Source organism: Cellulomonas pakistanensis, assembly GCF_016862755.1.
GTDB classification, from domain to species: domain Bacteria; phylum Actinomycetota; class Actinomycetes; order Actinomycetales; family Cellulomonadaceae; genus Cellulomonas; species Cellulomonas pakistanensis.
The window spans coordinates 222,084-266,756 of record NZ_BONO01000001.1 but is presented as its reverse complement, the minus strand read 5'-3'; the positions used below and the strand labels follow the sequence as shown (position 1 = coordinate 266,756).

Genomic DNA, 44,673 nt, shown 5'->3' with positions numbered 1-44,673 from the left:
CCCGCCGTTCACGCGCCGGCAGCGCCGGTGGCTGCGGCTGGTCGCCCTTGCCCTCGTCGTGCTGTACGCCGCCGTGGGGTGCCGCGCCGAGGAAGCGCGCACCTACCAGCAGGTCGACATCCTCCGCGACGCCCTCGCCGACGGGAGCTGGGACCACCAGACCAAGAGCACGCAGAACTACGGCTCGGGATTCGTCGACAACATCGTCAGGGGCGCGTGGGGGCTCGCCCGCGTCCACCGCACGCCCGATCAGGTCCTGGAGAACCTGGCCGAGGGGTCCCGCGCCGCCGGGATCAGCCCCCCGCTGTGCGTCCGCCTAGACGACCGCAAACGCGCCGACCTCGCCAGATCCCGGTCGGGCGCGAAGCACGCCTTGTACGCCTCCGAGCCGATCCGGAACCGCCGCGCGTTCGGCTGGCTGCTGATCACGTCCTCCGGCACGAACGAGGACGGCCGACCCAGCACGCGAATCGAGTACGGCCTCGGCCCGAACGCGGGCGGCCTCCGCCTCTCCTACCGCTGGATCGACGGATGACCGACGCCGCGAGGGGTCCCCGTCCTGGCGCCCGGCAGGCCCGGGCCGACGTCCGCGAGGTCCGGCCGGAAGGCGCCCTCGGGAGTCGACGCCCGCACGCACCGTGATCGCCCTGCGCGAATCGAGATCGCGTCCCCCGCCCCCGTGCGGTGACAATGGATCGCCGATGACAGCCGCCGACCCCACCAGCCCCGCCCCCGCCCCCGTTCCCGCGAGCGGCGACGGCGGCGACGCCGCACCCGGGCGCCCGCGGCGCCGGCGCGGCGGGCGCGGACGGCGGCCGGCCGGCGAGACGCGCGGGGCGGAGCAGCGCGGTCCCGACGAGCGCCCGGACGCTCGGCCCGAGCGGCGCCCCGACGCCGACCGCCGGGCCCCGGACCGCCCCCGCAGCCAGGACCCCCGCCGCGGCCGAGAGGCGCGGGCCCGGCGCCTCGCGGCCCTGGCCGACGCCCGCCGCGCCGTGGCCGTGCCGCCCGTCGTCTACCCCGAGCAGCTGCCGGTCTCCGCGCGCCGCGAGGAGATCGCCGCCGCGATCCGCGACCACCAGGTCGTGATCGTCGCCGGCGAGACGGGCTCCGGGAAGACCACGCAGCTGCCCAAGATCGCGCTCGAGCTCGGCCGCGGCCGGGACGGCCAGATCGGCCACACCCAGCCGCGCCGGATCGCGGCCCGCACGGTGGCCGAGCGGATCGCCGAGGAGCTCGGCACCACGATCGGCGAGCTCGTCGGCTACCAGGTCCGGTTCACCGACGAGTCGTCGGACCGCACGCTCGTCAAGGTCATGACGGACGGCATCCTGCTCGCGCAGATCCAGCGCGATCCCGAGCTGCGCGCCTACGACACGCTGATCATCGACGAGGCGCACGAGCGGTCGCTCAACATCGACTTCATCCTGGGCTACCTCGCCCAGCTGCTGCCCCGCCGACCCGACCTCAAGGTCGTCATCACGTCGGCGACGATCGACTCGGCGCGGTTCGCCGCGCACTTCGCCGGCCCGGCGGACGCCGAGCACCCCGACGGTGTCCCCGCGCCGGTCGTCGAGGTCACCGGCCGGACGTACCCGGTCGAGATCCGGTACCGGCCGCTGTCGCCGGACCGCCCGACGGACGACCCGGACGACCTCGACGCCGACGACGGCGCCCGGCCCCGCGCCGGGTCCCGCGGCGCCGCGGCGAAGGGCACGAAGGCACCGCCCCCCGCCGAGGACCGCGACCTCATGACCGCGATCTGCGAGGCGGTCGACGAGCTGACCCGCGAGGGCCCCGGCGACGTCCTGGTCTTCTTCTCCGGCGAGCGCGAGATCCGCGACGCCGAGGAGGCGCTGCGCGGCCACCTGGGCCCGCGCGTCCAGGACGCGCGGCGCCCGGACGCCGTCGAGCTGCTGCCGCTGTACGGCCGGCTGTCCGCCGCCGAGCAGCACCGGGTGTTCCAGCAGCACAGCACCCGCCGGGTCGTGCTGGCCACGAACGTCGCCGAGACGTCGCTGACCGTCCCGGGGATCCGGTACGTCGTCGACCCCGGCACCGCGCGCATCTCCCGGTACTCCAAGGCGACGAAGGTGCAGCGGCTCCCGATCGAGCCGATCTCGCAGGCGTCGGCGAACCAACGCTCCGGCCGCTGCGGCCGCGTGGCCGACGGCATCGCGATCCGGCTGTACTCCGAGGACGACTTCGCGTCCCGGCCGCGGTTCACCGAGCCCGAGATCCTGCGCACGTCGCTGGCGTCGGTGATCCTGCAGATGGTGGCCGTCGGCGTCGCCACCGGGCCGGACGACGTGGCGTCGTTCCCGTTCGTCGACCCGCCGGACACCCGCGCGGTGCGCGACGGCGTGCAGCTGCTGACCGAGCTCGGCGCGCTCGAGACCGGCTCGTCCGGCACCCGGCTGACCGACACCGGGCGGGCGCTCGCGCAGCTGCCGATGGACCCGCGGCTGGCCCGGATGATCGTCGAGGGCGGCCGCCGCGGCGTCGCGCGCGAGGTGATGATCGTGGCCGCCGCGCTGTCGATCCAGGACCCCCGCGAGCGCCCCGTCGAGCAGCGCGCCCAGGCCGACCAGCTGCACGCCCGGTTCGCGGACCCGTCGTCGGACTTCCTCGCCTACCTGAACCTCTGGCAGTACGTCCGGGACGCCCAGCGCGACCTGTCCAGCTCCGCGTTCCGGCGGCTGTGCCGGGCCGAGTACCTGAACTTCCTCCGGCTGCGCGAGTGGCAGGACGTCGTCACGCAGCTCAAGGAGCTCGCGAAGCCGCTCGGCATCACGATGAACCCGCCCCGGCAGACCGACCGCGACCTGTCCGAGGAGCGCGACCCGGCGACCGAGGGCCGCGGCGCGCACCGGCTGGAGTGGGACGCCGACCGGGTGCACGTCGCGCTGCTGTCCGGCCTGCTGTCGCAGATCGGCATGCAGGAGGCGTCCGACCTGTCGGGTGCCTCGACCCCGGCGCGCGGGAAGGGCCGCGACGGCGGCCGCGCCCCGGACCGGCGTGGCCGCAACGAGTACCTCGGCGCGCGCGGCGCGAAGTTCGCGATCTTCCCGGGCTCCGGCCTCGCCAAGAAGCCGCCGGCCTGGGTGATGGCGGGCGAGCTGGTCGAGACGTCCCGGCTGTGGGCGCGCGACGCCGCGCGCATCCAGCCCGAGTGGGCCGAGGACCTGGCGCAGCACCTGGTGAAGCGGTCGTACTCCGAGCCGTCCTGGTCGTCCAAGCAGGGCGCGGCGATGGCCCTGGAGCGGGTCATGCTCTACGGCGTCCCGATCGTCACCGGGCGGCGGGTGCTGTTCGGCAAGGTCGACGCGGAGCACGCGCGCGAGCTGTTCATCCGGCACGCGCTGGTCGAGGGCGACTGGACGACGCACCACGCGTTCTTCGCCGAGAACCGCCGGCTGCTGCAGGAGGCCGAGGACCTGGAGGCCCGGTCCCGGCGCCGCGGCCTGGTGGTCGACGACGACGCGCTGTTCGCCTTCTACGACGAGCGGATCCCCGACGACGTCGTGTCCGCGCGGCACTTCGACCAGTGGTGGAAGGGCGCCCGCCGCCGCGAGCCCGACCTGCTGTCCTTCACCCGCGAGCTGCTGGTCGCCGACGACGGCGGCGTGGACGAGTCGTCGTTCCCGTCGACCTGGCCGCAGGGCGACCTCGCGCTGCCGCTGACCTACCAGTTCCAGCCCGGCGCCGACGCGGACGGCGTCACGGTGCACGTGCCGCTCGTGGCGCTGGCGCGCGTCCGGCCCGAGGGCTTCGACTGGATGGTGCCCGGGCTCCGCGAGGAGCTGGTCACCGCGACGATCCGCGCGCTGCCGAAGCCGGTCCGGGTGCAGCTCGTCCCGGCGCCGGACGTCGCGCGCGACGTGGTCGGCTGGCTCGACGCGCACACCGCCTCGTGGGAGGACACCGTGCGCGCCGCGGACGCCGCCCCGTCGTACGAGACGGCGTTCCGGCAGGCGGTGCGGGCCCTGCGCGACGTCGTCGTGCCGGACGGCGCGGTCGACCTCGACCGGCTGCCGCCGCACCTGCGGATGACGTTCCGGGTGGTCGACGACCGCGGTCGGGTGCTCGACGAGGGCAAGGAGCTCGTCGCGCTGCAGCGGAGGCTCGCGGCCCGGACCCAGGACGCGGTGAGCTCGGCCGTGCGGACCGCGGTGCGGGACGCGATGGCGGACGCGCGGGCGCGGTCCGGGCCGGCGCCCCACGGTGCGGGCGACCCGGCCCCTGCCCGCGGCGGTGCCGCCGTCCCGGGTCCCGGCAGCCGACCCGCGACCGCCGCGCTGCCCGGCTTCGACGGCGCTGACCTCGACACCTGGCCGGCCGACCTGCCGGGCGGCGCCCTGCCCGAGCGCGTCGAGACCCAGGACGCGAGCGGCCTCACCGTGCGCGGCTACCCGGCGCTCGTCGAGCACGGCACGGGCCCGGCGGCGACCGTGCGCGTCGAGGTGCTCGCCGACGCCGGCGAGCAGGCCGTCCAGCACCGCCGCGGCCTGAGCCGGCTGCTGGTCCGCGACGTCGGCCTGGCCGCCGGCAGGGTCACCTCGCGGTGGACCGGCACCCAGGCGCTCACGCTCGCGGCCAGTCCGTACCCGAGCACCGAGGCGCTGGTCGCAGACGTACAGCTGGCGGCCGTCGACCGGCTGCTCACCGAGCACCTGGCCGGCCGGCCGGCCACCGCGGTCCGGTCCGCCGACGCGTACGCGGCCGCGCGCGGGTTCGTCCGCGACCGGCTCGAGGACGCCGTGCACCGCGTGGTCCAGGACCTCGTCGCGGTGCTCGCAACCGCGCGCGAGCTCGACGGCGCCGTCCGCGATACCCGGTCGCTGGCGCTGCTCGGCACGGTCCGCGACGTCCGCGAGCAGGGCGAGCGCCTCGTGCACGACGGGTTCGTCTCCGAGACCGGCGCCGAGCGGCTCCCGCACCTGGCCCGCTACCTGCGCGCAGCCGCCCACCGGCTCGACAAGGCCGCCGGGAACCTCGCTCGCGACGAGCAGCTGGCCTGGCAGGTCCGGGACCTCGAGCAGCTGCTCGGGCAGACGTGCGCGCGGGTCACGAGCCGCACGCCGGTGCCTGCTGACCTGGCGGCGCTGGACGAGGTGCGGTGGCTGCTGGAGGAGCTGCGGGTCAGCCTGTTCGCGCAGCAGCTCGGCACGCCGGTGCCGGTGAGCGAGAAGCGCATCCGCAAGGCCCTGTCGGCGCTGGCCTGAGCCCGTCCGGCGCGCCGCCGCGGACCGTCAGGGCGTGGCGGCCCGGGCGATGCCCCGCGCCAGCAGCGCCACCGTCCCGTCGGCGGCGGCGTCGTCGCGCGACGCGAGCCAGGCCGAGGTGACCCCGTTCGACGCGGCGACCACGGACTCGGCCACCACCCTGGGCGGGACCGCGAGCGGCGCGCCCCCGTCGTCCGACCACCCGCGCAGCATCCGCTCCGCCTGCTCGACGGACGCCGCGTGCTCCCGGGCGGCGACGTGCGCCAGGTCGGGCGTGCGGGCCGCGACGTCGACCAGCTCCGCCGTGAGCAGGTGGTACTCCGGGTCGGACCGCACGCGGTCGAGGATCGCGCGCAGCGCGCCGGCGATCCCGGACTCCAGGTCGTCCGAGGCGGTGACGGCCGCCCACGCGCGCCCGAGCGACGCGTCGAGCTCGCGCTCCAGCAGCGCGCCGAACAGCTCGTCCTTCGACCGGAAGCAGTAGTGGAACGCGCCCTGGGGCAGCCCCGCCCGCTCGGCCACGGCCCGGGTGGTCGCCGCCGCGACGCCGCCCTGGCGCATGACCTCGACGGCGGCGTCCAGGAGCTGCTCGCGCCGCTCCGCGGCCGGGCGGTGCTCTCGGGTCGTGCGTGCCACCGGCGGCCTCCTCAGGCGTGCGTCGCGACGGCCCGGTCGTGGGCCCCGGCCCGCCACATCGGGACGGGCGACGCGGACGGGAACCCGCCGACCCTACCGGCAGCCCGGAACCCGTGGCGGGCGTACAGCGCGGCGCTGCGCTCGGTCGACGCCTCCAGGTACGCCGGCATCGCCGGACGCGCCGCGTCGACGGCGGCCAGCCGCGACGCGATCAGGGCCGAGCCCACTCCGCGGCCCCGGCCGCTCGCGTGCACGCCGATCGCCGCGAGGAACCAGTGGGGCTCGCACGGGTGCGCCGCGTCCAGCGCGCGCTGCAGGCGGAACGCCCCCCGCATGCCCGTCAGGCCGAACGCCCGGAGGTAGGACGGGACGTCGCGGAGCAGGTCGGCGAGCCCGGTCCGGGTCCGGCCCGGGGCGTCCCAGACGGCGACCCCGAGCACGGCGGGGTCGCCGGGCTCGCGGGCGAGGTCGACGGCGCCGTCGCGCAGGCCCTTGCGCACGATCGCGCGGAACACGTGCGCCAGCCGCCGCTCGCGGTCGACGAGCGGGCCACCGACGACGGCGCCCATCACGGCGTCGTCCCGGAAGGTGGCGGCGAGCAGGCGGACGGCCTCCTCGACGTGGGCGGGCGCGGCGGCGGTGACGACGACCATGACGACTCCTCGGATGGGGCGGTTCAGGCGGGACGGCACCACTGTAGCGGCGATTTGGTCGCACGACCAAGTCATCCGCCCAACTCCTCACGGCGACCGCGGGCCCAGCACGAGGCCGCCACCCCGTGGCGGGGTGGCGGCCTCATGGCGTCGCCGGCGGCTGCCGGCCCCGGATCAGCCCTCGTGCGAGGAGCGCGCGTAGTCCCGGTCCTTCGTCTCCTTCGACAGGAGCAGCGCGACCAGCGTCAGCACGCCCATGGCCGACAGGTACACGCCGACCAGCCAGGTGCCGCCGTCCGCCGCGGCCCACAGCGCGAGCGCCACGATCGGGGCGAGCGCCGCACCGAGGATCGACGACACGTTGTACGCGACCGCCGAGCCCGTGTACCGGACGTTGGTCGGGAACAGCTCCGGCAGCAGCGCGCCCATCGGGCCGAACGTGGCGCCCATCAGCAGGAAGCCGAACACCAGGAACGCCTGGGTCAGCGCACCGGTGAACACCAGGTCGTCGCGCACCGTGAGGAACAGCGGGAAGGTGAAGCCGAACACGATGATCGCGGACGTCACGCCGATGAGCAGGCGCCGGCGGCCGAGCCGGTCGGCCAGCGGGCCGGACAGCATCGTGAAGATCCCGAAGAACACCACGCCCAGGATCTGCATCAGCACGAAGTGCACGTACGGGATGCCGAGGCCGCCGGGCTCGCCGTCCTCCGGCGACACCGCGCGGGTGCCGAAGGTCAGCGTGAAGTTCGTCATCAGGTAGAACAGCACGTACGTCGCCAGCATGATGAACGTGCCGAGCAGGGTCTCGCGCCAGTGGAACTTGAGCGTCGTGCCGAGCGGCAGCTTGGTGAGCGTGCCCTTCTTCTCGGCGGTCGTGAACGCCTCGGACTCGACCAGCTTCAGCCGGACCCACAGGCCGACCATCACCATGACGGCGGAGAACAGGAACGGCACGCGCCAGCCCCAGGACATGAACGCGTCCGAGCCCTCGCCGAGCACGCCGTTGATGATCAGGAAGATGCCGTTGGCGATGATGAAGCCGAGCGGCGCACCGAGCTGCGGGAACGTGCCGTACCAGGCGCGCTTCCCGGCCGGCGCGTTCTCCGTCGCGACCAGCGCCGCCCCGGACCACTCGCCGCCGAGCGCGAAGCCCTGCGCGAGGCGCAGCACCAGCAGCGCGACCGTGGCGCCCACGCCCACCTGGCCGAACGTCGGCAGCGCGCCGATGAGGAACGTCGCGACGCCCATGGTCAGCAGCGAGTACACGAGCGTGGTCTTGCGGCCGCGGCGGTCGCCGAGGTGGCCGAAGAAGATGGCGCCGATCGGTCGGGCGACCATCGCCGCGCCGAACACCGCGAACGACGCGAGCAGCGCCGTGGTGTCGTTGCCGGTGGGGAAGAACAGCTTCGGGAACACGAGGACCGCGGCCGTCGCGTACACGTAGAAGTCGTAGAACTCGATGGTGGTGCCCACGAGGCTCGCCGCGATGACGCGGGACGGCGAGTTCAGCGGCCGGGACGGCGCCGGCGGCGTGGCGGTGGGTGCAGTGGCTGACATGGGTGGCGGCTCCTCGACGATCCGGGTGCGCGGGCCACCGGGACGTCGGGGGTCGGCTCGCGGTCGGCTCGCAGGACGGTCGGTGCTCCAGCGCTCGGGCGACCTTACGCCGTCTCACGAGCTAGACAAGTTCCGCCCAGGATGCGGACACGGAGCCGGGTCGGCGGTGCTCGTCGTCCACAGCCACCGGGGGCGTGCGGGCTGTGGAGGACGGCCGACGGGTGTCGGACGGCTGCGGCAGAGTGGTCGGCATGACGAGCAGCGCGGACCCGACCGCCCCCGACCGCCCCGCCGGCGACCCGGTGGCCCACCCGGTGTCCGCCGCCACGGCGGGTGACCGGCCGCCCGGCCGCCGCTGCTTCGGCGACGGCGACCCGCTGTACGAGCGCTACCACGACGAGGAGTGGGGCCGGCCGGTGCACGGCGAGCGCGAGCTGTACGAGCGGATGACCCTCGAGGCGTTCCAGTCCGGGCTCGCCTGGATCACGATCCTGCGCCGCCGGGACGGGTTCCGCGCCGCGTTCGACGGGTTCGACCCCGCGGTCGTGGCCGGCTACGACGAGGGCGACGTCGAGCGGCTCATGGCGGACACGCGGATCATCCGGAACCGCGCGAAGATCACCGCCGCGATCGCCAACGCCCGGGCGCTGCTCGACCTGCACGGCGCCGGCGGCTCCCTCGACGCGCTGTTCTGGTCGGCGACGCCCGGACCAGACGACCCGCGCGACCGCGCCCGCACGTTCGCCGACGTCCCCGCGTCGACCCCGGCGTCGACCGCGCTGGCGAAGGAGCTCAAGCGGCACGGGTTCCGCTTCGTCGGCCCGGTCACCGCGTACGCGGCGATGCAGGCGTGCGGGATCGTCGACGACCACCTGGCCGACTGCCCCGTCGTCCTGGCGCGCGCCGCGCCGTGAGCGCGTGCGTCGCAGGGTGCGCGGCGAGCCGCGGGGTAGCGGGGAGCGGGGACGACCCCCTCAGGCGTCCGCGAACTCCGTCACCGGCAGCCCGTCCACGTCCACCCGCAGTCGCACGACCGCCCCGCCCAGCCGGTCCTCCTCGGACGACGGTCCGGGCAGCGCGTCGCCGCCCGTCCCCGAGCCGCCCGACGACGCCGTCGTCACGTACAGGTCGCCCGACCCCGCGGGGCCGAACCCCGGGCAGGTGACCTGCGGGGCCGGCACCGACCAGGCGCCGGCCGGCGTCCCGTCGGCCGCGAACCGCAGCACGCAGCCGCCCCCGTACACCCCGACCCACAGACCGCCGTCCGCGTCCACGGCGGTGCCGTCCGGGCCGGGGCCGTCCTCGGCGAACGCCAGGAACGGCTCGGGCTCCCCCGCGGTGCCGGTGGCCACGTCGTACGGCAGCCGGTACAGCACCTTCGCGTCGGTGTCCGTCAGGTACATCGTCGCGCCGTCCGGGCTCCACACGATCCCGTTGCCCAGCCCCACCCCGGTGATCGGGGTGGTCACCTCGAGGCCGCCCGCGCCCGCCACCACGCGGTGCACGACGCCGGCGCCCGCCGACCCGTCGCGCGGCTGGGTCGCGACCCAGAACCGCCCCGCCGGGTCGCAGCCCCCGTCGTTGAACCGGTAGTCCGCCGGCATGCCCTCCGGCCGGGTGGCCGGACCGAGCCGGGTCCCGTCGTGCACCGCCAGGCCGTCGGCGGTCGCGAGCAGCAGCCCGCCGGACGCCGCGGGCCACGCGACGCTCACCGGGGACGTCGCGCTCAGCACCGCGTCGCGGGCGGGGTCGCCGCCCGCCCACCGGTGCACCGCGCGCCCGTCGATGTCGACCCACACGAGCGTCCCGTCGCGGTCGTCCCAGACCGGTCGCTCGCCCAGCACGGCGCGGTGCTCCCCCAGCACCTCCGCCCCGGCCGCGGCCCCGCCCGCCAGCGCGCGCACGTCCAGGCGGTCGCGGTCGGCGGGGCGGGCGCTGGTGCTCAGGTCGACGGGGCTCACCCGCCGCAGACTCGCACGCCGGGGCGGGCGCCGCGCGGCGAGCGCACCGGCCCGCACCCACGAGTGGATGACGCGTCAGGGGCAGTGGACCGCGGGCCGACGGCCGTCCTACTGTGGCGGCACCATCCAGAGCGACCGAGAGACCTGGCTCGTCGACGTCGCAGCAACCCCCCTCCGCACCGAGGGTGTGGGTGCTTCCGCCAGGTTCGATGGAGCTGACGATGACCAGTCACGACGTACCTGCGCACCTCGCGGGGCCCGCCGTGCCCGACGGCCTCGGGGCCGTGGACCGCCCGACCGTGTCCTTCGAGCTGTTCCCGCCGCGGAACCCGGACGCGGCGCCGCGGCTGTGGTCGACCGTGCAGCAGCTCGCGACCGCGCGCCCCGACTTCGTCTCCGTGACGTACGGCGCGTCGGGCAGCACCCGGACCACCACCCGGCAGCTCGTGCGGCGGCTGCTGCGCGAGACGTCGCTGACGCCGATCGCCCACCTGACGTGCGTGGCCAGCTCGCGCGAGGACCTGGCCGCGACCGTCGAGGAGTTCCTCGACGAGGGCGTGCGGTCGTTCCTCGCGCTGCGCGGCGACCCGCCGGCGGACCGCTCCTGGGAGCCGCACCCCGACGGGCTGCCGACCGCGAGCGCGCTCGTGGAGCTGCTGCGGGACGTCGAGCGGCGGCGGTGCGCGAGCAGCCCGGCGCAGGCGGTCCGCGCCGCGACGCGACCCCTGTCCGTCGCGGTCGCCGCCTTCCCCCGGGGCAACGCCGGCGCGGGGAGCACCCGCGAGCAGGACGTCGCCGCGCTGCTGGCGAAGCAGGAGGCCGGCGCGGACTTCGCGATCACCCAGGTGTTCTACGACGCGGGCTCCTACCTGGAGCTGGTCGCCCTGGCGCGGGACGCCGGGGTCACCATCCCGATCCTGCCGGGCATCATCCCGACCACCGACCCGGCCCGCCTGCGCCGCGTGCAGCAGCTCACCGGGGTGCCGGTGCCCACGGATCTGCTCGCCCGGCTCGACGCGTTCGACCCCGAGGACCCCGACGACCGGGCCCGGCGGCACCGCGTGGGCACCCGGCTCGGCGTCGACCTGGTGGACGCCGTCCTCGACGGCGGCGCCCCGGGCGTCCACCTCTACACGTTCAACGCGCACGGCCCGGCCCTCGACCTGCTCGAGGGCGCGGGCCTGGGCGGCGACGCCCCGCGCGCGCACCTGCGCGTCCCGTCCGCCGTGCCCGCGGGCGCGGTGGACGCGACGAGCGTCCTCACGACCGCACCGACCCCTGTCCCCACCAGCTGAGGCGAGAGATGACCGACCTGACCCACCCGTTCCCCGCCGGCACGATCCTGGGCTACCCCCGCATCGGGCCGCGCCGCGAGCTCAAGAAGGCCCTCGAGGCGTTCTGGGCCGGGCGCGCATCCGCCGAGGAGGTCGAGGCCACCGCCGCCGACCTGCGCCGCCGCACCCGCACCCGGCTGGCCGAGCTGGGCCTGGACACCCGGCTGCCCGCGATCCCGAGCGCGTTCTCGTTCTACGACCAGGTGCTGGACGCGGCGACCGTGCTCGGCGCCGTGCCCGAGCGGTTCGCCGACCTGGTGCCCGCCGAGGGCGGCCTGGACCTCGCCGGCTACTCGACCGTGGCCCGCGGCCGCGGCGACGACCTGCCGCTCGAGATGACCAAGTGGTTCGACTCGAACTACCACTACCTGGTCCCGGAGATCGGGCCGGCGACGCCGTTCCGGTACGCCAGCGACCGCCCGGTGCGCGAGCTGGCCGAGGGCCTCGCGGACGGCGTGCTCACCCGCCCGGTCCTGGTCGGCCCCGTCACGTTCCTGGCGCTCGCCAAGGCCGCCGAGGGCTCGCCGGAGGGCTTCCTGCCCATCGACCGGCTCGCGGACGTGCTGCCGGTGTACGCCGAGCTGCTCCGCGACCTGGCCCGCGCCGGCGCGACCTGGGTGCAGCTCGACGAGCCCGCGCTCGTGTCCGACTCGACCGGCGTCCCGGCCGACCGGCTGCTCGCCGCCGCAGCCGAGGCGTACCGCGCGCTCGCCACCGACCTGCCCGCCGCGGAGCGCCCGGCGATCCTCGTCGCGGCGCCGTACGGCGACCTCCGCGAGGCGCTGCCGGTGCTGGCCGGCACCGACGTCGAGGGCCTGGCCGTCGACCTCGTCCGCGGCCCGGTCCCGGCCGGCCCGGTCCCGGGGCTGGAGTCGAAGGTCCTGGTCGGCGGCGTGGTCGACGGCCACAACATCTGGCGTGCGGACCTCGACGGCGCCCTCGGCTCGCTCGAGTCGCTCGAGGGGCTGGGCGCCCGGCAGGTCGCCGTCGGCACCTCGACGTCCCTGTTCCACGTGCCGCACGACGTCGAGGACGAGCCGCAGCTCGACCCGACGCTGCGGTCCTGGCTGGCGTTCGCCGACCAGAAGGTCGCCGAGGTCGTCACCCTGGCGACCGGGCTGACCGAGGGCCGCGAGGCCGTGCACGCCGAGCTGCTGGCCGCCGCCGACGCGCGCCGCTCGCGCGCCGAGGCGCCCGGCGTGGTCCGCCCCGAGGTCCGCGAGCGCCTCGCCGGCCTGGCCGCGGACGCGTTCCGCCGCGGCGACTTCGAGGCGCGGCGGGTCGCGCAGGCGGAGCGCCTGCAGCTGCCCGCGCTGCCCACCACGACGATCGGGTCGTTCCCGCAGACGCCGGAGATCCGGGTCGCGCGCGCCGCGTTCGGCCGTGGCGAGCTCACCGCCGAGCAGTACGAGGACGAGATGAAGGCGGAGATCCGCCGCGTCGTCGAGCTGCAGGAGAGCATCGGCCTCGACGTGCTCGTGCACGGCGAGCCGGAGCGGAACGACATGGTGCAGTACTTCGCCGAGAACCTCGACGGGTTCGCGGTGACGGCCAACGGCTGGGTCCAGTCGTACGGCTCGCGCTGCACCCGCCCGTCGATCCTCTGGGGCGACGTCTCCCGGCCGGCGCCGATCACGGTGCCCTGGACCACCTACACGCAGTCGCTCACGGCCAAGCCGGTCAAGGGCATGCTCACCGGCCCGGTCACGATCCTGGCGTGGTCGTTCGTGCGGGACGACCAGCCGCTGTCCGAGACCGCGAACCAGGTCGCGCTCGCGCTGCGGGACGAGATCGCCGACCTCGAGGCCGCGGGCACCGCGATCGTCCAGGTCGACGAGCCGGCCCTGCGCGAGCTGCTCCCGCTGCGCGCGGACGACCACGACGCCTACCTCGACTGGTCGGTGCGGTCGTTCCGGCTCGCGACCGCCGGCGTCCGGCCCGACACGCAGATCCACACCCACCTGTGCTACTCGGAGTTCGGCGAGATCTTCGGCGCGATCGACGGCCTGGACGCCGACGTGACCTCCATCGAGGCCGCCCGGTCGAAGATGGAGATCCTCGGCGACATCGCCTCCGAGGGGTACCCGCGCGGGATCGGCCCGGGCGTCTACGACATCCACTCCCCGCGGGTGCCGAGCGAGGCCGAGGTCACCGAGCTGCTGACCGAGGCGGTCCGGGTCGTCGACCCGGCGCAGCTGTGGGTCAACCCGGACTGCGGCCTCAAGACCCGCCGGTACGCCGAGGTCACGCCGTCGCTCGAGCACGTGCTGGCGGCGACCCGCACGGTCCGCGCGTCGCTGGCGGTGCCGACCGCCTGACGCCCCCGGGCGCACGACCGCCCCGGTCCCCCACGCGGGGACCGGGGCGGCCGTCGTGCGGGCCGCGACGCGCGGTCAGGCGCTCGCACGCTCCTGCGGAGCGGCGTCGGCGCCCGCCTCGATGGTCGCCGGCGTCCCACCGGTGCTGACCTCGATGCGGCGCGGCCTGGCCTCTTCGGCCACCGGGATGGTCAGGGACAGCACACCGTCCGCGTACGACGCGGTGATGGCGTCCAGGTCGAGCCCCCGGCCGACGGTGAGCTGCCGGGCGTAGGTGCCGACCGGGCGCTCCTTCGCCAGCCACTGCACGCCCTCCTCGGTGCGCGCGGTGCGCTGCGCCCGGATGGTGAGCGTGCGGTCGTCGACGTTCACGTCGATCGAGCCCGGGTCTGCGCCGGGCAGGTCGACGCTCAGGACGTAGTGGTCGCCGGAGCGGAACAGGTCCATCGGCATCGTGGCCGAGGCGCGCTGCTGGCCCAGCACCTGGTTCATCAGCCGGTCCATCTCCTGGAACGGGTCGAATCGCGTAGCCACAGCCCGTCACCTCCTCGAAGCGTCACGGCGGTCCGGACGGTCCGGGACCGCTGCTGCCCCGGCGCTGCCGCGCCAGGAGGGCTACGAGAGATGTTCTAGCACTCGCCGGGGGCGAGTGCCAGATCGAGGACCGGCGTGTTCGCCGAGAGATGAACAAGCAGGTCAGGACGTGCGCGGCGCCGCCCCCGCGGGGTCCGTGGCTGCGGCGAGCGCCTCGACGATGCGCACGTCCGCGTCCAGCCACGGCACCGTGAGCCACTGCCCGCGCGGCAGCCAGCGCAGCTCGTCGTGCTCGACCAGCGGGCGCGGCTCGCCGGCGGTGACGCGCGCGCGCCAGAGCCGCATCTCGTAGCGCTCGCTGAGTCGCCACGCGCCGTCGTCGGGCCCGGCGAGCTCGTCCCCCAGCTCCATCGCGACGCCGAGCTCCTCCCGGATCTCCCGGTGCACGGCGTCCTCCGGGGACTCGCCCGGCTCGACCTTCCCGCCGGGGAACTCCCACCGGCCCGCGAGGCTGACCGGCGACCGGCGGCGGGCGGCGAGCAGCGCGCCCGGGGCGGCGAGGTCGTCCACCAGGGCGGCGGCGACGACGAGGACGGGGTGGCTCACGGGCACCAGTGTCCCAGGCGCGCGTGACGGTCGCGTGACGCGGGCATCACCCGATCGCGAGCAGCCCCGCCAGGCTCACGGACATCGCCACCGCCGTGGCCGCCGCGCCGAGGGCCAGCGGGCGCGCCCCGGTGCGCACCAGCCGCCCGAGGTGGATCTGCGTCCCGAGCGCCGCCATCGCCGCCCCGAGCAGCACCGTGGTCACCGGCTTCACCGCGGGGAGCACCGCGTCGGGGACCAGCCCGGCCGACCGCACGGCGACGGCGGCCAGGAACCCGACCACGAACAGCGGCACCAGGGGCGGGCTGCCCGCGCCCGTGGTCGCGCCGGAGCGCCGCCGCACCAGCCCGGCCCCGGCCACCAGCGGCGCCAGCAGGACCACCCGCGCCAGCTTCGCCACCACCGCCACGGACAGCGCCGCCGCCGAGACGGTCCCCGCAGCCGCCACGACCTGGGCGACCTCGTGCACCGACAGGCCGGCCCAGAGGCCGGCGGTGCGCTCGCCCAGCCCGAGCACGCCGGCGACGAGCGGCACCGCCAGGAGGGCGGCGCTGCCGTACACCGTGACGAGCGCGACCGCCGTGGCGACCTCGTCCTCGTCGGCGTCAGCGACGGGGCTCATGGCCGCGACGGCGGAGGCGCCGCAGATCGAGAAGCCCGTCGCGACCAGCAGGGTGAGCCGCCGCCCGACGCCGAGGCGCGGCCCGAGCCACCACGTCGCCGCGAACGTCGCCGCGACGGTGACCACCAGGACGACGGCCTCGCCCACGCCGAGCCCGAGCAGGTCCCCCACCGACAGCTGCAGGCCCAGCAGCACGACACCGGCCCGGAGCACGTGCCGGCCGGTCCAGGCCAGACCGGGCTCGAGGACCGCCGGCAGCCACCCGGCGGACCGCACCACGGCGCCGACCACGATCGCCACCAGCAGGCCGGGCAGCACCGGGACGAGGCCCGTGAGCCCGAGGCAGGCCGCGCCGACGAGCAGCGCGGCGGCGAGCCCGGGCAGGACCGCGCGGTCCAGGCCGCGGGGTCGCGGTGCGCTCGGGCGCGCCGCGCGCGCGGCGGAGGCGGGGTCGGCGGGGGGCACGCCCCCAGCATGCGGCCCCCGCGCCGGGGCCCGGAACGCCGACCTGCCTCGGCGGCCCTAGCCTGAGGCTATGGACACGGCCCGGCGCATCCCCCTCGGCGCGCTCGAGCTGCTCGACGCCGTCGACGCGCACGGGTCGCTGTCAGGGGCCGCCCGCGCGCTCGGGCTCGCGCAGCCGTCGGTCAGCACCGGCCTGCGCCGGCTCGAGCGGCAGACGGGCCTGACCCTGGTGGCGCGGGCTGCGTCCGGCACCCGGCTGACGCCCGCGGGCTCCGCGCTGCTCGCGCGCGGCCGCGACGTGCTGGCCGCGTCGGACGCGCTGGAGCGGGAGGTCGCCGTGCTGCGCGGCGCGAACCGGGCGCGGGTGGCGGTCGCCGCGAGCCTGAGCATCGCGGAGTACCTGGTGCCGGACTGGCTCGCGACGCTCCCCGCCGGGGCCGCGGTGGTCGACCTCGTCGTGGCGAACTCGCGTGACGTGGTCGACGCCGTGCTGCACGGGCGTGCCGACCTCGGCTTCGTCGAGGGCCCGGAGGTCCCCGACGGCCTGCACGCCCGGGCGGTCGGCGACGACGAGCTCGTCGTGGTCGTGGCACCCGGCCACCCGTGGGCGCTGCGCCGGCGTCCGGTCGAGGCGGCCGAGCTCGCCGCCGCCCCGCTGGCGGTCCGCGAGGCGGGCTCCGGCACCCGCGCCGTGCTGGAGCGGGCGCTGGCCGCGGCCGGGCACCCGCTCGCAGGCTCACCCGCCCAGCTGGGGTCCACCTCCGCGGTGAAGAACGTGGTGCGCGGCGGCGGGGTCGCCGCCGCGCTGTCCCGGCTGACCGTCGCGGACGAGCTCGCGCGCGGCGACCTGGTCCGGGTCCCCGTCGCGGGGGTGGACCTGGCACGCACGCTGCGCATGGTGTGGTCGCGGTCCCGGCGGCCGACGGCGACGGCGCAGGAGCTCGCCGCGCACGTCCTGCGGGCGACGGCGACCGGCTAGCCGCGGGGCGCGACGACGAGCAGGTCGCCGACCTGGCAGCCGAGGACGTCGCACACGGCGGTCAGCGTCGAGAACCGGATCGCCCGCGCGCGGTCGTTCTTGAGCACCGACAGGTTCACCACGGTCACGCCGACGAGCTCCGCGAGGCGAGCGAGCGTCATGCCGCGCTCCGCGAGCAGCTCGTCCAGCCGGCAGTGGATCCGCCCGGCGTCGTCCTCCGGTGGCATCAGACGAGGCCCTCGGCGTCCCGCTGCAGCCGCTCCCCGGCGTGGAATGCCGCTGCCAGCGCCCCGATCGCCATGGACGTCAGCACCGGCGTCCACGACACCTGGAACGTGATCTCCTCGAGGATCGACCGGTCGGCGACCAGGGCGAGCACGCCGTTCGAGGCCAGGACCGAGCAGCCGAACCAGGCCACCCAGCCGCCGGCGACCAGCAGGGACACCGCCGTGATGAGCCGCGTGATCGTCCCCGAGAAGAACTGGCCGGCGAGCATCCGGCGGCAGAGCATCAGCACGCAGATCGTGACGGCGATGGTGGCCAGCGGCGGTACCACCGCCGCACCGAGCGCGGCCACGTGGGTCGCCACCGGCATGTCGGACACCGTCAGCGTCGCCGTGTCGACCGTCGCCGCGAGCGGTGCCCCGTCCGGGCCCAGCGGGAGGTCGACCGGGGCGCCCGCGACCATCACGTCCACCGGCGCGTCCCGGTTCGGCGCGATCCGCGCCACCGAGGCGACCAGGCCGATGGCCTGCCACAGGATCACGGCGGCGCCCACCACCTGCACGGACAGCAGGTCGGCCCGGCTGGTGAACCACGGCGTCCGCGTCGTCATGTCGGCTCCTCGCATATCGATGATCGATGTTATCGACGAACGATATGCCACGCCGCGCCCTCGGTCGAGCGCGCCCGGACGCGGGCACGGACGACGCAGGGCCGCGACGCGCCGTGCTGGCGGGTCGCGGCCCTGGGTGTCGAGCCCCGGCGAGGGGGCGCGCGGTGGCTCAGCGGATGCCGGCGGCCTGGGCCCAGGCGACGGCCTCGGCCCGCGTCGAGACGCCGATCTTGCGGTACACCGAGCGCACCTGCGACTTCACCGTGTTGCGGGTGACGAAGAGCTTGCGCGCGATGTCCTCGAGGGTGACGTCCTCCGCCAGCTCGGCGAGGACGACCCGCTCACGCGTCGTGAGCGGCTCACCCAGGATGCTGGTGGACGCGGTGGGGGCGATCTCCAGGGTGGCCATGCTGTCCTCCGGTCTGGCGAGTGGCGAGTTCCGGCTGCTGGGGTGCTCCGGCGGCCTCTACCGGTGTTGATCGGCAAGTGTGGCCGCGGTGATCGCAGTGGGATCTCACCCGTTCTCGCGGGCGTCGGAGGGATGCGCGGGGGATCGGCCGTGTGCTAGGGCGAAGGCCCAGGTCATCACGCGGCAAGCGATTCCCTGAGAGCATTCTCAGAAACACCCGAACGGGCTAACGCCCGTCCGGGGGAGTCTCAGTCCGTGATCGTGGCCGCGTACTCGTCGGCGGACAGCAGGGGCCCGGTGCCCGTGACGTCGACCTTGAACAGCCAGCCGGCGCCGTACGGGTCGGCGTTCACCACCGACGGCTCGTCGACCGCCGCCTGGTTCACCTCGACGACGGTGCCGGACACCGGGGAGAACAGCTCGGACACCGACTTGGTGGACTCGACCTCGCCCACCACCGCACCCGCGGCGATCTCGCTCCCGACGGTCGGCAGCTCGAGGTAGACGATGTCGCCGAGCGCGTCGGCGGCGTTCTTCGTGATGCCGACGGTCGCCGGCTCGGCGCCGTCGATCCACTCGTGCTCGGCGGTGTACTGCAGGGTCGTGGGGACGTCGCTCATGGGGTGCTCTCCGGGGGTCGTCGCGAGCGGTCGCTCGGCGGGGTGGGGGACGGGGGCGTCAGGGCCGACGGTAGAACGGCAGCGCGACCACGCGGACCGGCTCGCGGCGCCCGCGGACGTCGACCGCCAGCTCGGTGCCCTCGGCGCTGACCTCGGGGGTCACGTACGCCATGGCGATCGGCGTGCCCAGCGTGGGCGACGGCGCGCCGGACGTGACGCGGCCGACCACCACGGCGTCGTCCGCGGCGGAGGTCAGCACCTCGTAGCCGTGCCGCGCGGCGCGGCGGCCGGAGCCGACCAGGCCGACGAGCACGCGCGACGGCGTGGCGTGCGCCCGGGACGCGAGGGCCGCGCGGCCCACGAACGGCAGCGGCTCGCCGTCGGCGGTCGTCTTGTCCAGGCGGACCACCCGGCCCAGGCCGGCGTCGTGCGGGGCGGTCGTGGTGTCGAGCTCGTTGCCGTACAGCGGCATGCCCGCCTCCAGCCGGAGGCTGTCCCGCGCGGACAGCCCGGCGGGCACCAGCCCGAGCGGGGCGCCGGCAGCCCGCAGGTCGCGCCACAGCCCCGGCGCGGCGGCGGCGGGCACGAACAGCTCGAAGCCGTCCTCGCCGGTGTAGCCGGTGCGGGCGACGAGCGCCTCGACGCCGCCGACGGTCGCGGGGACGCCGGCGTAGTACCGCACGTCCCGCACCGCGTCGGCGTGCGCCGGGTCGGTGAGCCCGACGACGATCTCGGCGGACCGGGGACCCTGGACCGCGATCAGCGCCGTCTCGAGCGACCGGTCGGTGAGCGAGGCGTCGAACGGCGCCAGCCGCTCCGCCAGCGCGCCGGACACGACCGCGACGTTCGAGGCGTTCGCGACGACCAGGTACGCCTCGTCCGCCAGGCGGTACACGATCAGGTCGTCCAGGATGCCGCCGTCCTCCTGCACGATCATCGTGTACCGCGCGCGGCCGACCGCGAGGCCGGAGATGTTCCCGACCAGCGCGTGGTCGAGCCCGGCGCCGGCGCCGGGGCCGTCGACGTGCAGCTCGCCCATGTGCGACAGGTCGAACAGCCCGGCCGCGGTGCGCACCGCCTGGTGCTCGGCCAGGTCGCCGGCGTAGCGCAGCGGCATCATCCAGCCGGCGAACGGCGTCATGGTGGCGCCGAGCGCGACGTGCTCCGCGTGCAGCGGGGACAGCACGGCGCCGGTGGCGTCGTCGGTGGCGGGGGTGGTCGTCTCGGTCACAGCGCGGCTCCGTCGGCGTAGGCCTCGATGGGCGGGCAGGCGCAGACGAGGTTGCGGTCCCCGTGCGCGCCGTCGATCCGCCGGACCGGCGGCCAGTACTTGCCGGCGCGGAGGCCCGCGACCGGGTAGGCGGCGAGCTCGCGGCCGTAGGGCTTGTCCCAGTCGTCCGCCACGAGCGAGGCCGCGGTGTGCGGGGCGTTCCGCAGCGGCGACTCGGCGACGGCCCAGCGCCCGGCGGCGACCGCGTCGATCTCGGCGCGGATCGCGACCATCGCCTCGACGAACCGGTCGAGCTCGGCGACGTCCTCGGACTCGGTCGGCTCGACCATGAGGGTCCCGGCGACCGGGAACGACAGCGTCGGGGCGTGGAAGCCGTAGTCCATCAGCCGCTTGGCCACGTCCTCGGCCGTGACGCCGGTCTGCTTCGTGATCGCGCGCAGGTCGAGGATGCACTCGTGCGCGACCAGCCCGTCCGGGCCGGTGTAGAGCACCGGGAAGTGCGGCGTCAGCCGCGACGCGAGGTAGTTGGCGGACAGCACCGCGGTCTCGGTCGCGCGGCGCAGGCCGTCGCCGCCCATCAGCGCGACGTAGGCCCAGGAGATGGGCAGGATGCCGGCCGAGCCGAACGGCGCGGCCGACACGGCGGGCGCCGCGCCGCCGCCGAGCGGACCGGTGTCGCCCGTCCACACCGCGTCGGTCGCCGGCAGGTACGGCACCAGGTGCGCCGCGACGCCGATCGGGCCGACGCCCGGGCCGCCGCCGCCGTGCGGGATGCAGAACGTCTTGTGCAGGTTGAGGTGCGACACGTCGCCGCCGAACTCGCCCGGCCGGGCCAGGCCGACCAGGGCGTTGAGGTTGGCGCCGTCGATGTACACCTGGCCGCCCGCGGCGTGCACCAGGTCGCAGACCTCGCGCACGTCCTCCTCGTAGACGCCGTGCGTCGACGGGTAGGTGATCATGATCGCGGCCACCTGCGGCCCGTGCTGGTCCAGCTTCGCCCGCAGGTCGTCCAGCTGCACCGAGCCGTCCTCGGCCGTCGCGACGACCACCACCCGCATGCCGGCCAGCGCGGCCGACGCGGCGTTGGTGCCGTGAGCGGAGGCGGGGATGAGGCAGAGGTCGCGCACCGGCACGTCCTCCGGCGCCGCGCCCGCGGCGAGCGCCTCGGCTCGGCGGCCCTCGTGGTAGCCGCGGATCGCGAGCAGCCCGGCGAACTCGCCCTGCGAGCCGGCGTTCGGCTGCACCGACACCGCGGCGTAGCCGGTGATCTCGGCGAGCCAGCCGGTCAGGTCGCCGATCAGCTCGGCGTAGCCCGCGGCCTGCTCGGCCGGCACGAACGGGTGCAGCCCGGCGAACCCGGGCCAGGAGATGGCCTCCATCTCGACCGTCGCGTTGAGCTTCATCGTGCAGGAGCCCAGCGGGATCATCGTCCGGTCCAGCGCGAGGTCCTTGTCGGACAGCGCGCGCAGGTAGCGGAGCATCGCGGTCTCGGAGCGGTGCCGGTGGAACACCGGGTGCGTGAGGTAGTCGCTCGTCCGGCGCAGGTCGACCGGGATCGCCGGGGCGTCGAGCCCGTCGGCGGGGCCGGTCGCGAGGGCGCCCGCGTCGGCGTCGGCGAACGCGGCGAGCACCTCGGCCACGTGCGCCTCGGTCGTCACCTCGTCGCAGGTCACCTGCACGTGGTCGTCGTCCGCCGCCCACACGTTGATCCCGCGGGCCGCGGCGGCGGCGACCACCGCGCGCGCCCGGCCCGGGACCACGGCGCGGACGGTGTCGAAGAACTGCGCGTGCTCGACCACGACCCCGCCCGCGCGCAGGCCGTCCGCGAGCGCCACGGCCCGCGCGTGCACCCGCTCGGCGATCTCCCGGAGGCCGTCGGGGCCGTGGTACACCGCGTACATCGAGGCGACGATCGCCAGCAGGGCCTGGGCCGTGCAGATGTTGCTGGTCGCCTTCTCGCGCCGGATGTGCTGCTCGCGGGTCTGCAGCGCGAGGCGGTAGGCGGTAGCGCCGTCGGCGTCGATCGACACCCCGACGAGACGGCCCGGCAGCGAGCGCTCCAGCCCGGTGCGCACCGCCATGTACGCGGCGTGCGGGCCGCCGTAGAACAGCGGGACGCCGAACCGCTGCGCCGAGCCGACCGCGATGTCCGCGCCCTGCTCCCCCGGCGGCGTGAGCAGCGTGAGCGAGAGCAGGTCCGCGGCGACCGTGACCAGCGCGCCCGCGTCCTTCGCGGCGGCGATCAGCGGCGCGAGGTCCCGGACGTGGCCGGAGGCGCCCGGCGCCTGCAGCACCAGGCCGACCAGCTGCTCGTCGCCGAGGTCGGGCAGCCCGGCGGACAGGTCCGCGACCCGGACGCCCAGCCCCGCGGCCTCGGCCCGGCCGAGCGTGACCGCGAGCGTCTGCGGCAGGCAGTCGGCGTCCAGCACGACGACGCCGGTGCGGCCACGGGCGGCGCGGTGCATGAGCGCGACCGCCTCGGCGACCGCGGTGGCCTCGTCGAGCAGCGACGCGTTGGCGACCGGCAGGGCCGTGAGGTCCGCGACGACGGTCTGGAAGTTCAGCAGCGCCTCGAGCCGGCCCTGGGAGATCTCCGGCTGGTACGGCGTGTACGCGGTGTACCAGGCGGGCGACTCCAGGACGTTCCGGCGGATCACCGGCGGCGTCACGGTGTCGTGGTAGCCGAGCCCGATCATCTGGGTCAGCACGGTGTTCTTGTCCGCGATCGTCCGCAGCGCGGCCAGCACCTCGGACTCGCCGCAGGCCTCGGGCAGTGCGAGCGGGCGGTCGGTGCGGATGCTCGCCGGCACGGCCGCGTCGATCAGCGCGGCCAAGCTCGGCCAGCCGTCGCCGACGTGCGCGATCAGGCCGGCGACGTCGCCGGGCCGGGGGCCGACGTGCCGGTCGGCGAACCCGCGCGCGGCGTCCGTGCGGTCCGCGGGCGCGGCGGCGCGCGGGGTCCCGGCGGCCGTCGTGCGGGCGTCGGTGGGGAGGTCCTCGAGATGGGTCACGCGGCTGCTCCGGGCGGTCGGGCGTGCATGGGCGGACGGGCGGGTGGTGCGCGTCTCCCCGCTCTGTCATCCGCCGGCCGCGATCCGCGGACGTACGACCTGAGAGTTTTGCCGGTCCGCCGTGCCGCGAGGGCCGGGGCGCGCCGACTTGCACCGTCGGTGGGCCGGCGAGCGCCGGCCGCTTTCCAGAGTTGCCTCGCCACGGCGGTACGGGGGCCTGAGAGTTTCCCGGGGAGGGTTGCTCCTTCGGCGCCTCGCGTCGGCGGCCGCCGGGGGCGGTCGCGCGGGAGGTCTCTCCCGCCGCGGTTCGAGCAGCGTGTTGAGTTGTGGGTCACAGCCTAACCGCGGCGGCGGGCGGTTCGTCCCCGCCGTCCGGTCCGCGGCTGTTACGGCTCCGTGAACTCCGCGGCCGGCAGCGGCAGCACCACCGTCGCGGCCGAGTCGGCGCCGCGGGCCCGCGCCGCCGCCACCACGCGCTCGACGTCGGGCAGCGGCCCCTCGACCAGGACCGGCTGGCCCGCGGCCGGGTCGCCCGACCAGCGCACGGCGGCGTCGTCGGGCGGCAGGAACGGCCCGGACGCCCGTGGCAGGTGCACCACGGCCGCCGCGCGCACCGCCGGGTCGTCGACCGCGCGGACCTCCGCGGACCGCACCGCGGCGAGCCGCCGCACGGTGCGGGTGAGCAGCCGCTGCCGCCGCTCCGACGCGGTGAACGTGACGACGATGAGGCCGACGCCGTCGGCGACGTCGCCGGTGGTCAGCGAGTCGAACGAGACGCCGCGCGTCGAGAACACGCCCGTGACCGCGGTGAGGGTGCCGGTCGCGTCGGCCCCGGCGACGAACGCGACCCAGCGGCGGTCCGCGCCGGGCGCGGCGGCGTCCGGCGCGGCGGCCTCGGGCGCGGTCGGGCCCACGGCGGTCACCGCGCCGCCTCCGTCCCGGACCGCAGGCCCCACGGCGCGAGCATCGCGTCGATCCGCCCCGCGGCGGCCAGGAGCCGGCGCGCCTCGTCGGGCTCCGGCTCGTCGAGCAGCACCCGCGTCCACCCCTCCGGGCCCAGCACGACCGGCACGCCGAGCACCCCGCGCAGCGGCGTCCCGGCGACGGCGGCCTCGCCGTCCAGCGCCACCTGCCCGGCGACGACGATGTCCCGCCCGTCGAGCACGGTGTCCACGAGGTCGACCGTCGCGTTCGCGGTCGCGGCGGCCGTCTTCGCGCCGCTCTGGTGCGTGAGCCAGGGGCGGGAGACGCCGCGCAGGTCCGGCGGCCACGTCTCGATCAGGTCGAACGCCGCGGCCACGTCGTCCGCCATGAGCCCGGCGAGGTCCGCCTTGGCCCCCTCGATCTCGGCGGCGAACCCGTCGAGCGTGCGCCCGCCGCGCAGGGCCGCGACCGCCCGGCGCCGCTCGTCCAGGTCGAGGCCGCTGATCCGCACCGTGGACCACAGCGGCACGAGGTCGTCCCCGTGCTGACCGGCGACGAACCCGCCGACGCGGTGCCGCCGCACCCCGAGGGAGACGGCGACCTCCCGCCGGAACCGGAGCGTGTCCAGCCACGCGCCCATGCCGATCACGCGGTGCCGCCCGAGCTCGCGGGCCACCACGGCCACGCCGAGCTCGACCGGGTTGGACACGACGACGACCACCTCGTGGCCGGACCCGTGCCGGGCGATCGCGCGGGCGTAGGACTCGAACACCGCGTGGTTCTCGGCCGCGAGCGCCGCACGGTCCGCGACGGCACCCGCCCGGGCCGGCGCCGTCCGGCCCGCGGTGAGCACCACCACGTCGGCCACGACGTCCTGCGGGTCGAGCGCGACGTCGATCAGCGGCGCGTGCTCGTCGTACGCGTCCACCAGGTCGGCGCGCAGGCCGTAGGAGGCCCGCCCCGAGGCGCCGCCCGGCCGGCCGACGAGCTGCAGCCGCGAGGTCGTCGGCAGCACCCGCCGCTCGATGAGCTGCGCGCAGATCTGCCGCCCGACGTCACCCGTCGCTCCCAGCACCGCCACGTCCACGCGCCCGACCCTAGGTCACCCGACCGGCCGCCATCGATCGGCAGTCGCTCACGCGACGGGCGCGGTGGCCGATGGGGACGCTGCGCCATCCGGGTCGCCCGCGCCGAATGCCGCACGCGCGGGCCCCGCCCGGAGCATCATCGAGGCGCACAGGCGGCGGCGCACGGTCGACCCGCCCGGCTGTCCCGTCCCGCCCGAGGGCCCCCAGGAGGACCCCGCATGAGTCCCACCGTCTCCCGCCACCCCGGCGCACGCCGCCGCGGCGCTCTCGCCGCGGCCGGCGCCGCCGTCCTCGGCCTGCTGGCGCCGGTCGCCGCGCTCGCCGACGAGCCCACCCAGGAGTTCGAGGTCGACGGGCGGGTCGTGTACCGCACGTCAGACCGCCTCGCCCCCGCGAGCGATCACTTCGAGGAGGGCTCCGTCACGACCGCGTACGCCGAGGTCGGCGACGCGATGATCGACCTGTCCGCCGTGCAGGCGCCGACTGTCGGGGCCGAGCTCGCGCCCACCGAGGGCCTGCCCGCTGGCGGGGCGGTGTCGGTGACGATCGAGGCGCCGGCCGGGCTCGACGAGGCCGGGGCGATCGAGGCGGTGTCCACCGTGGAGGGCGCCGCGTCCACCGCGACCCAGGTCGTGGCCGTCGAGGTGACCGACGCGGGTGCGAACCCGACCTCCCTGCCGACTGCCGGTCTGGTCGACGGCGTCCACCAGCTCGTCGTCGTGCCGGTCCGGTGGAGCAGCACGGCCGCGGTCCCCGCCGGCGACCTGCAGACCGCGGCCGCGGGGACGGAGGCCTACTGGCAGCGGCAGAGCAGCAACCGGATCGACATCCAGACGTCCGTCCGACCGGCGGTCACGGTGACGCGGCCGACGCTGTGCGACGTGGACCTCATCATGGACCAGGTCGTCCTCCAGACCGGGCTCGCACCGACGTCGAACCGGCACGTCGCGGTCTGGTTCCCCGAGCACGCCGACTGCGGCTTCGCGGGCCTCGCCTCGATCAACGGCGGTGCGATCTGGCTCAACGGCGCCACGCAGACCTACGTGCTCGCGCACGAGCTCGGGCACAACTTCGGTCTCGGCCACGCGAACACGCTCGAGTGCACCGCAGCAGGCGGAGCGCGCGTGCCACTCACGTCGGACGGCGCGAGGTGCGAGGTGACGGAGTACGGCGACGACACCGACGTGATGGGGCAGGGGCGGGACTGGAACCGGCCCGGCAGCCTCAGCTCCGGCTTCGCCCACGCCCTCGGCTGGGCGGATGTCACCACGATCAGCGGCCCCGTCCTCGCCGAGCGGACGGTGGACCTCGCGCCGCTGTCCCAGACCACGGGGAACCGTGGCGTCCAGCTGTCCTCCGACCTCGGCCCGGTGTACACGGACTACCGCCCGGCGGTCGACAACGACGCCGCGCACCGTCCCGAGTGGGCCGGCGTCCAGGCCCGCCTGGTCCTGACCGACCCGCACTACTGGTACTCGACCAGCTACCTGCTCGACCTGCAGCCCGCCCAGGCGCCGTTCGCCAACCCGTCGCTCCCGGTCGGCCAGTCCTGGGAGGTGCCCGGCGCGGACGCGATCATCACCACGACGTCGACGGGCGGGGCGGCACGGATCACGGTCAGCCCGTCGAGCGAGGCGGTGAAGATCCAGCGCTACGTCACCAAGGTCTACCAGCACCTGTTCCAGCGGGCTCCCGACGCCGGTGGCCTGACGAGCTGGTCCCGGTCGCTCCTGTCCGGCACGCCCCGGTCCGCGGTCGCCGCCGCGATCACGAGCTCGGACGAGTACCGCAACCGGATGATCGCGGGCGCCTACCTGACCTACCTCGGCCGCAACCCCGACCGCGCCGGCGCCGCAGGCTGGCTCCGGGCGATGAAGGCGGGCAGCACGGTGCAGGAGATCGAGTCCGGTTTCCTCGCCTCGCCGGAGTACTACAACCAGGCCGGCCGGACCGGCTCCGGGTGGGTGACGCGGCTCTACCAGCACGTGCTGGGCCGCAGCCCGGCTGCCGCGGAGGTCCAGTACTGGACCCGCGAGCTCGCCGCCGGCGCGTCGCGGCAGCACGTCGCGATGGGCTTCCTGAACTCGACTGAGCACCTGACCACCGTCGTGGACGGCTACTACGTCGACCTGCTGGGACGGCACATCGACCCCGTCGGCCGCCAGAGCTGGGTGACGGCGATCCAGCGGGGCGCCCGCCTCGAAGCCGTCATCGGCGGCATCATCGCGAGCCCGGAGTACTACTCGAAGGTCTGACACGACCTCCTGCTCGGGGCCCGGTCGCCGCACTCGACGCGTCGGCCGGGCCCCCGGGCGTCGCTGGGGCCCGGTCCGACCGCTCAGTCGAAGTCGAGCAGGTCGCCCAGCCAGGACTCGCGCTTCTTCTTCTTGCCGTACGGGTAGCGCGGGTCGCGGCGGTCGTCGTACCGGCGGTCGTCGCGGTACCGGTCGTCCCGGTACCGGTCGTCGCGGTAGCCGCCCTCGCGGTAGCCGCCGTCCCGGTAACCGGGCTCGCGGTAGCCGTCGTAGCCCGGCGCCGGCGCCGGCGCGGGCGGGAAGCCGCCGGGCGCGGGGATCGCACCCGGCGCGGCGCCCGGGTCCGGAGCACCCCCGGCCGGCACGCCGGCCGCGCGGTCCAGGATCTTGTCCAGCTCGCCGCGGTCCAGCCAGATGCCCCGGCACGAGGGGCAGTAGTCGATCTCGACGCCCTGCCGCTCGGCCATCACCAGCTCGGCCCCGTCCGTGGGACACCTCATGTCGTCCTCCTCGCCCGTGCGCGCCCGGCCCGGGCACGCCTCCTGCCCCCGCGAACGAACGGGCCCGCAGCGCGGTTCCGGGCGGAGGCGGCCCCGCCGGGCGCGGCACCACCGGGCGCGGCACCGCCCCGTGCGGCCGGCACCGCCCGCGCGGCTGCCACCGCTCCGCCCTGCGCGCCCGACGCGCCCCGCGCGGCCGGCGCGGCCGGCGCGGCTACAGCGTGCGCTGCCAGGCCGCGACGCGGTCCACCGCCTCCGCGACCACGGCGGGCGCCGACGCGAACGACAGCCGCACCCAGTCGTGCCCGTCCACGGAGTCGAAGTCGGTGCCGGGCGTGAGCGCGACGCCGGCCTCGTCGAGCAGCCGGGCGCACCACGCGCGCGAGTCCAGGCCCGACGCCGAGACGTCCGCGTACACGTAGAACGCGCCGTCGGCGGGCGCGACGCGGGACCAGCCGAGCTCCGGGAGCCGGTCGAGCACGGTCCGCCGGGACGCCGCGTACTGCGCCACGTTGGCCTCGGCGGCGGCGTACCCCTCCGGCGTGAACGCGGCCACGCCGGCGTGCTGGGCGAGCGCCGGCGGGCAGAGCGCGACGTTGCCCGCGAGGGCGTCCACCGGCGCCGCGAGGTCGTCGGGCAGCAGCAGCCAGCCGAGCCGCCAGCCGGTCATCGCCCAGAACTTCGAGAACGAGTTGACCACCACGGTGCCGCTGCCCAGCGAGGTCGCCGCGGTGGGTGCACCGGCGGGCCCGGGCTCGGCGGCCACGGCGTCGGAGTAGGTGATGCCGTGGTAGATCTCGTCGGAGACGAGCCGGACGCCGTGCTCCGCGCACCACGCCGCGAGCCCGTCGAGCGACGCCCGGTCGATCAGCGTCCCGGTGGGGTTCGCCGGTCCGGCCACGACCAGGCCGTCGACCGGGCGGTCCAGCGCCTCGAGCTGCTCGACCGTCGGCTGGTAGCGGGTCTCCGGGCCGCACGGCAGCTCGACGACCTCGCAGCCGAGCGACGCCAGGATGTTCTTGTACGCCGGGTACCCGGGCCGGGCGAGCGCGACCCTGTCGCCCACGTCGAACGCCGCGAGGAACGCGAGCATGAACCCGCCCGACGACCCGGTGGTCACCGCGACGCGCGCCGGGTCGACGTCCACGCCGTACCAGGACCGGTAGTGCCCGGCGATCGCCGCGCGCAGCGCCGGGCTGCCGAGCGCCTCGGTGTAGCCGAGGTCGCCGCCGGCGAGCAGCTGCGCCGCACGCTCGCGCACGACGTCCGACGCACCGGTCGACGGCTCGCCGACGCACAGGTTCAGCACCGACTGCCCCGCCGCCCGCCGGGCGTTGGCGGCGGCGACGATGTCCATCACGGCGAACGGGGGCACCTGGGAGCGCGCGGAGACCTTCACGCGGCCATCCTGCCCCGCGCCCGTCCACGAGACCCACTGATCCGGGCGAGGCCCACGCCCACGTGCGGTGGTCTCGGTCGGATCAGTGGGTCTCGGCGCGCTCGACGGCCGCGCGCACCGCGTCGACCACGCCGTCGGCGGCCGCCTCGACCTCGTCCAGGCAGTGCTCGAAGTTCTCCGGCCCGCCGTACCAGGGGTCGTCGACGTCGAGCAGGTGCTCGTCGCGCTGGTCGGCGACCTGCGGCGCCGCGGGGTCGAACGTCCGGAACATGACGACGCGCGCCGCGAGGTCCGGGTCGCCGGCGATCCGCCGCAGCGCCCGGGCGTGCGACGCCGTCATCGCGAGCACGAGGTCCCGGTCGCGGAGGTCCTCCGCGCGCACCTGGCGCGCCGCGCGCCGCGGGACGTCGTACCCGCGCGCGGCGAGGGCGGCCCGGGCACGCCGGTCGATCGGGTTGCCGTGCTCCTCGTCGCTGACGCCGGTCGAGTCGACGACCACCCGGTCGCCCAGGCCGGCGTCCTCGAGGCGGGCGCGCAGCACGACCTCCGCCATCGGCGACCGGCAGATGTTGCCGGTGCACACGGTCATCACGCGGTACCGCTCGTCCGTCACGCCTCGTCCTCCTCGTGGTCCTGGGCCGCCGCCCATCCTCACACCGGCGCCCGGCACCCGGCGCCCGGCACCCGGCGTCAGTGCCCGCCGCCCCCGAGCACCGGCCCCAGCCGCCCGAGCCGCCGCGCGCTGTCCTCGTTCAGCCCCACGACCTCGGCGGTCTTGCCCTTGGCGGCGTACTTGGTCGTGATGGCGTCCAGCGTGGCCGCCGTCGAGGCGTCCCACACGTGCGCGTCCGACAGGTCGATCACGACCCGCTGCGGGTCGCCGTCGTAGTCGAACTGGTAGACGAGGTCGTTGGACGACGCGAAGAACAGCGCGCCGGACACGGCGTACCGCCGCACGCCCGGGTCCTCGCCGGCGTCCAGCCGGGTCACGGTCGTCAGGTGCGCGACCCGGCGCGCGAACAGCACCGTGGCCACGAGCACGCCCGACACGACCCCGTACGCCAGGTTGTGCGTGGCCACCGTGACGGCGACGGTCACGAGCATCACCGCGGTCTCGCTCAGCGGCATGCGGCCCAGCGTCGACGGCCGGACCGAGTGCCAGTCGAACGTCGCGACGCAGACCATCACCATCACCGCGACGAGCGCGGCCATCGGGATCGCCCCGACGACGTCGCCGAGGACCACCACCAGCAGGAGCAGGAACGCGCCCGCGAGGAACGTGGAGATCCGGGTCCGGGCGCCGGACACCTTCACGTTGATCATCGTCTGGCCGATCATCGCGCAGCCGCCCATGCCGCCGAACAGCCCCGACAGCACGTTCGCCGCCCCCTGGCCCCACGCCTCCCGGGTCTTGTCCGAGTGCGTGTCCGTCACGTCGTCGACGAGCTTCGCGGTCATCAGCGACTCGAGCAGGCCGACCAGCGCGAGGCCCACGGCGTACGGCGCGACGATCCGCAGCGTCTCCAGGCTCAGCGGGACGTCGGGCAGCAGGAACGAGGGCAGGCTGTCCGGCAGCTCGCCCTGGTCCCGCACCCGCGGCACGGCCAGACCGCCGACGACGGTCACGACGGTGAGCAGCACGATCGCGACCAGCGGCGCCGGCACCACCGTGGTGAGCCGCGGCAGCAGCGCGATGATCGCCAGGCCGGCCGCGACCAGCAGGTGGACCGCCCACGGCACGTCGACCAGGTGCGGCAGCTGCGCGGCGAACACCAGGATCGCCAGCGCGTTGACGAACCCGACCATGACCGACCGCGGGATGAACCGCATGAGCCGGGCGACGCCGAGCACGCCCATCGCCACCTGGATCACGCCGCCGAGCACGACCGTCGCGAGGAGGTACTGCAGACCGTGGTCCCGCACGACCGGCGCCACCACCAGCGCGACCGCGCCCGTGGCCGCGGAGATCATCGCCGGGCGGCCGCCGAGGAACGCCAGCGACACCGCCATCACGAACGACGAGAACAGCCCGACCCGGGGGTCGACGCCGGCGACGATCGAGAACGAGATCGCCTCGGGGATCAGCGCGAGCGCCACCACCAGGCCGCCGAGCACCTCGGTGCGCAGCCGGGCGGGCGAGCGCAGCGCGGTGCGCACGGACCAGGAGGCGTCGGCCTCCGGGACGACGGGCGCCGCGGGCGCCGGGGCGGGCTGAGGGGTCGCGGGCACGCGGGATCCGTTCCGGGTCGGTGGGGGATGCAGACGGATCGTACTCTCACGTGGCGTCAGGGTTGGGGCACGCCCCCGTCGCCACGGCGCCCGGCGGGCGCTACCGTCGCTGCCAGCCGGCGCCCGGGCCGGCCCCCGTGTGCGGAGGAGACGCATGGACGACGACCTGATCGTGGTGACAGGGGCCTCGGGCCGGATCGGCCGACGGCTCGCGTTCCGGCTGGCCGCGGAGGGCGCGCACCAGCGCCTCGTGGTCCGCTCCGCCGACCGCGCGCCCGACCTGCCCGGCACCGAGACGGAGGTCGCGCTGAGCCCGGGCTACGCCGACGTCGAGGCCATGCGCGCGGCGTTCGCCGGGGCACGCACCGTGTTCCTCGTCTCGGGGCGCGAGTCCGCGGACCGGGTGACCGAGCACCGCGCGGCCGTCGACGCCGCGGTGGACGCGGGCGTCGAGCGGGTGGTCTACCTGTCGTTCATGGGCGCTGCACCGGACGCGACGTTCACGTTCGCGCGAGACCACTGGGCGACCGAGGAGCACATCCGGGCGTCCGGGCTGCGGTTCACGTTCCTGCGGGACTGCCTGTACCACGACGCGATCGTCCGGTTCGTGGGCGAGGACGGCGTGATCCGCGGGCCGGCGGGCGACGGGGTGGTCGCGGCCGTCGCGCACGACGACGTCGCCGACGTCGCGACCGCCGTGCTGCTCGACGCGGACGGCCACGCGCACGACGGCCGCGCGTACGACGTGACCGGGCCGAGCGCGTACTCGCTCGCCGAGGCGGCGCAGGAGCTCAGCAGCGCGACCGGGCGGACCATCACGTACCACCCGGAGTCGCTCGAGGAGGCGTACGCGTCCCGGGAGTCGTACGGCGCGGCGCCGTGGGAGGTCGACGGCTGGGTGTCGTCGTACACGGCCATCGCGCGCGGGGAGCTCGCGACGCCGTCTCCGGTCGTCCGCCGGCTGTCGGGCCGCCCGGCGCAGTCGCTGCAGGAGTGGCTGACGCTGAACCCGCAGGAGTGGGCGCACCTGCGCGCCTGACGGGCTGGGCCCCGGCGGCCGCGGCCGGCGCCGGAGGGCGGAGTGGCGGAGGCGGCGCCCGACCTCCCCCGAGCGTGCGCCGCCCCCGCCTGTCCTGACGTCCGTGCGATCGCGACGGGCGTCCGCCTCACCCTGACCGACCGGGCTGGCCGCGGGGCGTCGGCGGGGTGAACGCGCGGCGTCGGGCGCGCGACGGCTCGTGGTCCGGGGGCCGCGAAGTGCGCGGGGGCGGCGGGGCGCGGGCGGTCAGCCCTTGCGCGCCGTGAGGACCAGCGGGCCGTCGGGGGTGATCGCGACGGTGTGCTCCGCGTGCGCCGCGCGCGAGCCGTCGGCGGTGCGGATCGTCCAGCCGTCCGGGTCGATGACGTAGCCGTCGCCGCCGGCCATGAACCACGGCTCGATCGCGATGACGAGCCCGGCCTTGAGCTTGATCCCGGAGCCGCGCCGGCCGAGGTTCGGCACGTGCGGCTCCTCGTGCATGGTGCGCCCGACGCCGTGCCCGCCGAAGTCGGCGTTGATGCCGAGTCCCGCCGCGCGGCCGACCTCGCCGATCGCCGCGGAGATGTCGCCCATCCGGTTGCCCGGGCGGGCCTGCGCGATGCCGGCGGCGAGCGCCTCCTCGGTGACCCGGATCAGCCGCTGCGAGTCCGGGTCGGGCGTGCCGAGCTGGAAGCTGAGCGCGGAGTCGGCGACCCAGCCGTTCACCTGGGCCGCGAAGTCGATGCTCAGCACGTCGCCGTCCGCGAGCACCTGCTCCGACGGCAGCCCGTGCAGCGCCGCGTCGTTGACGCTCGTGCACAGCACCCCCGGGTACGGCATCGCGCCGAACGACGGGTGGTAGCCGAGGTAGACCGAGTGCGCGCCGGCGTCGTCGATCATCCGGTGCGCGTGCGCGTCGAGCTCCTTCAGCGTCATGCCCACCCGGGCCACGTCCTGCAGGCTGCTCAGGACGCGGGCGACGAAGGACCCCGCCGCCCGCATGGCCTCGATCTCGCGCGGTGTCTTCAGCTCTCCCACGCGGACCACCCTAGACGCGCACGCCCCCGGCGCCCGGCCCGCCGGGACCGGCCTCGCCGGTCGTGAGCGCCGCCACGCCCGCCACCAGCAGGTCCACCAGGACGTCGAAGCTGCGGTCCAGGTCCTGCGGCAGCCGGAACCCGCCGCCGAGCTCGAGCGCGACGAACCCGTGCACCCCCGCCCGGACGGCGCGCACGGCGTCGACCGACCGCTCCTCCGGCAGGTCGAACCCGCGCAGCACGGCGGCGATCACGTCGACCGTGCGTCCGCCCGCGGCGGCCAGCTCGGCGGCGTCGGGGTCGTCCGGGTCCGGGGCCGTCTGGACCGCGGCGTACCGGCCGGGGTGGGCGTGGGCGTAGTCGCGGATCGCGTGTGCGAGCGCCCGCACCGCGTCCGGCCCCGACCGGCCGAGCGTGCGGTCGACGAGGGCGGACGCCAGGTCGTGCAGCGTCAGCACGGCCACCTCGCGGCGCAGCGCCGCGAGCGAGCCGACGTGCTTGTACAGGCTCGGCGTCGCGACCCCGGCCTCGGCGGCCACCTTGGCGAGCGTGAGGTCCGCGAACCCGGTGGGGCCGCCGGCGTCCACCAGGTCGAGGGCGATCCGGACGACCGCCTCGCGGGACAGCCCCGCCCTAGGCACCGGCGACCTCCGTCGGCGCCACCTCGGCCAGCAGGGCGAGCACGGCCTCGGCGACGACCTCGGGGGTCTGGTGCTGCGGGTAGTGCCCGGCGTCCTCGACCAGCAGCGCGCGGGCGCCGGTCGCCTCGCGGATCCACGCGAGCTCCGCCGCAGGGTCCTTCCAGTCGGGGTCCAGCGCCCCGACGACCGCGAGCGTCGGCGTCTGGATGCGGGGCACGCGGGCCTCGACGGGGGCGTGCGTGAGGGCGAGCGTCAGGTCGCGGAAGGCCCGGAGGTGGCCGGGGCGGCGCAGGCTCGCGCGGATGGCGGCCGTGTGGGCGTCGAGCCGCGGCGACCGCGAGCCCTTGTTGAGCGTCCGGTAGTAGGCCGTCCACGCCGCGGCGCCCCACGGCGCCGCGAGCATCGCCCGGTAGACGACCGGCATGAGGGCGCGCACCGCGCCGGGCAGCTGCGGGTCACGCAGGAACGGCGCCAGCAGCACCAGGCCGCGGACCAGCTCGGGCCGGTCGGCCGCGACCACGGCGGCCGCCGACGACCCCATCGAGTTCCCGACCAGCACCGCGGGACCGGCGCCCAGGTGCTCGACCAGGGCGGCCACGTCGCCCGCGGTCGCCTCGTCGCCGTGCGTGGTGAACCCGGCGTCGGAGTCGCCGTGGCCGCGCAGGTCGGTGGTGACCACCCGGTACCCGGCGGCCAGCAGGGCGGCACGGAGCTCGTCGTAGGTGGACCGCAGGTCACCCATGCCGGGGACCATGACGACGAGCGGGCCGGTGCCGGCGTCGTCGTACGCGACCCTCCCCTCGGGCCGCGCGAGGTGCTGCGTGCGTCGTGCCTCGTTGATGTCCATAGCCCGCAGGCTAATGCCATTAGCCATCGGATCGCAAGGGTCGGATCTGCGATGCTCGGCGCGTGCTGCACGACCTCGCCCTCGAGGGCCACGGAGTCCGCCTCGTCCCGCTCGACCCCGCGCACGCCGAGGCGCTCGCCGGGTTCGTCGACGCGCGCCTCTGGGCCGGGATGTCCTCCGCGCTGCCCGTCGGCGTCGACGGCTGCCGCGCGGAGATCGACGCCGCGCGCCGCGCGCCGGGCCGGCTCGCCCTCGCCGCGCTGGACGCCGCGACCGGCGAGGTCCGCGGCAGCACCTCGTTCTACGACTGGGAGCCGCGCGTGCCCCGGGTCGAGATCGGTCACACGTACTTCGCCCCGCGGTGGTGGGGCACGGCGAACAACCCGGCGTGCAAGCTGCTCATGCTGGAGCACGCGTTCGAGACCTGGGGGTGCGCGCGGGTGGCGCTGCGGGCGGACACCCGGAACGCCCGCTCGGTCGCCGCGATCACCCGGCTCGGCGCGACGCCCGAGGGCGTGCTGCGGAACCACCGGCTGGCGCCCGACGGGACGCGCGGGGACACCGCGTACTTCTCGGTGCTGCCCGAGGAGTGGCCGGCGGTGCGGGCGGGGCTGCGGGAGCGGCTCGGAGGCTGAGACCGGGTCGGGGCCGCGGGCGCGCGCCCGGCCGTGCGCGGGCAGGGAACAGCCCGTGGGCCGGGCCCCCTGCTGGAGGCCCTGCCGCGAAGGACGAGGTCGCGGCTCCCACGGGCTGCGGTGACTGCGGGGATTCGCCCGTCGCGGGCCGGTCGGGCCGGCGGCGCGGCGAACGGATCGCAATCCGTCCGAACTCTGCTGTCCGCGACTAGCGGGCAGTCACCTCACTCGTCCAAGAAGAAATCATGTCTCGGACCACCTCCCTCCCGTGTGCCTCGACCGTACGTCCGCACCGCGCCCGGGGCCAACGGTTTTTCCCCACGGCGGAACCGGGTCACCTGACCAGGAACAACGGGCGTCCTCAGGCCGTTGCCCCCCACATGACCACGATCGGACTCATCGGTGCCGGCCACATCGGCGGCGCGCTCGCCCGCCTGGCCGTCGAGCACGGGCAGTCGCCCGTCGTCAGCAACTCGCGCGGCCCGCACACCCTGGTGGACCTGGTGGCCGACCTCGGGGACGGCGCGCGCGCCGGCACCCCGGAGGAGGCCGCGACGGACGGGGACGTCGTCGTCGTCACCGTGCCCTTCCACGCGTACGCGTCGGTCCCCGCCGAGCCGCTGGCCGGCAAGATCGTCATCGACACGAACAACTACTACTGGGAGCGCGACGGCCACGTCGCCGCGCTCGACGACGGCTCCACCACCAGCTCGGAGCTGCTGGCGGACCACCTGGGCGACGCCCGCGTCGTCAAGGCGTTCAACCACATCACCGCCGCCGACCTCGGCTCGAAGGGGACCCCCGCGGGCACCCCGGGGCGTCGTGCGCTGGCCATCGCCGGGGACGACGCCGAGGCGAAGGCGGTCGTCACCCAGCTCATCGACCGCTGGGGCTTCGACGTCGTCGACGCCGGGCCGCTGTCCGAGGGCTGGCGGTTCCAGCGGGACACGCCGGCGTACGGCACCGAGCTCGACGCCGAGGGCCTGCGCGCCGCGCTCGCCGCCGCCACCCGCTGACCCACCGCCCGCGCCCGGGCCGGCGCGGCGGCGAGGCGGGTCAGCCCGCCGAGCCGTCGCGCTGGCTCGGCACCCGCACCTCGGGCGCGAGCCGGTAGCCCAGGCCGCGCACCGTGCTGATCGCGGTGCGGTCCCCCGAGCCGTCGGCGAGCTTCTTGCGCAGGTTCGCCATGTGGACCTCGATGCTGCGCCGGTCGGAGTCCGTCGGCGTCGGCACCGCGTGCGGCCCGTGCACCGCGACCGCCACGGCGAGCTCGTCCTTGGACACCGGCTGCCCCGCCCGCTCCGCGAGCGCCACGAGGATCTCGAACTCGCTGCGGGTCAGCGGCACCGGCCGGTCCGCGACGCGCACGCACCGCGCCGGCACCTCCACGACGAGGTCCCCGCGCACCAGCACCCGGCCGTCGTCGAGGCCGGAGTCGTCTCCGATCGCCATCGGGTCACGGTACGACGCCCGCCTCGCGGGCGCGCGGCGGGGTCGGGCGCCTGGGTGCGGGTGGTAGCACCCAGGCGGACGAAGGTCTTCGCGGTTTTCCCGAGCCGTGGCGGCAGCGCTGCCGATGAGGGCGTCGATCACGACCTCTCACCGACCCGGGGACCCCCATGCCACGCTCACGCACCACCCTTCGGCGCCGCTTGCGCCGCCCGGCCGTGCTGACGACGCTCGTCGCGCTCGTCGCGATCCTGCTACCGGCCACGTCGGCCACCGCCGACATGCACGACCTCTCCCTCGTGTCGGGCGAGGAGGCGCTGGGCAGCACCGCCACGTACCACATCCGCTGCGACATGACGGGCGGCGGTCGCACCGGAGGCGCAGGTGCCTCGTGGGGGCTGTACCCAGGGCAGAACAACGACTTCTCCGAGGGCAACCTCGCGCAGGGCGGCGCCGTCACGCTGACCGAGGACACCATCGACGTCCGCGACGGCACCTTCGTCGTCGACTACGGCGCAGTCCCCTCGGGCTGGTACCAGCTCTCGGTCATCTGCTTCGGGTCGAGCTCCGGCAGCAACCACCACATGTACCGGCTGCCCTACTTCTTCGGTACGCCGGACGTCACCACGACCACCGTGCTCACGGCGAGCAGCACCACGGCTGTCGCCGGGGACACCGTCACGTTCACCGCATCCGTCGCGGGCGCGCCGGCCGGGGACGTCGTCTTCACCGTCAACGGCGAGGACGTGTCGGTCCCGCTCGCGCAGGGCACCGCGTCGCTCGCCCGGACCGTCACCGCTCCGACCAACGTGGTCGCGCGCTACTCCGGGACCACGGGGTACGCCGCGTCCACCTCGAGCGCCGTCACCATCGACCCGATCACCACGATCACCCCGGGCCTGCCCGGCCTCACCATGACGCCGCAGGTCGGCGCCCCCGTGACCGTCGGCACCAACCCGTGGTCGCCGACCGAGGCGCAGGGCCTGACCCTCACGTACGCCTGGAAGGACGCCGACGGCAGGACGCTCGGCACCGGCCCGACCTACACCCCGACCCCCGCCGACCTGGGCAAGGCCATCCACGCCGAGGTCACGGGCACGCGCGCCCCGCTCGCGCCGCGCACCATCAGCACCAACGCGCCCGTCGTCGGCATCGGCAGCATGTCCGGCGACGTCACGATCGCGGGCACGACGGACGGCATCGCCGCCCCGGGCACCACGCTCACGTCGGTCCCGTCCGGCTGGCCGGCGGGCACCACGTTCGTCCACCAGTGGTACGTCGACGGGGCGCTGCGCTCCGAGCAGCCGACCTTCGCCCCCGGCAACGGCGACCTCGGCCAGGAGATCTGGCTCGAGGTCCGCGCCACCGCGGCGGGCTACTCCGAGGTCGTCGACACCGCCTGGGCCACCGTCGCGCAGGCCACGCCGACGGTCGTCGTCGGCTCGTCGACCATCGTGCTCGGCAAGGACGCCACCGTGCCCGTCACGGTGTCGGGCCCGAAGGGTGGCCCGGTCCCGGCCGGCGGCGTCCAGGTCACGCTGACCCCGCAGGCCGGCGGCACGCCCGTCGTGCTCGGCGAGGTCGCCCTGAACCCCCGGGGCTCCGCCTCGGTGACCGTCCCGGACCTCGGCCTCGGCCGGTGGACCGCGACCGCCACGTTCGCCCCGACCTCCCACCAGTGGAGCTTCGCGGCGCTGGCGGCTCCCGGGTCCTCGGGTCCGTACCGCACCGCCACCGGCACCGGCACCGTGACCGTCACCAAGCCGGCCGCCGTCGTCACGGCGCCGGAGCGCGTCGACGTCCCGGTCGCCACCCCAGGCACCATCGACGTGACCGTGGATGGCAAGCCGCTGCCGACCACCTGGACCGTCCGCGAGGGCGACACCGTGCTGGTCCGCGGCGACGTCCCGGCCGACGGCCGGTTCACGGTCACGCTCCCGGTCCTCGCGCCGGGCACGCACACGCTGGTGCTCGAGATCCCGGAGACCAGCACGGCCGCCGCGGCCACGCGCACCATCACGGTCACCGTGGCCGGCGAGCCCGCGCGGTCCGGCGCCCTGCCGACGGCCACGCTGGACAGCCCGAAGGCGGCCACCGCCCCCGGCCAGCAGATGGAGCTCGTCGCGGAGGGCTTCGTGCCCGGCGAGACGGTCGCGTTCTACCTGCACTCCGACCCGGTGTTCCTGGGCACGGCGGTCGCGGGCGCCGACGGCGTCGCGCGGCTCCTCGCCGACATCCCGGCTGACGTCCCCGCGGGGGCGCACACCGTGATCGCGACGGGCGGCACCTCCGGCCGGTGGGCGACCCTCCCGGTCGAGCTCGCCGTCCCGGCGGCCGGGGCGCCCGCCGCCACGGCCGCGGCGGCCGACCCGGAGCTCGCGGTCACCGGCGCGCAGTCGGCGGTCGCGATGGCGGGGGCGTGGCTGATGCTCCTCCTCGGCGGCGGCCTCGTGCTCGTCGCCCGCCGAGCGCGCGCTCAGCGCTGACGCCCGCAGGCCGCGACGGCCCCTCGACCCACGACCGGGTCGGGGGGCCGTCGTCGTGCGCCGGGCGCGTCAGCAGGCCGCGTACACGTACGCGGCCTCGCCGGGCAGGCTCAGGTCGCGGTCCCGTAGCACCGTCGACGCCGGCCGGGCGGGGTCGGCGCAGGCGGCGGCGAACCCCTCGTCCGTGTACTCGACGTCGAGCACCGCGGCGCCGTAGACCTCGGTGTACGCCGCGCACTCGTCGTACTGCGCGCACTCCTCGGCGACCGCGAAGTCGTAGCCGGCCTCGTCGCGCCCGCGGGTGCCGAGCTGCGGCGTGTTCTTCTGCCCGGCCGCGAGCCCGGCGTCGTGCGCGACCGCCACCAGCCGCGCCGCCAGGTCGAGCGCGCCGTCCTCGTCGAGCCGCCCGCCCGACCGGGTCCAGGAGTCGAGGTTGTCGAGCTCGACCGCGTCGAAGCCGCGCTCGGCGCACGCCCGCACCTGCTCCCCGACGATCTCCGCGAGCGCCGACCGGTTCCCCGGCGTCGAGGTGTCGAGCAGCAGCTCGTCGGGCCAGCCCTCGTCGACGACGGGGTCGCCGCCGTCGTCGCGCAGCACCAGGTCCGGGTGGTCGGCCAGCCACCGGTCGCGGTCGCCGGGCTGGGTCTGGAACCCGTTCACGTAGCAGGCGGACCACAGGCCGGGCTCGGGCTCGTCGGTCACGTCGCGGACCACGCCGCCGACGCCGTCCGCGGGCGGGTAGCCGCCGCCGAGCTGGTAGTCGACCACTGCCCCCTCGGGCGGGCCGGGCAGGTGGACGACCTCGGCGGCCTGCGTGCTGCCGGCGCCCGTGGCGTCGCCCGGCGCCCCGGCGGCCGTCCCTCCGCCCGCTCCGTCGCCCGCTCCGCAGCCCGCGACCAGCGCGAGCAGCCCGACCCACGCCACCGCCTGCGCTCTCCGCGCCCCGCGCCGTCCGCCTCGCACCCCGACCCCTCCCGTCGCCGAGCCTGCAGTATCCGCCTGCGCCGGCGGCCGTCCGCGCAGTCCGCGATCGCAGGGTCGGTGCGGGTCCGGGAAATGCGCGTGACGCCGGCCGGGGCCGCACGGCACGATCGACGGTCGTCGGGTCCGCGGGTCGCGGACGAGGGAGCACAGGAGCGAGCGCATGCGCGCAGGGAGCGAGGCCGGCCGCCACGGCCACCTTGCGTGACGCGGCGCATCCCGCCGCGCCCCGCTGACCGCCCCGGTCCCCGGCCTCCCGCCGGGCGGGCGCATCGTCGGCGCGCCCGCGGCGGGCTTCCCTCCCGAGCCCCGGCGCAGCCGGAGCGCCCGGCTGCCGCGTCCACGTCGCGGGCGGCCCCCGACACCCCGAGAGCGAGCACACCCATGCGTCCCGTCACCGTCCCCGAGATCCGCGCGTCCTTCGTCAACTGCTCCCGCCGCGACGCGGCCCAGGCCACCGTGCCCGCCGACCTGGCGGCGCGGGACTGGGACCGCCTCGACTACCTGGGCTGGACCGACGAGCGGAACCCGCGCCGCGCCTACGTCGTCGTGCGGGTCGACGACCGCCTCGTCGGCCTCGTCCTGCGCGCCGCCGACGGCGGCACCCGGCGCAACGCCGTCTGCACCTGGTGCGAGGACGTGATCGCCACGAACGACGTCGCGCTGTTCGTCGCGCGGCTCGCCGGCGCCGCCGGCCGGAACGGCAACACCGTCGGCACCCTGATCTGCCGGGACTTCGCCTGCTCGGCCAACGCGCGGCGCCGCCCGACGATCGCCGAGGCGGGGACCGACGCGGCCGCGGTGGTCGCCCGGCGGGTGGCCGCGGTGCAGGAGCACGCCGCCCGGTTCGTCGCCGGGGTCGCGCACGGCTGACGGGCCGACGGCGTCAGAGGACCGCGGCGAGCTCCTCGAGCGACGCCAGCGGGTCCGGCCCGGCCGGGGCGAGCGCCACCGCGTCCGCCCCGGCCAGGGCGAGGCCGTCGAGCCGCGCCCGCGCCTGCTCCGGCGTCCCCACGACGGCCAGCCGGTCCACCCAGGCGTCCGGCAGCGCGGCGGCGAACTCGGCGCGGTCGGGCGTGCGCTCGCGCAGGTCGCGGAACTCCGCCGCGAAGTCCATCGGCTCGATGTGCGGCGCCCAGCCCGGGTCCCCGAGCCAGGCGAGCGCGGGGCGCACCCGCTCCCGCGCCGCGGCCGGGTCGGGGTCGACCGCGGCGATCTCGTAGGCCACCAGCCGGTGCCCGGGCGCGTGGCCGATCTGCGCGATCGCCGCCGCGAGGTACTCCGGGCCCACCGGCTCCGCGAGCACCGTGCCGTCCGCGATCCGCCCCGCCGCCGCCAGCGACTTCGGCCCGCGCACGCCGGCCAGCACCGGCGGCACCTCGGCCGGCGGGCTCTCCAGCCGCACGCCGTCCAGCCGCACGTACCGGCCCTCGACGGTCACCTCCTCGCCGCGGAGCAGCGCGCGCAGGGCGGTCACGTACTCCTCGAACGCGGTGAGCGGGCTCGCGGGCCACGCCCCGACCTGGCGCATCCAGTCGGGCATGCCGTGGCCGATGCCGAGGTGCAGGCGCCCGGGGAACAGCTCCGCGACGGTCGCCGCCTCCATCGCCGCGAACGCGACGTTCCGGGCGCCGGCCGGCAGGATCCCGACGCCGACCCGGATCCGCTCGGTCACCGCGAGCGCCGCCGCGGCCTGCGCCATCCCGCCGCGGAACCCGAGGTCCTCAACCACCCACAGCTCGGCGAACCCGAGCTCGTCGGCGCGCCGCGCGTAGGGCAGCACCTGGTCGGCGGGCAGGTCACGGGGCAGCAGGACGCCGATGTCGAGGCTCATGCCCCGACCCTACGGGCGAGGGGAGACACGGTGTGCTGTCCTGGTCTCCTGGCCCGCGCCGCCGCGGGCCAGCCCCGACACCGGGAGGTCGGCCATGGCGAGGCTCGTGTACTCCGCGATCACGTCGCTCGACGGGTTCGTCGCCGACCGGGACGGCCGGTTCGACTGGAGCATGCCGGACGAGGCGGTGCACACCCGGGTCAACGAGCTGCACCGCGACGTCGGCACGTACCTGTACGGGCGGCGGCTGTACGACGTCATGGTCGCGTGGGAGACGATGCCGACCGCCGACGAGCCGCCCGCGGTCCAGGAGTACGCGCAGCTCTGGCGGGCCGCCCACAAGGTCGTCTACTCGACGACGATCACCGAGCCGCGCAGCACCCGCACGCAGGTCGAGGCGACCTTCGACCCCGAGGCGGTGCGGCGGCTGCTGCACAGCTCGCCGCACGACGTGCTGATCGGCGGCGCGCACCTGGCCGGGCAGGCGCTGCGCGCGGGCCTGGTGGACGAGGTGCACCTGTTCGTGTCGCCGGTGCTGGTCGGCGGCGGCACGCGCGCGCTGCCCCGGGACGTGCGGGTCGACCTGGAGCTGCTCGGGCTGGAGCGGTTCGCGAACGGCGTCGCGCACCTGCACCACCGGGTGGACCGGGTGCACTGACGGTCCGGCGCCGGGCCGCGAGGTCGTCATATCGGGGTGAGGTCGTCACGAACGACTGACGACCTCACGGTCTTCTGACGACCTCGGCCCGCGGGGGCCACGCCACGTCAGCGGGGGACCGGGAAGCTCAGGTGCGTCACGCCGCGGGACGGCACGACCGACGTCGGATCGCCGAGCGGCACCGGCCCGCCGGCCTGCGCGGTGAAGTACGGCCGGCCCTCGCCGAGGAACACCGGCACGAGGTCGACGTTCACCGCGTCGAGCAGCCCCGCCGCGTGCACCTGGGACGCGATCGTCCCCGCGGCGACCCCGACGACCTTGTCCCCGGCGATCTCCTGCGCGGCGGCGACCGCCTCCAGGACCCCCTCGTGCATGACGACGAGGTCGGGCGACCCCAGCGCCGCGGAGTCCCGGACCGGCCGGTGGGTCAGCAGCACGTACGGCACGCCCAGCGGGTGCTTCCCGCCCCAGCCGTCGGTGAGGTCGAACAGCTCCCGGCCGACGACCAGCGCGCCGAGCGACTCCCGCCACGCCAGCCAGTACGCGGCGCTCTCCTCGGTCAGCCGGAACGGCGGCAGGTCCCCGTGGTTCTCGACCACCACGTCGCCGGCGTCGAACCAGCCGAACAGCTCGTCGATCCCGTGGTCCGGGCGCGCGATGAAGCCGTCGAGCGACGTGGTCGCCGAGGCGATGACCTGGCCCATGCGGCCGACGGTAGACCCGGCCGTCGTGCGTCGAGAAGGGGTCGGTCAGACCTTCGCGTGCCGCGAGCGCCCGAACGCGTACACCCCGTACGCGGCGAACCCGAGCGCCACGAGCGTCAGCAGGACCGCCCCGAACGGGAGCCCGGCCAGCGTGTGCAGCGCCGCGTCGAGGCCCTCGGCCTTCTCCGGGTCCGCCTGCACCGCGGCGACCACGAGCAGCACCCCGACGACCGCGAGCGCCCCGCCCTTGCCGATGTACCCGATGCGGCCGGCGGTCCGCACCCACGAGGCCGGGCTGGACTCCAGGTCCTCGAGGAACTTCTCCTTCCAGCCCTTCACGACGTGGTAGCCGGCGACCGCGACGACGCCGACCCCGACGAGCCCGACCAGCACCCGCCCGAGTCCCGAGGACATCAGCCCGGAGGTGGCGCCGCCCGACGACCCGCCGCCGGAGCTGCTGGTGAGGACGGACACGGTGGTCGCGGCCAGCACCGCGTACGTGACAGCCTTCGCCGCGGCCTTGGCGCGGTCGGCGGCCTCGCCCCACGCGATCGCCTCGGTCGCCTGCCACAGCGCGAGCAGCACGAAGCCGACCAGGAGCACCCAGAGCAGCACCTGACCGAACCCGTTGCCGGCGACCTGCTGGAGCGCGCCCTGCTGGTCCGCCTGCTCGCCGCCCGACGTCCACGCGAGCTGGACCGTGACCCACGCGAGCAGCAGGTGCAGCACGCCGCTCGCGGCGTAGCCGAGGCGGGCACCCTTCTCGAGGAGCGGGTGGTCCCCGGCGCGGGCGGCTGCGTGCTGGACGTCTCCGGTCATGGAGGGAGCGTGGCATTACCGGTGGCATGTCGCTCGACGAGCTCCACGCGCAGGGCGTCGTCCAACGACGGTGCACCTCTCGCTGCCCGGCCTGCCGGGATCTGGGCCTCCTGCGACCGATCTAGGGCCGATGAGTCTCGGTCACGGGTAATCCTCGAACTCCCAGTGCC

Annotated in this window: 41 protein-coding genes and 2 riboswitches (1 of these 43 cut by a window edge); of the genes, 13 read left to right on the top strand and 28 right to left on the bottom strand. The window is 76.0% G+C overall.

The window, feature by feature from the left end; genetic code table 11:
• Together Cpa01nite_RS01290 and hrpA are read left to right on the top strand one after the other, a co-directional pair.
• Positions 1-535, top strand: a 535-nt coding sequence (locus Cpa01nite_RS01290; RefSeq protein ID WP_203666908.1) for a hypothetical protein, incomplete at its 5' end; no start/stop codon positions are given.
• 166 nt (positions 536-701) lie between these two features.
• Entirely contained in the window at positions 702-5,225 is a 4,524-nt protein-coding gene (gene hrpA / locus Cpa01nite_RS01285; RefSeq protein WP_203666907.1) for an ATP-dependent RNA helicase HrpA, read from the top strand.
• Between the two features lie 27 nt (positions 5,226-5,252).
• Here hrpA and Cpa01nite_RS01280 read toward each other — a convergent pair whose 3' ends face one another.
• From Cpa01nite_RS01280 to Cpa01nite_RS01270, 3 genes are all read right to left on the bottom strand, one after another.
• The gene (locus Cpa01nite_RS01280) at positions 5,253-5,861 is read right to left on the bottom strand and encodes a TetR/AcrR family transcriptional regulator (RefSeq protein WP_203666906.1); all 609 of its coding nucleotides are present in this window, start codon (positions 5,859-5,861) and stop codon (positions 5,253-5,255) included.
• An 11-nt stretch (positions 5,862-5,872) separates the two neighbouring features.
• Entirely contained in the window at positions 5,873-6,514 is a 642-nt protein-coding gene (locus Cpa01nite_RS01275; protein ID WP_203666905.1) for a GNAT family N-acetyltransferase, read from the bottom strand.
• Between the two features lie 174 nt (positions 6,515-6,688).
• The gene (locus Cpa01nite_RS01270) at positions 6,689-8,074 is read right to left on the bottom strand and encodes an MFS transporter (protein ID WP_203666904.1); all 1,386 of its coding nucleotides are present in this window, start codon (positions 8,072-8,074) and stop codon (positions 6,689-6,691) included.
• A gap of 251 nt (positions 8,075-8,325) precedes the next feature.
• Here Cpa01nite_RS01270 and Cpa01nite_RS01265 point away from each other — a divergent pair, with 251 nt between their 5' ends.
• Entirely contained in the window at positions 8,326-8,988 is a 663-nt protein-coding gene (locus Cpa01nite_RS01265) for a DNA-3-methyladenine glycosylase I (RefSeq protein ID WP_203666903.1), read from the top strand.
• A gap of 60 nt (positions 8,989-9,048) precedes the next feature.
• Here the strand turns inward: Cpa01nite_RS01265 and Cpa01nite_RS01260 are convergent, their stop codons facing one another.
• Positions 9,049-10,035 (bottom strand): SMP-30/gluconolactonase/LRE family protein, encoded by a 987-nt coding sequence (locus Cpa01nite_RS01260; RefSeq protein WP_203666902.1) that lies wholly within the window; start codon positions 10,033-10,035, stop codon positions 9,049-9,051.
• Positions 10,036-10,154: 119 nt separating this feature from the next.
• Positions 10,155-10,251, top strand: a riboswitch (SAM riboswitch).
• A gap of 5 nt (positions 10,252-10,256) precedes the next feature.
• Between Cpa01nite_RS01260 and Cpa01nite_RS01255 the strand changes: the two genes are divergently transcribed.
• Positions 10,257-11,330: a methylenetetrahydrofolate reductase gene (locus tag Cpa01nite_RS01255; protein ID WP_239068431.1), complete on the top strand. Its 1,074-nt coding sequence runs from the start codon at positions 10,257-10,259 to the stop codon at positions 11,328-11,330.
• Positions 11,331-11,338: 8 nt separating this feature from the next.
• Positions 11,339-13,687, top strand: coding sequence for a 5-methyltetrahydropteroyltriglutamate--homocysteine S-methyltransferase (gene metE / locus Cpa01nite_RS01250; protein WP_203666900.1), 2,349 nt, complete (start codon positions 11,339-11,341; stop codon positions 13,685-13,687).
• Positions 13,688-13,762: 75 nt separating this feature from the next.
• Here the strand turns inward: metE and Cpa01nite_RS01245 are convergent, their stop codons facing one another.
• The 3 genes from Cpa01nite_RS01245 to Cpa01nite_RS01235 form a co-directional block, all read right to left on the bottom strand.
• A complete protein-coding gene (locus tag Cpa01nite_RS01245; protein ID WP_203666899.1) occupies positions 13,763-14,221 on the bottom strand; it encodes an Hsp20/alpha crystallin family protein in 459 nt (152 codons plus the stop codon).
• 162 nt (positions 14,222-14,383) lie between these two features.
• Positions 14,384-14,827 carry a (deoxy)nucleoside triphosphate pyrophosphohydrolase gene (locus tag Cpa01nite_RS01240; RefSeq protein ID WP_203666898.1) on the bottom strand — a complete coding sequence of 148 codons (444 nt, stop codon included), beginning with the start codon at positions 14,825-14,827 and terminating at the stop codon, positions 14,384-14,386.
• A 46-nt stretch (positions 14,828-14,873) separates the two neighbouring features.
• Positions 14,874-15,914, bottom strand: coding sequence for a YeiH family protein (locus tag Cpa01nite_RS01235; protein WP_203666897.1), 1,041 nt, complete (start codon positions 15,912-15,914; stop codon positions 14,874-14,876).
• A 70-nt stretch (positions 15,915-15,984) separates the two neighbouring features.
• Here Cpa01nite_RS01235 and Cpa01nite_RS01230 point away from each other — a divergent pair, with 70 nt between their 5' ends.
• Complete coding sequence (locus Cpa01nite_RS01230; protein WP_203666896.1) at positions 15,985-16,893, top strand: LysR family transcriptional regulator; 909 nt, start codon at positions 15,985-15,987, stop codon at positions 16,891-16,893.
• On the opposite strand, the gene Cpa01nite_RS01225 is transcribed toward Cpa01nite_RS01230, so the two are convergent.
• The 8 genes from Cpa01nite_RS01225 to Cpa01nite_RS01190 form a co-directional block, all read right to left on the bottom strand.
• Positions 16,890-17,120, bottom strand: coding sequence for a helix-turn-helix domain-containing protein (locus tag Cpa01nite_RS01225; protein ID WP_203666895.1), 231 nt, complete (start codon positions 17,118-17,120; stop codon positions 16,890-16,892). The genes Cpa01nite_RS01230 and Cpa01nite_RS01225 overlap by 4 nt on opposite strands.
• Positions 17,120-17,728 carry a hypothetical protein gene (locus Cpa01nite_RS01220; protein ID WP_203666894.1) on the bottom strand — a complete coding sequence of 203 codons (609 nt, stop codon included), beginning with the start codon at positions 17,726-17,728 and terminating at the stop codon, positions 17,120-17,122. The genes Cpa01nite_RS01225 and Cpa01nite_RS01220 overlap by 1 nt, the downstream gene beginning before the upstream one ends.
• Before the next feature lie 169 nt (positions 17,729-17,897).
• The gene (locus tag Cpa01nite_RS01215) at positions 17,898-18,137 is read right to left on the bottom strand and encodes a helix-turn-helix domain-containing protein (protein WP_203666893.1); all 240 of its coding nucleotides are present in this window, start codon (positions 18,135-18,137) and stop codon (positions 17,898-17,900) included.
• A gap of 248 nt (positions 18,138-18,385) precedes the next feature.
• Positions 18,386-18,757 carry a glycine cleavage system protein GcvH gene (gene gcvH / locus Cpa01nite_RS01210; protein WP_203666892.1) on the bottom strand — a complete coding sequence of 124 codons (372 nt, stop codon included), beginning with the start codon at positions 18,755-18,757 and terminating at the stop codon, positions 18,386-18,388.
• A gap of 58 nt (positions 18,758-18,815) precedes the next feature.
• On the bottom strand, positions 18,816-19,988 hold the full coding sequence (gene gcvT / locus Cpa01nite_RS01205) for a glycine cleavage system aminomethyltransferase GcvT (protein WP_275406181.1): 1,173 nt from the start codon (positions 19,986-19,988) through the stop codon (positions 18,816-18,818).
• The gene (gene gcvP / locus Cpa01nite_RS01200) at positions 19,985-22,999 is read right to left on the bottom strand and encodes an aminomethyl-transferring glycine dehydrogenase (RefSeq protein ID WP_203666891.1); all 3,015 of its coding nucleotides are present in this window, start codon (positions 22,997-22,999) and stop codon (positions 19,985-19,987) included. The genes gcvT and gcvP overlap by 4 nt, the downstream gene beginning before the upstream one ends.
• Before the next feature lie 195 nt (positions 23,000-23,194).
• Positions 23,195-23,309, bottom strand: a riboswitch (glycine riboswitch).
• A gap of 76 nt (positions 23,310-23,385) precedes the next feature.
• On the bottom strand, positions 23,386-23,922 hold the full coding sequence (locus Cpa01nite_RS01195; protein WP_203666890.1) for an ACT domain-containing protein: 537 nt from the start codon (positions 23,920-23,922) through the stop codon (positions 23,386-23,388).
• Positions 23,919-25,010, bottom strand: a complete 1,092-nt coding sequence (locus Cpa01nite_RS01190; protein ID WP_203666889.1) for a lactate/malate family dehydrogenase — start codon at positions 25,008-25,010, stop codon at positions 23,919-23,921. Before Cpa01nite_RS01190 ends, Cpa01nite_RS01195 begins: the two co-directional genes overlap by 4 nt.
• Positions 25,011-25,229: 219 nt before the next feature.
• Here Cpa01nite_RS01190 and Cpa01nite_RS01185 point away from each other — a divergent pair, with 219 nt between their 5' ends.
• Entirely contained in the window at positions 25,230-27,266 is a 2,037-nt protein-coding gene (locus Cpa01nite_RS01185) for a DUF4214 domain-containing protein (protein ID WP_203666888.1), read from the top strand.
• Positions 27,267-27,349: 83 nt separating this feature from the next.
• Here Cpa01nite_RS01185 and Cpa01nite_RS01180 read toward each other — a convergent pair whose 3' ends face one another.
• The 4 genes from Cpa01nite_RS01180 to Cpa01nite_RS01165 form a co-directional block, all read right to left on the bottom strand.
• Positions 27,350-27,766, bottom strand: coding sequence for a TFIIB-type zinc ribbon-containing protein (locus Cpa01nite_RS01180; RefSeq protein ID WP_203666887.1), 417 nt, complete (start codon positions 27,764-27,766; stop codon positions 27,350-27,352).
• Between the two features lie 214 nt (positions 27,767-27,980).
• Positions 27,981-29,165, bottom strand: coding sequence for a pyridoxal phosphate-dependent aminotransferase (locus tag Cpa01nite_RS01175; RefSeq protein ID WP_203666886.1), 1,185 nt, complete (start codon positions 29,163-29,165; stop codon positions 27,981-27,983).
• 82 nt (positions 29,166-29,247) lie between these two features.
• Entirely contained in the window at positions 29,248-29,754 is a 507-nt protein-coding gene (locus tag Cpa01nite_RS01170; protein WP_203666930.1) for a low molecular weight protein-tyrosine-phosphatase, read from the bottom strand.
• A gap of 101 nt (positions 29,755-29,855) precedes the next feature.
• Positions 29,856-31,394, bottom strand: a complete 1,539-nt coding sequence (locus Cpa01nite_RS01165) for a SulP family inorganic anion transporter (protein ID WP_239068430.1) — start codon at positions 31,392-31,394, stop codon at positions 29,856-29,858.
• Positions 31,395-31,548: 154 nt separating this feature from the next.
• On the opposite strand from Cpa01nite_RS01165, the gene Cpa01nite_RS01160 reads away from it, so the two are divergent.
• Positions 31,549-32,433, top strand: coding sequence for an SDR family oxidoreductase (locus tag Cpa01nite_RS01160; protein ID WP_203666884.1), 885 nt, complete (start codon positions 31,549-31,551; stop codon positions 32,431-32,433).
• A gap of 246 nt (positions 32,434-32,679) precedes the next feature.
• Here Cpa01nite_RS01160 and map read toward each other — a convergent pair whose 3' ends face one another.
• From map to Cpa01nite_RS01145, 3 genes are read right to left on the bottom strand one after another with little or no spacing between them, the layout of a single operon-like run.
• Positions 32,680-33,450 carry a type I methionyl aminopeptidase gene (gene map / locus Cpa01nite_RS01155; protein WP_203666883.1) on the bottom strand — a complete coding sequence of 257 codons (771 nt, stop codon included), beginning with the start codon at positions 33,448-33,450 and terminating at the stop codon, positions 32,680-32,682.
• A 10-nt stretch (positions 33,451-33,460) separates the two neighbouring features.
• On the bottom strand, positions 33,461-34,090 hold the full coding sequence (locus tag Cpa01nite_RS01150) for a TetR/AcrR family transcriptional regulator (protein WP_203666882.1): 630 nt from the start codon (positions 34,088-34,090) through the stop codon (positions 33,461-33,463).
• Positions 34,083-34,937: an alpha/beta fold hydrolase gene (locus Cpa01nite_RS01145; RefSeq protein ID WP_239068429.1), complete on the bottom strand. Its 855-nt coding sequence runs from the start codon at positions 34,935-34,937 to the stop codon at positions 34,083-34,085. The genes Cpa01nite_RS01150 and Cpa01nite_RS01145 overlap by 8 nt, the downstream gene beginning before the upstream one ends.
• A gap of 62 nt (positions 34,938-34,999) precedes the next feature.
• On the opposite strand from Cpa01nite_RS01145, the gene Cpa01nite_RS01140 reads away from it, so the two are divergent.
• Positions 35,000-35,572 carry a GNAT family N-acetyltransferase gene (locus tag Cpa01nite_RS01140; RefSeq protein ID WP_203666880.1) on the top strand — a complete coding sequence of 191 codons (573 nt, stop codon included), beginning with the start codon at positions 35,000-35,002 and terminating at the stop codon, positions 35,570-35,572.
• Between the two features lie 380 nt (positions 35,573-35,952).
• Complete coding sequence (locus tag Cpa01nite_RS01135; RefSeq protein WP_203666879.1) at positions 35,953-36,588, top strand: NADPH-dependent F420 reductase; 636 nt, start codon at positions 35,953-35,955, stop codon at positions 36,586-36,588.
• Between the two features lie 40 nt (positions 36,589-36,628).
• Here the strand turns inward: Cpa01nite_RS01135 and Cpa01nite_RS01130 are convergent, their stop codons facing one another.
• Entirely contained in the window at positions 36,629-37,024 is a 396-nt protein-coding gene (locus Cpa01nite_RS01130) for a winged helix-turn-helix domain-containing protein (protein WP_203666878.1), read from the bottom strand.
• A 200-nt stretch (positions 37,025-37,224) separates the two neighbouring features.
• On the opposite strand from Cpa01nite_RS01130, the gene Cpa01nite_RS01125 reads away from it, so the two are divergent.
• The gene (locus tag Cpa01nite_RS01125; protein ID WP_203666877.1) at positions 37,225-39,507 is read left to right on the top strand and encodes an Ig-like domain-containing protein; all 2,283 of its coding nucleotides are present in this window, start codon (positions 37,225-37,227) and stop codon (positions 39,505-39,507) included.
• 69 nt (positions 39,508-39,576) lie between these two features.
• Here the strand turns inward: Cpa01nite_RS01125 and Cpa01nite_RS01120 are convergent, their stop codons facing one another.
• Positions 39,577-40,431, bottom strand: coding sequence for an endo alpha-1,4 polygalactosaminidase (locus Cpa01nite_RS01120; RefSeq protein ID WP_239068428.1), 855 nt, complete (start codon positions 40,429-40,431; stop codon positions 39,577-39,579).
• A gap of 441 nt (positions 40,432-40,872) precedes the next feature.
• Here Cpa01nite_RS01120 and Cpa01nite_RS01115 point away from each other — a divergent pair, with 441 nt between their 5' ends.
• A complete protein-coding gene (locus Cpa01nite_RS01115) occupies positions 40,873-41,361 on the top strand; it encodes an FBP domain-containing protein (RefSeq protein ID WP_203666875.1) in 489 nt (162 codons plus the stop codon).
• A 13-nt stretch (positions 41,362-41,374) separates the two neighbouring features.
• On the opposite strand, the gene Cpa01nite_RS01110 is transcribed toward Cpa01nite_RS01115, so the two are convergent.
• Positions 41,375-42,322: an LLM class flavin-dependent oxidoreductase gene (locus Cpa01nite_RS01110; protein WP_203666874.1), complete on the bottom strand. Its 948-nt coding sequence runs from the start codon at positions 42,320-42,322 to the stop codon at positions 41,375-41,377.
• Between the two features lie 94 nt (positions 42,323-42,416).
• Here Cpa01nite_RS01110 and Cpa01nite_RS01105 point away from each other — a divergent pair, with 94 nt between their 5' ends.
• Positions 42,417-42,980, top strand: coding sequence for a dihydrofolate reductase family protein (locus Cpa01nite_RS01105; RefSeq protein ID WP_203666873.1), 564 nt, complete (start codon positions 42,417-42,419; stop codon positions 42,978-42,980).
• A gap of 107 nt (positions 42,981-43,087) precedes the next feature.
• Here the strand turns inward: Cpa01nite_RS01105 and Cpa01nite_RS01100 are convergent, their stop codons facing one another.
• The 3 genes from Cpa01nite_RS01100 to Cpa01nite_RS01090 form a co-directional block, all read right to left on the bottom strand.
• The gene (locus Cpa01nite_RS01100) at positions 43,088-43,684 is read right to left on the bottom strand and encodes a dihydrofolate reductase family protein (RefSeq protein ID WP_203666872.1); all 597 of its coding nucleotides are present in this window, start codon (positions 43,682-43,684) and stop codon (positions 43,088-43,090) included.
• 45 nt (positions 43,685-43,729) lie between these two features.
• Positions 43,730-44,503 (bottom strand): DUF1206 domain-containing protein, encoded by a 774-nt coding sequence (locus Cpa01nite_RS01095; protein WP_203666871.1) that lies wholly within the window; start codon positions 44,501-44,503, stop codon positions 43,730-43,732.
• Between the two features lie 141 nt (positions 44,504-44,644).
• Positions 44,645-44,673 carry the final stretch of an immunity 8 family protein gene (locus tag Cpa01nite_RS01090; protein ID WP_203666870.1) on the bottom strand. It continues 322 nt past the right edge of the window, so the window shows 29 of its 351 coding nt (coding positions 323-351); the start codon falls outside the window, past its right edge — the gene reads right to left on this strand; its stop codon occupies positions 44,645-44,647.

Coding starts and splice junctions, on each gene's coding strand:
- hrpA (WP_203666907.1), top strand. CDS start 702: ATGACAGCCGCCGACCCCACCAGCCCCGCCCCCGCCCCCGTTCCCGCG.
- Cpa01nite_RS01275 (WP_203666905.1), bottom strand. CDS start 6,514: ATGGTCGTCGTCACCGCCGCCGCGCCCGCCCACGTCGAGGAGGCCGTC.
- Cpa01nite_RS01270 (WP_203666904.1), bottom strand. CDS start 8,074: ATGTCAGCCACTGCACCCACCGCCACGCCGCCGGCGCCGTCCCGGCCG.
- Cpa01nite_RS01265 (WP_203666903.1), top strand. CDS start 8,326: ATGACGAGCAGCGCGGACCCGACCGCCCCCGACCGCCCCGCCGGCGAC.
- Cpa01nite_RS01255 (WP_239068431.1), top strand. CDS start 10,257: ATGACCAGTCACGACGTACCTGCGCACCTCGCGGGGCCCGCCGTGCCC.
- metE (WP_203666900.1), top strand. CDS start 11,339: ATGACCGACCTGACCCACCCGTTCCCCGCCGGCACGATCCTGGGCTAC.
- Cpa01nite_RS01230 (WP_203666896.1), top strand. CDS start 15,985: ATGGACACGGCCCGGCGCATCCCCCTCGGCGCGCTCGAGCTGCTCGAC.
- Cpa01nite_RS01225 (WP_203666895.1), bottom strand. CDS start 17,120: ATGCCACCGGAGGACGACGCCGGGCGGATCCACTGCCGGCTGGACGAG.
- Cpa01nite_RS01220 (WP_203666894.1), bottom strand. CDS start 17,728: ATGACGACGCGGACGCCGTGGTTCACCAGCCGGGCCGACCTGCTGTCC.
- Cpa01nite_RS01215 (WP_203666893.1), bottom strand. CDS start 18,137: ATGGCCACCCTGGAGATCGCCCCCACCGCGTCCACCAGCATCCTGGGT.
- gcvH (WP_203666892.1), bottom strand. CDS start 18,757: ATGAGCGACGTCCCCACGACCCTGCAGTACACCGCCGAGCACGAGTGG.
- Cpa01nite_RS01185 (WP_203666888.1), top strand. CDS start 25,230: ATGAGTCCCACCGTCTCCCGCCACCCCGGCGCACGCCGCCGCGGCGCT.
- Cpa01nite_RS01180 (WP_203666887.1), bottom strand. CDS start 27,766: ATGAGGTGTCCCACGGACGGGGCCGAGCTGGTGATGGCCGAGCGGCAG.
- Cpa01nite_RS01170 (WP_203666930.1), bottom strand. CDS start 29,754: ATGACCGTGTGCACCGGCAACATCTGCCGGTCGCCGATGGCGGAGGTC.
- Cpa01nite_RS01160 (WP_203666884.1), top strand. CDS start 31,549: ATGGACGACGACCTGATCGTGGTGACAGGGGCCTCGGGCCGGATCGGC.
- Cpa01nite_RS01145 (WP_239068429.1), bottom strand. CDS start 34,937: ATGGACATCAACGAGGCACGACGCACGCAGCACCTCGCGCGGCCCGAG.
- Cpa01nite_RS01135 (WP_203666879.1), top strand. CDS start 35,953: ATGACCACGATCGGACTCATCGGTGCCGGCCACATCGGCGGCGCGCTC.
- Cpa01nite_RS01130 (WP_203666878.1), bottom strand. CDS start 37,024: ATGGCGATCGGAGACGACTCCGGCCTCGACGACGGCCGGGTGCTGGTG.
- Cpa01nite_RS01115 (WP_203666875.1), top strand. CDS start 40,873: ATGCGTCCCGTCACCGTCCCCGAGATCCGCGCGTCCTTCGTCAACTGC.
- Cpa01nite_RS01110 (WP_203666874.1), bottom strand. CDS start 42,322: ATGAGCCTCGACATCGGCGTCCTGCTGCCCCGTGACCTGCCCGCCGAC.
- Cpa01nite_RS01105 (WP_203666873.1), top strand. CDS start 42,417: ATGGCGAGGCTCGTGTACTCCGCGATCACGTCGCTCGACGGGTTCGTC.
- Cpa01nite_RS01100 (WP_203666872.1), bottom strand. CDS start 43,684: ATGGGCCAGGTCATCGCCTCGGCGACCACGTCGCTCGACGGCTTCATC.
- Cpa01nite_RS01095 (WP_203666871.1), bottom strand. CDS start 44,503: ATGACCGGAGACGTCCAGCACGCAGCCGCCCGCGCCGGGGACCACCCG.